This window comes from Parvimonas oralis, from assembly GCF_047608425.1.
Taxonomy (GTDB): Bacteria; Bacillota; Clostridia; order Tissierellales; family Peptoniphilaceae; genus Parvimonas.
Genome location: NZ_JBLKRS010000001.1, coordinates 403156 through 460826 on the forward strand (window position 1 = coordinate 403156; position 57671 = coordinate 460826).

Here is a 57671-nt window from a genome sequence, read left to right on the forward strand (position 1 = left end):
TTTTTGTGGACCTATAGTAAGAGATATAGTAGGACAATATATTGATAACAAAGCTGAATCAGGTCAAAATGTTCAATCAGATAAACAAAATGACAATAATTCAGAAAATAATGATAATTTAATAGGTGATTAGCATAAAAACTATTGAAATTTTATTTATTATGATATATAATGTACTAGACTAAATAATTTAGGAGGTTTTATATGAAATTTAAAAAGGCTTTCGCAGCACTTTTAGTTGGTGCTATGATTTTAACAGGTTGTTCTTCTAAACCTAGTGAAAAAACAGAAGAAAATAAGGGAAATACTAAAAAACCAATCAAATATGCTATGGTAACTGATACTGGTGGTGTTAACGATCAATCATTTAACCAATCTGCTTATGAAGGATTAAAAGAATTACAAAAAGAAGGCATAATTGAAAAACCTATTTATGTTGAAAGTAAACAAGCTTCTGATTACAAAACAAATTTAGAAACTTTACTTGATGCTAAACATGATTTAATTGCAGGTATAGGTTTTGCATTAAAAAAAGATATTGAAGCGGCAGCAAAAGCTAATCCGGATCAAAAGTATGTAATTATTGACTCTGCTTTTGAAAATACTCCAAAGAACTTAATTGGAACAATTTTTGCAGATAATGAAAACTCATTTTTAGTTGGGTATTTAGCTGGAGCATTAACTACTTCAAACAAAGTTGGTTTTATTGGTGGTATTACATCTCCATTAATCAAAAAATTTGAAGCAGGTTTTAGAGCCGGTGTTGAACAAGCAGCAAAAGACAACAATAAAAAAGTAGAAGTTGTTGCTCAATATGCTGAAAGTTTCGGAGATGCAACTAAGGGTAAAGCTATTGCAAATAGTATGTACTCATCAGGAGTTGATATGATTTTCCATGCATCAGGTGGTACAGGAAATGGTGTTATCGAATCAGCAAAAGAAAACAAAAAATTCGTTTTTGGTGTAGATAGAGACCAATCTTACTTAGCACCGGAATATGTTGTAGCTTCTACAATTAAAAAAGTAAATGAAGCTATTAAGAGTGTTGGTAAAGATTTATATGAAGGAAAATTCAAAGGTGGCGAAACTATTGAATTTTCACTAAAAACAAATGGTGTTGACGTTGCATATGGAAAAGAAGATCAATTAAAGATTAAAATTCCTAATGAATTAAAACAAAAAATTGAAGAATTAAAGAAGAGTATTGCTGAAGGTAAAATTACAGTACCTACAGAAGTAAAATAAATTATTTAATAAAAGGAAGCGAAAGCTTCCTTTTTCATTTAAAATAACTTTATTGATATTTACCTTTTGTTACTAATATTATATAATATTATTATTAAATAAAATTAAGGAGATTATCAAATGAAAAATGAATTAATTCTTGTTGTTGATTTTGGAGGACAATATAATCAATTAATTGCCAGAAGAGTAAGAGATCTTAATGTATATTGTGAAGTTATTCCTTACAATAAAGCAGTTAATGAAATAAAAATAAAAAGACCTATAGGAATAATATTTACTGGTGGACCTAATAGTGTTTATGACGAAAATGCGCCAAAAATTGAAAAAGAAATTTTTGAATTTAATATTCCTATTTTAGGATTATGTTATGGAATGCAATTAATTTCTCAAATTTTTGGTGGAGTTGTTGAAAAGGCTGACAAAAAAGAATTTGGAAAAACTTTATGTATTAAAGATAAAAATTCAAAACTTATTTCAAATATGAAATCTGAAACAACAGTTTGGATGAGTCATCAAGACCAAGTTGTAAAACTTCCAGAAGGATTTGATTGTATTCAACATACTGATACATGTCCTTATGCCGGAATAGAAAATGAAGAAAAGAAAATTTATGCCATTCAATATCACCCCGAAGTTAATCACTCAGAAGAAGGAAAAGAGTTAATAAAATCATTCCTTTATGATATTTGTAATGCAAGTGGTGATTGGACAATGCAAAACTTTATGAATGAACAAATACAAAAAATAAAACAAACTGTTGGAGATAAAAAAGTTTTATTAGCTCTTTCAGGTGGAGTTGACTCTTCTGTTTGTGCGTCTTTACTTTCAAAAGCTATCGGAAGCCAATTGACTTGTGTATTTGTTGATACCGGACTTATGAGAAAAAATGAAGGTGATGATGTAGAAGCTGCTTTTAAAAATGATGAATTAAATTTTGTAAGAGTAAATGCAAAAGACAGATTTTTAGAAAAGTTAAAAGGAATAACAGATCCTGAACAAAAAAGAAAAATAATCGGTGAAGAATTTATCAGAGTTTTCGAAGATGAAGCTAAAAAGATAGGTCAAGTAGATTACCTAGCACAAGGAACAATATATCCGGATGTTATTGAATCAGGACTTGGAGATGCAAAAGTTATAAAATCTCATCACAATGTAGGTGGACTTCCGGATGTTGTAGATTTTAAAGATTTGATAGAACCTTTAAGAGATTTATTTAAAGATGAAGTTAGAAGATTAGGTTTAGAACTTAAAATGCCTGAATACTTAGTTTTCAGACAACCATTCCCGGGACCTGGCTTAGGAATAAGAGTAATGGGAGAAGTAACAGAAGAAAAATTGGAAATTTTAAGAAATGCTGATGCAATATTTAGAGAAGAAATTGCAAAAGCCGGAGAAGATAAGAATATAAGCCAATATTTTGCAGTTATAACAAATAACAAAACAGTTGGAGTAATGGGAGACTTTAGAACATACGACTACACTCTAGCTCTAAGAGGAGTTACAACAACAGACTTTATGACAGCTGATTGGGCTAGAATCCCTTATGAAGTATTGGACAGAGTTTCCGTAAGAATAGTAAACGAAGTAGAAAATATTAACAGAATTGTCTATGACATAACAAGCAAACCACCAGCAACAATCGAGTGGGAGTAGAACAGATTTCTTAGAAAATTCCTTGTTTTCAAGGGCTATAGCCTATTATGATAAGTAACAGAGACAAAATTAGGTAAAGATTTTAAAAAGAATAAATCTGATAATATTTAAAAATGGATTTACAAATAAATATAGAAAATGAGACCGTAGCTTAGTTGTTACGGTCTTTTTGAGATTATTTGAAAGTGGGTATTCCGGAAAAATATTGTTTAAACAAACTATAATTTGTCTTCATATATTGTCGCTTAGCAAATAGAAAATCTTATGCTGAAATTCTTTAGAAATATTATCTTTGTTCGTCTCCAGAATGGCATACGGTCCATCCGTATATGATTCAAGCAGATGTAGAGCTTCTTCAATGATATCCGTGTCATTGTCAGTTATTACAATTTTCTGCAATAACTCCTTCAGGGGTTCTTTGATAACAGACAAATCTTTGTTATAGTATGGATCCATATACCAATCGAGATAGAATAAAAGTCTTTCCTTAGCGTGAATATCTTCTCCCATTAATACAGCCTGTATGTCTTCTATTCCGCCATCAACAGTTTTGAACTCTTCTTCTCCATAATATATATCAAACTCTTTGCTCATATAATCCTCCCAAACTTACGAGTTTTAGCTTATTTAAATTCAATTAGGTCTTACAGTGTTTTTTATAATTATTTCCAGAAATCTCTCTTCCAGTGAATTGTATTCATCATAGTGAATATGACTTCCAGGAGAAGATTTCGTTAATTACAAAAGTTGATTTTACAAAGAAACCAAACATTCTTTGTTTACTTGAATAGTGATTTTATCACAATCAGCTTTCACTTTAATAATTAATCCATCTAGCCAATCTATTGCCATCATATTATCCTCAAAATTCTAATTTGTCGTTGGTATATTTACTTAAGTCAGCGAGTAATTGGTTAACAAACTCTCTCAGATAGGTCTGACTAATTTCATTTTCAAAGTTTATTTTATGTAGAACCAAAAGCACTCTTATTCTTCAGCCGTTCTATGACTCTTATATTACTATTAGTGTCAGCAGTAAACTTGATGTAATTATGAACACTTTATGCCTCTTCCAGTCTTGCATCTGTTTACAGTATTTAATAGAGATTCTTTAACAGTAAAACAAATTCGGATATCCCATTAATACCGACAACCATAAATGTGTCTGCCGAATAGCCATAACTGGAACTTTTCACACCAAGATATACATTTGCAAGATATGTAAAGTTCTGTTTATGAATATTTGGAGAAAGCTCCAATATGAATGTACCTGTCTAAATTCAATACACCTTTTTCTTACAAATCCTAATTTGCCTATCTTTATTTATTATATAAAATTTTTCATAGTCATAATTCTATAATCCTTCCTTGTTGTGCATATAAATTTTACTTTATCTAAATTTCTTTAAAAATCGTGATTTCTTAGCAAAAGATAACTTCTATTCTTCAAACTCCTCATCTGTACTTTTCCTGTTGTAGCGTTTCTTTCTCATTTGATTCCATTAAACTAAAAAATCATTGAAATGCAGATTATGAAATAGTAGTGCAGTGGTTTAAGGGAATGATAGTTTATTGTATAATCTTTTAGTATATTTTATCATAAAATCACACTAACTACAATAAAATTAAAATAAACAAAGTCACAAAAAAAAATTTTTTATAATTGTTATTGACAGAACAAATATGTATAGTTATAATGAAAGTAAAAGAATAGATAATAAAAGATTAGAATCTAAACTAATGAAATTGATTTTTATCAAATTCTAGATAATAATGTAGAGTATTATATTACTTACTATTGGTTATGAATTAATAAAATAAAATTTTAATAACTATTTTTAAATTTTAATGTACTATGTAAATATAGATAATAATATAGATAAAAACGGAATAAATAAAATAAAAATTTTTTTATTTTATTTATGTTTATTTTAAGAGTCTATAAAAGGCGGTGATAGAATGAGAATACTTTTAGCTGAGGATGAAAAAAGGATGGCAAGGGCACTTGTAGAATTGTTGAAGCAAGAGAAATATGATGTAAATCATATGGAGGATGGTGATTCTGCACTTATGGCTTTAGAAAGTGGAATCTATGATATTACCATACTTGATGTTATGATGCCAGAAATGAATGGATTTGAAGTTGCAAGAAGAGCGAGAAAAAATGGGATTAAAACTCCAATTCTTATGTTAACATCAAAGAGTCAGTTGGATGAAAAAGTTGAAGGGCTTTATAGTAAATCAGATGATAATTTAACAAAACCATTTCAAACGAAAGAATTAATATATCATTATAAAGTTAATAATTTGTAAGGATTTTGCTTTTAAATATGGTTTTATGAATTATATAATGGGGAATGGTTTCTCCATTATTTTTTTATATTAATTATAATTAGGTTATATTTATAAATGCTATATTTTCAATCAATAATATTTCTAATATTTTATTAAATTATTTGTAATTAATATGATATACTATTAGTAGGAATTAAAAAATTAGTATTACAGTTAATAGTATACGAATTTATACTACAAATAATAAATAATATTAATATCATAATAATAATAATTTAGTCTTTACAAACGTATTTTGAAAAATAATTAGAATGCATAGTAACAAATTAATTTCATTTTATTTACTTTTTTAAGATAATTTTTCTTAGAATTATATAGAAATTAATTTTTAGAGATAAAGGAGGATGTAATATTGAAGATTATTGGGGTTATGTTTTGTATACTTTCAATAGCTTTAGTTTATAAGAAACTTACATTTATGATTTATGGAAAATCTGCTATAGGGACTATCATTGGTTTTGGTAGTAGTGTAAGTGGAACTAGAGGATTCTATTCTTATCCATATCTTGTAAAATTTGAATATAACAATCAAGAGTATATAGCTAAGAGTATAGAGAGTGCGCTTGGAAGTTATTATGGAGTATTTTCTGAAAAAAACTATTATAGAAAAGTAACTGTATTTTTTAAAGAGAATAATCCTGAAGTAGTCACTATATATGAATTTAAAGGAATATATGTAATTAGCTTATATATGTTTTTGTTTGGTTTGATTGGTGTAATTTACTTATAAAAATAGAAAAAAATATAGTTAAGTAAAAATATTATAAAAATATTTAAACGACATAAAATTTATTGAAATTATATTATGTTTATGCTATAATGAAATAAACTATTATAGTTATAATTTATAGCTTGGTTTGTGTTTAATAATCAAATTAAAAAATATTAAAATAGTAAAGAATATACCAAAATTATATTGTTTAAGATGTTTTGAGCAACTATAATGTTTATATGACAACTATTATAATAGAATATATTTGATTTTAGAGTATAGTTTAAATATGCTGTATTTAATTAGGATATAGATATAAAGGAGTAATTTTATGTTGAAAAATATTATTGAACAAAATGAAATTTCGAAGGAAGTTTTTGATGAAAAACAGGATAAAATTAAGGAAGAAGCATTGAAACGTTTCATTAAAAACGAATCTGAAAAAGATGTAATTGTACCAAGAAAGATTATTAAAAATAATAATATGGAATCAAGAATAAAAGTTATAAATGCATATGATTCTAATGCTAGGGAAAGAATCTTAGATGGAAATGATTTATTTCCAATCTCATATCTACAGATGGGATTTAATTCCGGAAACTCTATTTGTCGAATACAGATTCGTAATGATAGGGGAAGTTTTATTGGTTGTGGAACAGGATTTTTAGTTTCAGAAAATGTACTTATTACTAATAATCATGTTATTGATAATATGAGAACTGCTTTAAATTCTATAGTAGAATTTAATTATCAAGATGATACAAACTTTATGCCTTGTCCTATATACACTTTCCGACTTGATCCTGAAAGATTTTTTGTTACTGATGAAGAACTTGATTTTACATTGGTTGCAATTAAAGATAATCCTTTAAGTGAAAAACATCCTAAAGATTTTGGTCATCTTAACCTAATTCCTGATGAGGGAAAAATTCTTGAAGGAGAATATGTTTCTATAATTCAACATCCAAATGGAGGTCCAAAGGTGGTAACAGTTAGAGAAAATATGGTTAAATCCATTTTTGACGACTATGTTCACTATTTAACTGATACTGAACCCGGATCATCAGGATCTCCAGTTTTTAATGATCAGTGGGTTGTTGTAGCACTCCATCATTCAGGAGTTCCTAATCCTAATAACAAAAATGAATGGATTGCAAATGAGGGAATTCGTATTAGTTCTATTTCAAATTATTTTGTAGAAAAATATAATGATTTTACTATGGAAGAAAAGATATTTATTAAAGAAGTATTTCCGAATATAGAGATTTTTAGTAAGCATAATTTTAATCAATCAAATATTTCTCAAAAAGAATATGGTTATGATAGTACGTTTCTTGGATTAGAGTATAATGTTGATCTTCCAAAACTGTCTGAAGATATGAAAAAAGATGTTTCATGTATGGATGATGGAAATTATGTTTTGGATTATACACATTTTTCAATTGTAATGTGTCGTTCTCGTTGCCTTGCATATTTCACTGCGGTAAATATTGATGGGAATCAGGCACAAAATATCAAAAGAAGTGGAGATACTTGGAATTTTGATTCAAGAATTCCTATAGAAGCTCAATATGGTGATGAGTTATATGCGAAAAATGATTTAGATCGTGGTCACTTGGTAAGAAGACTAGATCCGGTTTGGGGAGAAAAAGCTATGCAGGCAAATAATGATACTTTTCATTTTACAAACAGCTCTCCTCAACATAAAAACTTAAATCAAAAAATTTGGTTGGATTTAGAGAATTATATTTTAAAAAATGCTCAAAATCATAACTTAAAGGTTACTGTTTTTACCGGTCCTGTATTTAGAAGTGATGATATGATATATCGTGGAAAATTTAAGATTCCTGCTGAATTTTGGAAAGTTGCAGTTATTATTAAAGATGATGGCAATATGTCTGCTACTGCTTACCTTCAAACTCAGAAAAATATGATTGAAAATCTTGAATTTGCATATGGTGAGTACAAAACATATCAAGTTCCTGTTTCTCAAATAGAAGAAATTACAGGCTTGGATTTTGGAGATTTACCTAAATTTGATCCGATTGCAAAAATTGAATCATCAGGTATGGTTATTGAAACTCCAGAAAATATTAAGTTGTAATAAGCAAATATATTTTAAAAAATTTATAAATAAACAAGATTTACTAAAGGGATGACAAATTTTTTCTTAAGTTGTCCCTTTTTTATTGAAAAAAATCGATTTTTTATTATATATTTGCATTTTTATTAAAATAGTGTATAATAAATTTATAAAATAATTTAAGGAGAAGGTTATGGATTTTAAAGAAAAATTAAAGAAATATTCTGAGACTATTATTAAAGTTGGGACTAATGTTCAAAAAGATCAAGTAGTTGTTATAAGAGCAAATATTGAAGCAAAAGAATTAGTTCGTTCTTTAGCTGAAGAAGCGTATAAAGCAGGTGCAGGAAACGTTAATGTTGTATGGAGAGATGATATTATAACTAGACGTAAATTTGAATATGCAAGTATTGAAACTTTATCAGAGGTTAAACAATGGACTGTTGATCAATATACAGATTATATTGATAGTGATGCTGTGTTTATTTCTGTTGTTGGAGATGATCCAAATAATTTAGACGGATTAGATATTGCAAAAATTAAAGCAAGTAGTATTGCAAATTCAAAAGCAATGAAGTATTTTTCAACCTCTCTTATGTCAGATAGAAATTCTTGGTGTGTTGTAGGAGCTGCTACTCCTGCTTGGGCTAAGGTTGTTTTTCCTGAACTTACTGAAAAAGAAGCAGTAGAAAAACTATGGGAATTGATTTTCTATACTTCAAGAATAGGAGAAGGAGATTCAATTAAAGGTTGGGAAGAACATATTAGTGAATTAAGTAGAAGGGCTAAGTATTTGAATGAAAAGCAATTCAAATATTTAAAATATTCCAGTAAAAAAGGTACTGATTTAACTATTGAATTACCAAAGAACCATGTTTGGAATGCGGCGGGTAGCGGATTTAATGCTAAAGGAATAAGCTTTACAGCAAATATGCCTACAGAAGAAGTATTTACTCTTCCACATAAAGATGGAATAAATGGTGTTGTTTATAGTACAAAAGCTTTGAATTATAATGGAAATATAATAGATGAATTTAAGTTAGAATTTGAAAATGGAAAAGTTGTCAAGTATGAAGCTAAAAAAGGTTATGAAGTTTTAAAATCTTTATTAGAAACTGATGAAGGAGCTTTATCTTTAGGAGAAGTTGCTTTAGTACCTTTTGATTCTCCAATTTCAAATACAAATACAATGTTTTTTGAAACTCTTTATGACGAAAATGCATCTTGTCATTTAGCTTTAGGTAGAGCATATCCAACTTGTTTAAAGGATGGAGAAAAGATGACTGATGAAGAACTTAAAGAAAAAGGAGCTAATGATAGTTTAGTTCACGTTGACTTTATGGTTGGAGATGAAACATTAAACGTAGTTGGAATAACTGAATCTGGTGAAGAAATTCCTGTATTTACTAACGGAAATTGGTCAAACTAAAAAAATTGCAGGAATTTTCCTGCAATTTTTTTAATAAATTTTTTTAATTGAATTTAATTTTTAGGAGGATTTATAATATGAATAAGATGAAGAAAAAAGCATTTACACTTATTGAACTTTTAGTTGTTATTGCTATACTAGCAATTTTGATTTTAATCGCGGTTCCTAGATATAATAATTCAAGAGTTAAGGCTGATAAAACTGCTCATTCCGCAAATGTTAGAGTTTTAGAGGTTGCAGGGCTTAGATATTTAACTGAGGAAAAAGTTGAAACTGATATGGATATTACTGAAGAATTGGTAAATAAAAAGTATATAAAAGAAATGCCTAAATTACCTAAGTCTATAAAAGGAACTAATTATAAGGTTGAAATCAAAAATGGTGATATTATAGTAACACCGGCAGTTGAAAAAGATGATTAAAAGAAAATCATTTACTCTTATAGAATTAATTGTCTGTTTAGCTATAATTTCTGTTATGGTTATGATTATTAGAGTAAATTATGTGAATAACAAAAAATCAATTGCCCTTGAAGAACTGAATTTGATAGCTGAAAGTATTGAAAATGCAAAAGTCTTTTCTATAGAAAACAGGAAAAATGTTGTTTTAGAATCTGATTCAAAAAATGATACTTTTAATATTTCATCAGAAGGATATATTTTTAAAAAATTTTATTGTAAAAACTTGAATATATTGAATAGTATTAAATTGGAATTTAACACAAATGGAATTCCAAGTGAAGGAAAGACTTTTAAATTTTCATATAAAAAAGAGAATTATGAAATTAGAATAAGACCTGTAACAGGTTTTGTTAATGTGATTAAAGATGAAAAATAATTTTTTTAGAAATAGAGCATTTACAATGATAGAATGTATTTTTGCAATTTTTATTTTATCTGTTATAAGTATTTATATAATTTTTGGAATTAATACTTTTTTACGAATTCAAAATGTCAATATAAATAATAATGAAAAATTGTTAGGTATTGAAAATACTGTTGTTCTTATAAGAAATAATATAAAAACTAATAAGTCTATTTTAAATGAAGTGAATACTAAAAAATATGATGTTAAAATTTCAGATTTAGGTGAATTATATAATATAAAGATTTTTTTAAAAGATGACATGGAGAAAGTATATGAATTTTATATATCCAAATAAATTAAAATCATTTACATTGTTAGAGCTTTTAATTACAATTGTAGTTTCAAGTATTATTGTTATTTGCTGTGTGTATATTTTTTATGGAACATACTTTGCAAATTTGAATCAAAGAAAAAATTATTCAAAATTAGAACAAATAAATTATGCAATGGAATATATGGAAAATGAAATTTCTGATTCGGTAGAAACTAAAGTTGATTCAGATGGAATAAAGATAAAAAGGTATAGATATAATTCTTTTATAAGCGAAAATTCAAATCATACAATATCGAAAGTAAATGAAATAGCATATAAAAAAGTAAAATATGGGAATAGATATGAAATTCGCAGGATATCTAAAGACATTTTAAATTCAACATATTATGGTAGTAATTTATTGATAAAAGATTTAGATTTTTTTAACGTGGAAAAATCTGATGATTACTTGATTTTAAGGTTTTCTTTTAATAGTAAAGAATATACTAAATACATTTTTTTGAAGAATAAAAAAATTGAGTATCTTACAGGAGAAAATTAATATGAAATGTAAATCTTATATTATGCCAATCGTTCTGTTAATATTTTCTTTAGTTGTTGTTGCTTTTTTTTCGATTTATCATAGAACGATTAATACTCATAATCATAAAAATTCAAAAGAAAAATCTATTCATAAAAAATTGGAAGAAATAGGTTTGGAAGATATTCTAGGTACGAAGAATACTTTAAATTTTATAAATAGTAAATTAAACAATAGGGAGAATTTTAATTTAAAGATAAATATTAGTGAATTGTTGAAAGTTAATAATATCAATGACTATTCAAAATATTTTGAAAAATACAATTTAACCTTAAATAGTAAGAAGATTAAGAAAAAATTAAATTTTTATGATAAAAGAAGTGGGGCTGTATCTTATTTTATTCATCAATATGAAATTTTTTTTGAAGTAAGGAATAATAATAATCTTGTTGAATATAAGATTGTTGATAAAAATAGAATAGAAAATTATTTATTTGATTTGCAAGTTAAGAATTTTATTGATGGGAAACTTAAAATGTTAAGTAATGATTTTTATTTTGATTTAAATAAAGATTATTCTAAATTATATGATAGAATTTTTAGTGATGAAATACAAAATACATATTCCGAAGATTTAAGAATTTATGATTATAAAGATAAGATATATTTTATGTATAACGAACAATATATCAAATTATTGAAAAATTATCTCTTATACAAGGGATTTGAAGCAGAAAATATAGACTTAAACTTATGTGATATTGATAATTTTGCAAATAAGCATAATTTACAGAATTGTTCTAGAGATGATTTCATTAAAACTTTGCTAATAGAAAATTCAGAATATATTAAGGATTATAAATATAATATTATAAACATTAATATTAAAAATAAGTTATATTTTGATTTGAGTAAAGAGGTAAAAGTTTTTAGTAATTTAAAAATAGAAGATAAAGGTGAGGTTATTGTTACTGATAACAGACTTAAAATTCAGGGAGTTTTTGTAAATAATTCAAATAAAGAAAAGTTTGATTTTAATTTTGAAGGGATTTTGTTTTCAAAAAACAAATTAACAAGTAAATATAAATTTTTGCCAGAAGTTTTAGATGTGACTGCAAGATTTATAAAAATAAGTGAAGATTTTTACTTGGAAAAAATAGATAATAATGATATTAAGTAGTTTGATTAAAAGTGATAAATTTGATATACTATACCTGTTAAAGTTTATTTTTTGGAGGATAATTAAGTGCAAATTAAAATTATAAATAGAAGTAAGAACGAAAATCCTACTTATGCTACAGAAGGAGCTTCAGGATTTGATTTAAGAGCCAATTTGGAAGAAGATTTAGTGATTAAGCCTATGGAGAGATTGGCAGTACCAACTGGTATATTTATAGAAATCCCTTTAGGATATGAAGGTCAAATAAGAGCTAGAAGTGGAATGAGTTTAAAGCATGGCATAACTATGGCAAATGGTGTTGGTACTATAGATAGTGATTATAGAGGAGAAATAAAAGTTCTAATTGTTAATATTTCTGATAGAGAATATGTTATAAAAAATAATGATAGAATTGCACAAATGATAATTACAAAGTATGAAAGAGTTGATTTTAAACTTGTAGAGGAACTTTCAGATACATCTAGAGATAAAGGTGGGTTTGGTCATACAGGTTATTAGTAGGGGAAAATATGGAAAATAAGAGAAAAACAAGGTCTAAGACAAAAAAAACTAATTTTAATAAAGAGTATAAACTATTTAAGAATATTATTTTGGGATTGTTTTTACTGAATTCTTTTTTTATTATATTTTCTTTTTTTGCTAATACAGGATTTTTAGGAAATTTTGTAAAAAATATTTTTCAAAAGTTATTTGGTAGTACATATTTTATATTCTTAGTTATTATGGAAATAATTTATATAGTCGTACTTCTTGGAAAACTAAATAAAAAGAATAAAAATCGTAGCATTATGTCTTTATTATTGTTTTTTAATTATATGGCTATAGTTGATTTATCAAATAACACCTCTAATAATTTGTCAATAAAATTTGCAGTTGTAAAAAATATCACTCCGAAAGGAAGTGGTTATATTGGTGCTATTTTAGGATATTTTTATAATATTATGATTGGAACAATAGGCCTTTATATTTTTACTTTTTTAATAGGATTATTTTTGATATTATCATTTTTAGATATAACATTTGTTGACTTTTTAAAGATTATGAAAAGTTATATTTTAAAAGCTTATGAAAATATAAATAATAAATATTTAAAATATAAAGAAGAAAAAGCACTAAAAGATAAAACAAATGAAGCAAATAATGTAGAAACTTTAGAAATTATTGAAAATGTAGATAATTTTGAAGAAAGAGAAATTGTTGTTTCAAATCACAATGATAGCGTATCTAATAAAAATGATATTGAGATTGTAGAGATGGAAAAAGAGCATTTATTAGACAGTTTTAATTTATTTCCTGATGATAATATAGGTAATTTAGATAAAAAAGATGATATTACTGAAAAAAAATCAGATGATTTAGATATAAAGATTACTACTTCAGAAGTGAAAAAGATAGAATATAAAATTCCATCATTAAGTTTATTAAAGGGAAGTAAAACTAAAGAAACTGAATCGGAATTAACTTTAAAACAAAGAGCTAAAAAAATAGAAACAACTTTAAAAAGTTTTGGAGTAGGAGCAAAAGTTGTTAGAATAAATAAAGGACCAACTGTAACTTGTTTTGAATTACAACCTGATATGGGAGTTAAAGTTAATAAAATTGTAAATCTAGCAGATGATTTATCTTTAGCATTAGCATCATCGGATATAAGAATTGAAGCTCCAATTCCGGGTAAATCTGTTATAGGAATAGAGGTTGCCAACACTTTAAAAGAGAATGTGTCTTTGAAAGAGATATTGTCTTCAAGAGAGTATCAAAGTTGTACTTCTAAGATGCCTATGGCTTTAGGAAAGACGATTTCAGGTGAAATTATTGTTTCTTCAATTGATAAAATGCCACATATGTTAATTGCAGGTGCAACAGGTTCAGGAAAATCTGTTTGTATTAATACATTAATTATGAGTATTTTATATAAATCTTCTCCTGATGACGTAAAGATGATTTTAATAGATCCAAAGGTTGTTGAACTAAAAATATATAATAATATTCCACATCTTGCTATACCGGTCGTAACAGATTCAAAGAAAGCAAGTGCAGCTTTAAATTGGGCTGTTAGAGAAATGGAAAGACGTTATACTTTATTTTCTGATAACCAAGTTAGAGATATTAAAGGCTATAATGAAAAACAAAAGACTGATAAATTGGAAAAATTACCATATTTAGTTATAATTATAGATGAGCTTTCTGATTTAATGATGGTAAGTGCAAATGAAGTAGAGTCATATATTTGTAGACTTGCTCAAATGGCAAGAGCATGTGGTATTCATTTAATAGTTGCAACTCAAAGACCATCTGTTGATGTTATAACAGGAACAATAAAAGCTAATATTCCTTCTAGAATATCTTTCCAAGTATCTTCACAGATAGATTCAAGAACTATTTTAGATTCTTCCGGAGCAGAAACACTGTTGGGAAAAGGTGATATGTTGTTTAATCCTTCCGGGCTTTCAAAACCTATTAGAATTCAAGGTTGTTTTGTTTCTGATAGTGAAGTTGAAGCGGTTGTTAATAATATTAAAGAACAAATGCAAGAAGTGTTTTATGATGAAGAAATTATTAAAAATATTGAATCTGAGGTTTCAAATATGGATAATAGTGACGACGAAGATGTTGATGATTTATTTTATGATGCAGTCAGAATAGTTCTGGAGGAAAATTCCGCTTCAATATCTCTATTACAACGTAAGATGAAAATTGGATATGCTAGAGCCGGAAGAATAATTGATGAAATGGAAAGTAGAATGATTGTTGGAAAACAAGAAGGAAGTAAGCCTAGAAAAATTTTAGTTGGATTTGATTATTTAGATAAAATGAAAGGGGACAATAATGAATATAGCAAATAAATTAACTTTGTTTAGAATATTTTTAGTACCAGTTTTTATAATGAGTTTGTTATTTTTAGGGATTGATAATATTTTAGGCTTTCTAATTTTTGTAATTGCCTCTTTAACTGATATGTTAGATGGATATTTAGCAAGAAGTAGAAATTTAGTTACTACATTTGGGAAATTTATGGATCCTTTAGCGGATAAAATATTAGCATGTTCAGCACTTGTAATGCTTGTACAATTTGGAAAAGTTGAAGCTTGGATGGTTTGTATAGTTTTGGCAAGAGAGTTCATAATTTCAGGGTTTAGACTAATTGCAGCATCAAATGGAATAGTTATATCAGCTAGCATTTATGGAAAAATAAAAACTATAACACAACTTTTTGCTATAAGTTTTATTCTCTTAAATTCTACGAATTTAATAAAAATTCCACTGAATATTGATGTTGTATTGTGGTATATATCTGTTATATTTACTGTAATTTCAGCAGTTGATTATATTTGGAAAAATATAAAAGTATTAGATTTAAACAATATTTAAAATAGGAGGAAATAATGGCAATAAAGAAAACTGATAAGTTTGAAAGAATAGAAGATAAAGATGAAAGAAAAAAAGCTCTATCCATTGCACTTGAAAAAATTGAAAAAGATTTTGGAAAAGGAATAATAATGAGAATGGGTGATGCCCCTAAAGTAAATATAGAATCAATAAGCACAGGAGCAATGAACTTGGATATTGCTTTAGGAATTGGAGGAATACCTAAAGGAAGAATTGTTGAAATTTATGGTCCGGAATCTTCCGGTAAAACTACATTAACATTGCATATAATAGCAGAAGCCCAAAAAATTGGAGGAGTAGCGGCATTCATTGATGCAGAGCATGCTTTGGATCCTGAATATGCTAGAAAATTAGGAGTGGATGTTGATAATTTGCTTATTTCACAACCTGATACAGGAGAACAAGCACTAGCTATTGTGGAAGCATTGGTTAGAAGTTCTGGAATTGACTTAGTTATAGTTGACTCTGTTGCGGCACTTGTTCCTAGAGCGGAAATTGAAGGAAATATGGGAGATTCTCATATGGGATTACATGCAAGACTTATGAGTCAAGCATTGAGAAAGTTAGCAGGGATAATCTCAAAGTCAAATACAACTGTTGTATTTATTAACCAATTAAGATCAAATATTTCAACTAATCCTTATGCCGGTGGAGGTCCTGCTGAAACTACAACAGGAGGTAGAGCTTTAAAATTCTATGCGAGTGTAAGAATCGATATAAGACGTGCTGAACAATTAAAACAAGGTGATGGAGAACCATATGGAGCAAAAACTAAAGTAAAAGTAGTTAAAAACAAAATGGCACCTCCATTTAAAACATGTGAATTTGATATAATTTTTGGTGAAGGAATATCAAAACTTGGAATTATAGTTGATATGGCAGCAGATAAAAATATTATTAAAAAGTCAGGTGCATGGTATAGTTGTGGAGATATTAAATTAGGACAAGGAAAAGAAAAAGCAAAAGCTTATTTAGAAGAACATCCAGCATTTTTAGAAGAAATAAAAGAAAAAATATATGCAGCTTATGGCATTGATTATGAGAAAAAAGATGTTCCGGAAGAAATTGAGACAACGACTTTAGTAGATGAAGAAATCGAAAATTCAGAAGAATTATTGTTGGATGATTTAATAATTGAATAATTTTTATATTAAAGATGAGATTAGATGCTCATCTTTTTTATGTGGATTCTATATAAGATGATTTTTATTTATTATTATGATATAATAAATATGATTTTATTCCATATATTAAAGCGATATTTTTTATATAATAGTCGTTTTAATTTAATTATGATATAAAATAATTATTTTTTAGGAGGTTTTATGAAAATAGATTTATTGAAAGACAGTTTTATAAATATTTCTAAAAATATTTATGATTCTGATTTTATTAATTTAGCAAAAATTAATTGTGGAAAAATATGTTTTGATGATAACACTCTGTTTCTTTCTAAAAGTAGTAAAAATAAACTAAATTCTCAACCGATAGAAAATAACAAAGAATGTATTTATATTTTTAAGTATTTTGATTCTTATGGGATACTAGCTGATTTGCCAATTGAAGAATATATTTCTGAGAAAATAAAATGTCATGAACTTGTTTTACCGGATGTTATTCAAGGGATGATTGCAAATTATCATATTTACAATTCCGAAACCGCTCCTTCTTTCATTGTGCATAAAGAAGAAATTGATTATGAAAGTATTATTGAAGAAAAAAAATACGAAAAAGAATATCATTTTGATAATATTGATTTATATGTATATTTTAGAGATGAAGCAAAAGAAATTCTAGAAAAATTTTCAGGTATAGAGCAAATGTATGTAGCTGATGGTCACCATAGATTATATACATCTTCCATGTTAAAAAACAAAAATACTGTTTTTTCTTGTTTTTTAAGTTTTTCACAAGTAAAAATTTCTCCTATTCATAGAGTAATAAAAAATATAGATGCTACTTCTTTTGAAAAGGCAAGAATATTTATGGATAGCTTTTTAGAAGTTTTTGATGAGGGAGAATTGAAAAAAGGATTTGTCAGAATATCATATCAAGGAGATTCTTTTCTTGTAAAGTTAAAAGATACAGAAAAGGATTTGTTTTGGAATAATGATGTTTTTAGAATGAATACTCAAATTATTTCAACGGCTTTTAGAATTTTAAATTTTTCAAATGTTGAATATATTGGAGATTGTGATTTAGATTCAACGAAGAAAAATCTTGGTAAAAATGAAGTATTAATTGAAATTTGTCCATTAGATTCTGATGAATTTATGGAATTAGCTAATGAAGTCTGTGTACTTCCACCGAAATCTACATTTTTTATTCCAAAGTTTCCATCATTTTTAGTTTTTAAAAAGTATAAATAGGAGGTACTTAAATGCAAGCAGTTATATTAGCCGCAGGACTTGGTAGCAGATTAAAGAAACTTACTGAAAATAATACAAAATCAATGGTAGAAGTAAATGGCATTTCTTTAATGGAAAGAATGCTTAGAATATTAGATAAAAAATCTCTTTCAAATATTGTTGTCGTTACAGGATATAAGAGTGAGTTTTTTATTAATTATATAAAGTCTCTAAATATAAATACTAAATTGACTTTTATAAACAATGAAATTTATGATAAAACGAATAATATTTATTCAATGTTTCTTGCTAAAAATGAAATGATTAATGAAGATAGTATTTTACTTGAATCTGATTTGATTTTTGATGATAAAATGATTACAGAAATCTTAGAAGATAAACGAAAAAATTTAGCTTTGGTTGCAAAATATGAACGTTGGATGGATGGAACTTGTTTAAAGATAAATGAGGATGAGGAAATATTAGATTTTATTCCTGGAAAAGATTTTAATTTTAAAGATGCAAATAATTATTTCAAAACTATAAATATTTATAAATTTTCTAAAGAATTTTCAAAAAATATTTATTTTCCTTTTTTAGAAGCATATATGAGTGCTAATGGAAAAAATGATTATTACGAAGCGGTTTTAAAGACAATAATTGATTTAGGTAAAAATCATATATATGCAAAAGTGATATCAGAAGATATTAAATGGTATGAAATTGATGATGAACAAGATTTAGATATTGCTTCTTCAATATTTTCAACAGGAGATGAAAAACTTGAAAAATACCAAATAAGATATGGTGGTTATTGGAGATATCCTAAATTACTGGACTTTTGTTATTTAGTAAATCCATATTTTCCACCTAAAAAAATGATAGATGAATTAAAATATAATTTTAAAGTGCTTCTTGAACAATATCCTTCAGGACTTAATGTCAATTCGAGTCTTGTGGCTAAAATTTTTGATATAAAGAAAGAAAATATTGTTGTTGGAAATGGAGCTGCTGAACTTATAAAATCAGTCATCGAAAAAATTGATGGAAATATTGGTTTTATAAGGCCTACCTTCGAGGAATACCCTAATAGACATAATAGCGAAAAATCAATAGTATTTATTCCAAAAAATGATAATTTTTCATATACCGCTAAAGATATAATTGAATTTTATTCTAATAAAGATATAGAAGCATTGATTTTAATTAACCCTGATAACCCTACAGGTAATTATATCTGTAAAAAAGATGTTTTTACTCTAATTGATTGGGCAAAGGATAAAAAAATTAAATTTATCTTAGACGAGAGTTTTGTTGATTTTGCAGAAGAAGAAAATTCTACATTTTTAGATAATGAGTTATTAAGTTTATATGATGATTTTATTGTTGTAAAAAGTATTTCAAAATCTTATGGAGTTCCGGGTATTCGACTTGGGATTGTTGCAACTTCAAATTCACATTTAATTTCTATGGTTAAAAAAGATGTTTCAATTTGGAATATAAATTCATTTGGAGAATATTATCTTCAAATATATGATAAATATAAAAAAGTTTATGCTAATGCATTAACTGAAATAAAAAATGCTAGAAAGATTTTTTTAAATGAATTAAACAAAATTGGAGAATTTAGAGTTATACCATCTCAAGCCAATTATTTTACTATTGAATTGAAAAAGGGAAATTCTAAAGAGTTATGTTCTAAAATGCTTGAAAAATATAATATATTTATAAAAGACTTGACTTCAAAAATTAATTTAAAAGATAGAGAATTTATTAGAGTAGCTGTTAGAAATATTGAAGATAATGAAATTTTCATTTTAGCAGTTAAAGACTATTATAAAAATTTATAGCTGCAAATATACAATATATTAAAATATTAAACAGTAAATTTTAACTAAATTATAATAAATTTACTGTTTTTTATTACATAAATACATAATAAAATAATTATTAATTTTAAAATAAAAATTTGTATAAAAGTCATAAATATGATATACTGAAGTGTATTAATGTTGGAGGTAATTATGAAAATTATAGTAGATTTATTGGGGTCAGATAAAGGTGCTGAAACAATTTTTAAAGGGGTAATAGAAACAAGTAAATTACTTAAAGATTTGGCTTTTGTAGTTATTGGTCCAAAAGAAATAATAGAAAACATAGATATTGATGACGATTTAAAGAATAGATTAGAAATTATAGATACTAAAGAATATATTTTAAATACAGAAGAACCGACTTTTGCAGTAAGAAAGAAAAAAGAATCATCTATAGTTTTAGGAATGAAGTATTTAGACAAAGGAAATGCAGATGGTTTAATTTCTTTTGGGAGTACAGGAGCTGTTCTCGTATCCGGTCTTCTTATAGCAAAAAGAATGGATAATGTAGAAAGACCCGCTTTAACAATAACATTGCCAACGAATAAAGATAAAATGATTTTATTAGATTTGGGTGCAAATATTGAATGTACTGTTGAAATTTTAAAACAATTTGCAATTATGGGTAATATTTATGCTAAAGAAACTTTAAATAAAGAAAATCCAAGAGTTGCTTTATTAAATATTGGAAGTGAGAATGGCAAAGGAACTAAAATTTTAAAAGAAACATATTCAATTTTAGAGAGTGAAGATATGAATTTTGTTGGAAATATTGAATCAAGAGATATTTTTAATGGGGATGTTGATGTAGTTGTCTGTGATGGATTTCATGGTAATGTATTGCTTAAAACTATTGAGGGTTCTGTTAAGTTTATATTAGATAATATGAAAAAATCTTTAATGTCCTCATTAATTGGAAAAATAGGAGGACTTTTAATTAAAACTCCAATGAAAAAATTAAAAAAAACTTTGGATTATAAAGAATATGGAGCATGTCCTATGTTAGGATTAAAAAAAGTTGTATTTAAAGGACATGGAAGTAGTGATGAAAAAGCCGTTGTTTCAGGCATTGTTTCAATGGTTGATTATATAAAAAAAGATGTAAATTCAAAAATTGAAAAAGAAATTAAGAGAGGAGAAAAATAATGGTTTTTGAAAAAGTTAAAGAATTTTTACAAAATTCATTTAAAGAAAAAGATATAAATTTGGATACTAAATTTAGAGAAGATTTACAAGCTGATTCAATAAAAGTTTTAAGTGTTATTATGGACATTGAAGATGAATATAACCTAGAATTAGATGAAGAAACTATTCGTTCAATTGTAACAGTTAGAGATTTAGTAGAATATATAGAAAAAAATATCTAAGAGGCAATTCAATGATTACAAATGAAAGAAAAAAATTATTGGATGAGTTAATGGGAATACTAGGATATCAATTTAAGGATTTAGAATTATTGAATTTAGCATTTGTTCATAGATCATATATAAATGAATACAAGGATTTTAAATTATCTAATGAAAGACTTGAATTTTTAGGAGATGTTGTTCTTGGTTTTATAGTTAGTGTTGAACTATATGAGCAATTTCCTAATTCTGATGAAGGATATTTGACTAAAATTAGAAGTAAAGTTGTATGTGAAGAATCTTTTTCTAATGCTGCAAGAACTTTTAATCTAGGAAAATATCTTTTATTAGGGAAAGGAGAAGACAATTTTGGAGGTCGAGATAGGAATAGTATTTTAGCAGATACTTTTGAAGCTCTTTTTGGTGCTTTATATCTTGATGGTGGGTTGGAAGTAGTTACAGATATAGCTAATAAATTCTTCTTTGATACTGTTGTTTATGGAATAAATAAAAATATTTTTATAAAAGACTATAAAAGTTATTTACAGGAATATTTTCACAAAGGTTCTTCAACTAAAATTACGTACACACTAGTTTCAGAAAGGGGTCCAGACCACGACAAAGAGTTTGATATGTGTGTTAATATTGATGAAGTTATTATGGGATATGGAACGGGTAAAAATAAAAAACAGGCTGAACAACAAGCAGCAAGAGATGCTCTTATAAAGTCAGGAGCAATAAGTGAATAAATGTAATATAATTCCTATTTTTGTTCCACATATGGGATGTCCACATGATTGTATCTTTTGTAATCAGAGAAAAATTACTAATTTTGTAGATGTTCTTGATGAAATTGATATGCGCAGAAATATCGAAAAATATCTTTCGTATTTTAAAAACAAATCAATTCCTATTGAAATTGCTTTTTATGGAGGTAGTTTTACAGGATTAGATAAAAATTTAATGATAGCTTATCTTAATATAGCCAAAGATTATATAAATAAAGGTTTAATTAAATCTATAAGATTATCTACTAGGCCTGATTATATAAGTAGAGAAATTTTGGATATATTAAAAAAATATGAAGTTGGAACTATAGAATTAGGTGTTCAATCTATGACCAAAACAACATTAGACTTAAATAACAGAGGACATAATGTAGAATGTGTATATGAATCATCTTTGCTTATAAAAGAATATGATATTAAATTAGGTCTACAAATGATGGTCGGACTGTATGGAGACACTTTTCAAACTACATTGAATACAGCTTTTGAGTTATGTAAAATTAAACCAGATTTTGTTAGAGTATATCCTACACTTACTATAAGAGATACAGGATTGGAAAGACTTTATTATTTTAAAAAATATATACCAATGAGTCTTGAAGATTCTATTTATTTGTGTAAGTATATTTATATACTATTTGAATATTATCATATACCTATAATTAGATTAGGGTTACAAAGTAGTGATAATATTTCAGAAGATGGAGATGTAGTTGCAGGACCTTACCATCCATCCTTTAGAGAACTTGTTGAAAGTTCTATTTATAGGGAATTTATAGAATATTATATGAGTATTTTTGATATTAAAGATAATTTTATCATTGAATGTAATAAAACTGAAGTTTCAAAAATAATAGGAAACAAAAAATTAAATTTATATTATTTTAAAGAAAAATTTGATATCAATATAAAGATAAAAACTCATATTTTAGATAAAAATATTTTGAAATTAGATGAAAATATAGTTTATATGAATGATTTTATAGATTATTTTTTTAATAATAATATTTTAAGGAGAATTGATGAGACTTAAAAGTATTGAAATAAATGGTTTTAAATCATTTGCAGATAAGATAAAATTAGATTTTGAGACAAATATCACGGCGATAATAGGTCCAAATGGTAGTGGAAAAAGTAATGTTGCAGATGCTGTCAGATGGGTTTTGGGAGAACAAAGTGCTAAAACCTTAAGAGGAAGCAAAATGGAGGATGTTATTTTTTCCGGAACAGATAATAAAATTAAAAAAAATTATTCAATTGTGAGTATAACTTTCGATAATTCAGATAACATAATACCTATTGATTTTAAAGAAGTAACTATTTCAAGGAAATTATATAGAACAGGAGAAAGTGATTATTTTATAAATAAATCAAATGTTAGATTGAAAGAAGTTAGAGAATTATTTTTAGATACCGGCATAGGAAGAGAAGGTTACTCAATAATTGGTCAAGGTAGAATTGAAGAAATTATAAATGGAAAATCAGAAGATAGACGAGCTATTTTTGAAGAAGCTTCAGGTATATCAAAAATTAAATATCAGAAGAATGAGTCCCAAAAGAAGTTATTCAGAGCAAAGGATAATTTAACGAGACTTAGAGATATAATTATTCAAAATGAAAATCGATATGGTTTTTTAAAAGGGCAATCTACTAAGGCTAAAAGAGGGATAGCTCTATTAGATAGCATTGAAAAAGCTGAATTTTCTATATCATATAAAGATTATAATAATTTAAGTAGTAATTTTAACAAATATTCTGAGACTTTGGAAATAAATAAAGAGGAATTATCTGATATAAATAAAGAATTTGAAGATGTTAAGTTAAAAATTTCTCCACTTAGAGATGAGCTAAATAGTATAACAAATTTAATTGAAACTGATTCTGCTGAATTGAATAAAATAACAAATAAGAAAAATGATATTATTAATAAAAAGAATGTTTTAATTGAAAGAAACAAGTTTATAAATTTAAATAATCAACAATCTTTAAATTTAAAACAGGAGTATATTAATAATTTAGAAAAAATTAATCTTGAAATTATAGAAAAAGAAAAAAATATTTCTGAAAAACAATTATTTTTAAAAAAATATATAGATGATAAAAATAAAGTAAAAAATAAATTATCAGAAAAAAGAGAAACATTAGATTCTAAATTACAAGTTTTGGATAAGTTTATTTTAGAAAAAAATGAAATTGAAAATAAGATAAATGATTTAGAAACTGAAAAAAGAGCTAATGAAATTGTAACAGATAATATAAAAAAGAAAATCGAAGAAAATACTGAAGAAATTTCAAGATTAAATATTGAAAAACAGAATTTAGAAAAAAATTTATCTGAAAATAAATTCCTTTTAGAGTCTAATATACAAAAAATAGAATATTTAAAGCTAGATATCTCTGAAAAGGAACTATTTATAGCAAATTTAGAAAATGAGCTTAACTTATTGAACAATCAAAATTCTAATATAAATAATGAAATTAACTATAAAAATAAAGAGGTAGTTATGCTTAAAAATTATATTAGAAATTATGAAGGATACGGAAAATCCGTACAAGATTTGTTTAAACTTTGTGATAAAGAAATTGAATTGAAATCGATGATTTGTGGTACTCTAGGAGAGCTTATTTCTGTAGAAGAAAAGTATAAAAAAGCCATTGATACAGTATTATCTTCTAACTTACAAGGGATTGTCGTTCATAATGATTTAGAAGCTAAAAAAATTATTGAAAGAATAAAAAATAATGAAATTGGAAGGATTAACTTTTTTCCAATTTCAAAAATATTATTTAAAAAAGAAAATAGCAATTTAATTGATAATAACATATTATCTTTTGCAAATGATGTAATAACTTGTGATGATGAGTACAAAAACATAATCAATTATTTTTTGGCAAATACTGTAATATGTGATGATTTGGATATTGCCTTGAAATTATCAAACAAGTATAAAAATAGATTTAGGATTGTTACATTAGATGGTGATGTAATAAATAGCTGGGGTTCTATATCAGGTGGCTATAAGTCAAGTAAAAGTTCTTTTTCAATAATCGGAAGAAAACAACAATTAAATGAAACTTTATCAGTTATTGAAAATTTAGAAAATAATTTGAAAAAAAATTCAAATAGAATTTCTGATATAAAAAATAATATAAATCTTAATAAAGAAAATTTACTTAATTTAAAATCAGAAAAAGATGATAATAACTTAAAAATCGATTCATTGCAAAAACTAATATATAAGAATGAATTTGATATAAATAATATTTCTGAAAAGATTGATGAAATTGCTAATTATAAAGAAAATCATTATGGATTTAATTCGGATAAGGAAAAGGAATTACTTTTATATCATGATAAGAGTGCAGATATCAATGATACAATTAGTAGAATTAATTTAGAAATTAATGAAATAAAGAATTTTATTTCAGAATTGGAAAAAGATGAGATTATTGTAATAAATAACTTGGACTCAATAGAAAGAGATATAAATGTTTTAGATAATTCTAGAAATATTTTATTGGAAAATAAAAATTCAAATGAAAATAAGTTAAAACTTAAAGTAACAGAATTAGAAGAATTTGAAGAGCAATTAAAAAATAATTTATCTGAAATAAAAAGAATAGAAAAAATTAATGATGATTTAGACATTAAAATTGATAAATTAACTAATTCAATAGGCTTTAATATTGACTTAAAGAAAAGATTGGTGTTTGATAATGAAGAAATCTCAAAAAGATATTCTGAATTAAGTGAAAAATCTTTAACTTTAGAAAAAGAAATTGAGAAAAATGATCTTAGAATTTCAAATATAAAAGAACAATTTTCGAGTTTAATTAATAGACTGTGTGAAGAGTATTCTTTAACTTTAGAAAATTGTGAGAAAAAAATGCAATTGTATAAAAATGAGCATTTTAATAAAGAAGAATTGAAAAAATTAAAAGAAAGTTTAAGAGAATTAGGTTCTTTTAGTTATGATTCTATTGAAGAATTTGAAAAAGTAAAAACTGAACTCGAATTTCAAAAAAATCAGGAAATTGATTTACAAAATTCTATAGAAGATATAAACAAAATTATATTAAAATTAGAAAATACGATGAAAAAAACTTTTGTTAATGAATTTAAAAATATAAATGAAAATTTTTCAAATATTTTTAAAATTCTATTTAATGGTGGAGAGGCAAGACTTGAGCTTGATAGTGATGATATTTTAAATTGTGGAATAGATATTGTTGCAAAACCTATAGGAAAGAAAATGCAGACATTGTCTTTAATGTCTGGAGGTGAAAAATCATTAACAGCTGTAGCTTTATTGTTTGCTATTTTTGAAACAAGACCATCACCATTTTGTATTTTAGACGAAGTTGATGCCGCATTAGATGATTCAAATATATTAAGATATGTTGAATATTTAAAGAATTATTTAACGGAAACTCAGTTTATAATGATAACCCATAGAAAACCTACTATGGAAATGGCAGATATGATTTATGGTGTAACTATGGAACAAAAAGGAGTTAGTAAGATTGTTTCTATGACTTTTAATAAGGAGAATGAATAATATGTTTAATTTTTTTGGGAAGAAAAAAGAAGAAAATGAAACAGAAGAAGTTATTGAAAAAAAACATAGTTTTTTTGAAAAACTAAAAAAAGGATTAGTAAATACGAGAAATAATTTATCAAGCAAGATAGATAATTTACTATCTATGTATACAAAAATAGATGAAGAATTATTTGAAGAATTAGAATATATTTTAGTTTCTGCTGATATTGGTGCCAATGTTACTATGGAGTTAATAGATGATTTAAAAGATATTGTTAAAAGTGAAAAAATTAACGATCCGTCATTAATTAAAGACAAATTAATTGAACTTATGAACTCAAAATTAATTTCCAAAAAATTAAATCATAATTTTAATATTACAGAAGGGGTTCCAACAATTATATTGGTTGTTGGAGTAAATGGAGTTGGAAAAACTACATCAATAGGAAAATTGGCAAATAAATTTAAGACAAAAGGTAAGAACGTAATGCTTGTTGCAGCAGATACTTTTAGGGCAGCCGCAACTGAACAACTAACAGAATGGGCTATCCGATCAGGAGTTCCAATAATTTCCAATGAAGAAGGAGCTGATCCTGCATCTGTTGTATATGATGGAATTCAAAGCGCAAAAAGTAAAAAAATTGACATTTTAATTTGTGATACAGCTGGTAGACTTCATAATAAAAAGAATTTAATGAATGAGTTAAATAAAATTACAAGAGTAATTGATAGAGAATTCCCTGAAGCTAACAAAGAGGTAACTCTTGTTCTTGATGCTACTACAGGACAGAATGCTATTGTTCAAGCGAAAGAATTTAGAGAAACTGCAAATATTGATAGTGTAATTCTAACGAAGTTAGATGGAACTGCTAAAGGTGGCGTTGTATTTACAATTCAACTCGAAATGGGGATACCTGTTAAACAAATAGGTATTGGAGAAAAAATAGATGATTTACAAGATTATAATGATGAGGATTTTGTAAATGCAATTTTTAGGTAATTATTAAAAATTAACGTTGAAATATGCGTTAATTTTTTTTTGAAAAATATTACAAAATTTATAAAAAAAGTATTGACAAATCTGTATTTAATGATATAATATTAAGGTCAAGAAAAAAACTTGACCCATTTAAGAGGTGATTATGGAAAAAATAGTTGAGATAGCTGTTCTGTTTGATTATTATGGTAAACTTCTTAGCGATAAGCAATATAATGTTGTTGATCAACATTGTAATGAAGATTTATCTCTTAGAGAAATTGCTGAATTAAATGGAATTTCTAAACAAGGTATATCAGATATTTTAAGTAGAGCAGAAAAAAAATTAAGATTTTATGAAGCTGAATTAAAATTAATTTCTAAATTTGAAAAAATAAATAATAGTTTAAAAGAAATTAACTTATTAATTGAAAGTTCAAAAAATGTTGATTCCACTTTGCTTAATATTCTAGATGTTATTCAAAAGAAAAATAACGAAATTATCGAAAATGATTTATAGGATGTGGTAAGAATGATATTTGAGAATTTATCTGAAAAACTTCAAGGAGCATTAAATAAATTAAGAGGCAAAGGAAAATTATCTGAAAAAGATGTAGATCTTGCCATGAGGGAAGTTAAACTCGCACTTTTAGAATCAGATGTTAATTTCAAAGTTGTAAAACAGTTTATAAGTAATGTAAAAGAACGTGCTATTGGTAAAGAAGTTATGGAGAGTCTAACTCCAGCACAACAAGTTATCAAAATTGTAAACGAAGAACTTACTGCTCTTATGGGGAAAAAGGAAGAAAAGATTCAAATTGATTCCAATCCTCCTACTGTTATTATGCTTTGTGGATTACAGGGTGCAGGAAAGACTACACATGCAGGGAAACTTGCAAGATATTTTTTAAAACAAAACAAAAGGCCTTTGTTAGTTGCATGTGATGTTTATAGGCCAGCAGCAATAAAACAATTACAAGTTGTTGGTAAATCAGTTGATGTTCCGGTGTTTACTATTGATGATTGTAAGGATGTTACCAAAATAGCAAATGAATCAATAAAATTTGCTAATTTTAATGCTAAAGATATAGTTATTTTGGATACTGCTGGTAGATTGCATATAGATGATATTCTTATGGAAGAATTGAAATCTATAAAATTATCAGTTAAACCGATAGAAATTTTATTAGTAGTAGATTCCATGACTGGACAAGATGCTGTAAATGTTGCTGAAAGTTTTAATAATGAATTGGATATTACAGGAGTAATAATGACCAAATTAGATGGAGACGCCAGAGGTGGAGCTGCTTTATCTATAAAGGCAATAACAGGAAAACCTATTAAATTTATTGGTGTTGGTGAAAAATTAGATGATTTAGAACAATTCTATCCTGATAGGATGGCATCAAGAATTTTAGGAATGGGGGATATTTTATCTGTAATAGATAAGGTTCAAAAACAATTTGATTTAAAACAAACAAAAGAACTTGAAGAAAAAATTAGAAAGCAAAGTTTTACATTAGATGATTTTTTAAGTCAAATGCAACAGGTTAGAAATATGGGTCCATTGCAAGATTTACTTTCAATGATGCCCGGTGTAAATTCTAAAATGCTAAAAGATGTTAACATTGATGAAAAAGAACTTGATAAAATAGAAGCTATGATTTTATCAATGACAAAGAAAGAAAGAGAAAATCCGGACATAATTGACAACTCAAGAAAGCAAAGAATTGTTAAAGGTTCCGGTACTAGTATCACTAATCTTAATAAATTGCTTAAACAATTTAAGGATAGTAAAAAAATGATGAAAAAAATGCAAGAAATGACTAAAGGAGCTAAGAAAAAAGGAAAATTTGGTTTACCTTTTTTTAAATAAATTTTAAGGAGGACAATATGGCAGTTAAAATTAGATTAAAAAGAATGGGTTCAAAGAAGAAACCATTTTATAGAATAGTTGTTGCCGATTCAAGAGCACCAAGAGATGGTAAATTTATTGAGGAAATTGGATATTATAATCCACTAACAGAATCAAAAGAAATTAAAGTTGATGCTGAAAAGGTAAATGCTTGGATTAAAAATGGTGCAAAACCAACTGATACTGTGAATAGACTATTTAAAAATAATAATATATATTCTGAAAATAAATAAGGACTGTATATATGAAAGAATTAGTAGAATTTATGGTTAAATCTTTAGTTGATAATCCTGAAAATTTAGTTATAACCACTGAAGAAGATGGTGAGATATTAAAGATTATTATTAAAGCAGATGAAAATGATATTGGGAAAATTATAGGAAAGCAAGGTAAAATTGCTAAGGCTATTAGAACAATTGTTAGATCTTCTGCAATGAAGTTAGGTAAGAAGGTAATCGTAGAAATAAATTAGTATTATGGAATTTATAGAAGTTGCAAAAATTATAAATGTTCACGGAATAAAAGGAACTGTAAAAATATATTCATTGACTTCAAATATTGACAGATTTAAGGATGATTGTAAATTTTATATTGACAAAAAAATACCTGTTACTGTTAAATCTATAAGGGAATTAAGTTCAGAACTTGCTTTATTAACTTTTAATGAGTATGATAATATAAATCAAGTATTAGAATTTAAGAATAAAGGACTTTTCGTTGAAGAAAGTAATTTATTGAAGCTTCCTGATGATGAGTATTATATATACAAACTAATTGGAATGTTTGTATATGATCAAAATAATAAATTTATTGGAAAATTAAAAAATGTTTTGACAACATTGGCTAATGATGTTTATGAGATTGATTATAATGGAAAAAGTGTATATATACCAGCAGTAAAAGAATTTATAAAAGATGTTAATATTGAAAAATCTATAATGAAAGTAAATATAATTGATGGTATGTTAGATGATTAAGATTACAATTTTGACTTTATTCCCTGAATTCATCGAATCAATAAGAAATTATGGTGTTTTAGGGAAAGCTATTGAAAAAGGTATTATAGAGTTTGAAATTTTGAATATTAGAGATTTTTCTGTTGATAAGCATAATAAAGTTGATGATGAAATATATGGTGGTGGAGCAGGTATGTTGATGACTGTTCAACCGGTTTTTGATGCCATAAATTTTAGTAAGAATGATAATTCTAAAGTTATATTTCTATCTCCACAGGGAGAAGTTTTGACACAAAATAAATGTAAAGAGTTATCTAAAGATGAACATTTAATATTTTTATGTGGTCATTATGAAGGTATTGATTCCAGAATTATAAATAATTTTGTTGATGAAGAAATTTCTGTAGGTGATTATGTTGTTACTGGAGGAGAAATTCCTGCCATGTTACTTATGGATGCTGTTTGTAGAATGGTAGATGGAGTATTAGGAAATTCAGATAGTGCTCCTACGGATTCACATTATAGTGATTTATTACAATATGATGTTTTTACAAGACCTAGAAATTTCAAAGGATTAGAAGTTCCGGAAGTTTTACTTAATGGAAATCATAAAGAAATTGAAAAGTGGAGAGAAAAATCTTCATTAGAAAATACGAAGAAAAAAAGACCTGACTTATACGAAAAGTACATTTTAAAAAAGAAATAGGATGTTCCGCTAGTTTATAAAAATAAATTAAGAACATTGATATTAGGAGGAATTGTTGTGGATATAATAAAACAAATTGAAAATGAACAATTAAGACAAGAAAAATTTGATTTTAATGTTGGTGATACAGTTGTTATCGGATATAAAATCAAAGAAGGAAATAGAGAAAGAGTTCAAGCATTTGAAGGAACTGTAATTAAAATTCAAGGAAAAGGTTCAAGAGCAACTTTTACTGTAAGAAGAGTATTACAAGGAGTTGGGGTAGAAAGAACATTCCCAATTCATTCTCCAAGAATCGAAAGCTTAAAAGTAGTTAGACGTGGTAAGGTAAGACGTGCAAAATTATATTACTTAAGAGATAGAGTAGGTAAAGCTTCAAAAGTTAAAGAATTAAAGAAATATTAAAAATTAAGTACCTCGATTTTTCGAGGTACTAATTTTATAGAAAAGAGGAAAATATGGATTTATTTAAAATGAATTACAATTTATTTTCTAAATTATCAAAACCGTTGGCCGAAAGAATGAGACCGAAAGATTTGTCTTTTTTTGTTGGTCAAGATAATATAATAAAAAACAATTCTGTGCTTAAAAATATGATTAAGAATAATAGATTTTCTTCAATGATATTATATGGTCCTCCAGGATCGGGGAAAACATCACTTGCAAATATTATTTCTAGTAGTACTGATAATTATTTTGTAAAAATTTCTGCAGTTACTTCTGGAACAAAGGAAATAAAAGAAATTGTTGAACTTGCAAAAGATAATTTATCAATGTATAATAAGAGAACCATACTATTTATAGATGAAATACATAGATTTAATAAAATGCAACAAGATTATTTACTTGAGTATGTAGAAAATGGAGATATAATTTTTATTGGAGCTACTACTGAAAATCCTGCTTATGAGGTAAATAACGCATTATTATCAAGAGTTATAGTTTTTGAGTTACAAACACTTAGTTTTGAAAATTTAAAAGATATAATTGATAATGCTATTTTAAATGATGAAATTTTAAAAAGCAAGAAAATCAGTTATACTGAAGATGGTATTAGCTATTTAATAAAAATGTCAAATGGAGATGCAAGAACAGCTTTAAATTATTTTGAACTAATTGTTGACAATATAGAATCAGACGAAAAAATAATTTCTGAGGATATAATAAAAAATATTTTTGATAAAGTAAAAATCTATTATGATAAAAATTCAGATAAACATTATAATTTTATCTCTGCTTTTATAAAGTCTATGAGGATTGGAGATCCTGATGCGGTAGTATACTATTTAGCATCAATGCTAATTTCTGGAGAAGACATTAATTTTATTGCTAGAAGAATGATTATTTTTGCGTCTGAGGACATAGGAAATGCTAATCCAAATGCATTAGTTTTGGCAAATTCTTGTGCGGAGTCAGTAAAGAAAATTGGGATGCCTGAAGCAAGAATAATTTTATCACAATGCGCAATTTATCTTGCGTGTAGTGAGAAAAGCAATACATCTTATTTAGCTATAAATAAAGCATTAAAATATATTAAAGAAAATGGACTCGAAGAAGTTCCTGATTTTTTAAGAAGTTCAAAAACTATTTCAAAGAAAAATGAGGAATATAAATATCCTCATAACTATGAAAATATGTTTACAGGTCAAGAATATTTACCTGAAAAAATTAAAGATTTAAAATTTTATAATCCTAAAAATATTGGATTTGAAAAAAATTTTTTTGATAAATTAGAGGAGGAATAATATGTTTTTATTAAAAGATATTTTTGCAAATGAAAAAGATTTTATTGACAAAGAAGTTGAAGTAGCAGGCTGGATAAAAAATAGTCGTTTTAACAATAATATTGGTTTTATAGAACTTAATGACGGAACTACATTCAAGAGTATTCAAATTGTGGTTGAGTCAAAATTAGATAATTTTCAAGCTATATCAAAATTATTATTACCTTCTGCAATTATAGTTAAAGGTAAACTTGTTAAAAGTCCAGGCGGAAAACAAAATTTTGAAATTAATGCTTCTGAAATAGTTGTTGAAGGAGAATCTACTGATAAATATCCTCTTCAAAAGAAAAGACATACATTTGAATTTTTAAGGACTATACAACATTTAAGACCAAGAGCAAATACATTTAATGCAGTTTTTAGAGTTAGATCAATTTTAAGCTATGCTTTACATAAGTTCTTTTTTGAAAGAGGATTTGTCTATGCACATACACCAATCATTACAGCAAGTGATGCAGAAGGTGCAGGAGAAATGTTTAGAGTTACAAATTTAGATGTAGATAATCTTCCAAAAACAATTAATGGAGAAGTTGATTTTTCTCAGGATTTTTTCTCAAAACCTACAAACTTAACAGTTAGTGGGCAATTAGAAGGGGAAGCCTTTGCTATGGCATATAGAAATATTTATACTTTTGGACCGACATTTAGAGCTGAAAATTCTAATACTACGAGACATGCTGCAGAATTTTGGATGATAGAACCAGAAATAGCATTTGCTGATTTAAATGACGTAATAAAATTATCAGAAGATATGGTTAAGTATATTATTAAATTTGTTTTGGAAAATGCACCGGATGAAATGAAATTTTTTAATGATTTTATAGATAAAGGATTGATTGAAAGACTGAATTCTGTTGTTAATTCCGAATTTAAGGTTATGACATATACAGAAGCAATTGAAATTTTAAAATCGTCTAAAGAAAATTTCAAATACCCAGTTGAATGGGGAGTTGATTTAAAAACAGAACATGAGAGATATATTTGCGAAAAAATTGTTAAAGGTCCTGTATTTTTAACCGATTATCCAAAAGAAATTAAAGCTTTTTATATGAGATTAAATGATGATAATAAAACTGTTGCTGCTACCGATATGTTAGTTCCGGGAATAGGTGAATTGATAGGCGGAAGTCAAAGAGAAGAAAGATTAGATATATTGGAACAAAAAATGAGAGATTCAAATATGAATATTGAAGATTATTCTTGGTATTTAGATTTAAGAAGATTTGGCGGAACAAAACACGGTGGATATGGATTAGGATTTGAAAGAATGTTGATGTATTTAACAGGAATGCAAAATATAAGAGACGTATTACCTTTTCCAAGAACAGTTGGACTATGTGAATTTTAATTTAATAAAAAGAATATTGATGAGGTGTTTAAAACATCTCATTTTTTATTGAACAATAACAATAAAATAGTATGTTAATAATATAGATAAGTGTAAAAATATGGTTAAAATATAATTAATTTTAAAAATTTAGTATATATTAAATAATTTTAATAAATAATCTTTTTAATTATTAAAATTAGATTTTTTTGTAATAATATGATATAATTATGATGTATTTTTATTTCGTAAATGCAATAATTGAGGTGTGTTATGATAAAAAATAAAAAAGAAATTATTTTAATTACTTCTATGTTTTTAGGATTAACTATTTTAGGTTTTGGTTATAAATATTTGTCATCTAATAAACAGAACAAGATAGTAGAAAATATTAATAGTGAGAATAAACAACAGAAAGAAGATGATTCTTTAGAGAATAATAAACAAAGTTCTGAAATTTATATACATATAGATGGTGAAGTAAAAAATCCGGGTGTATACAAGATGAAAAACGGAGATAGAGTTAATGATGTCATTCAAGCTGCAGGAGGACTAACTGATAATGCAGATAAAAGTAAAATTAATTTAGCTATAAAGATAAAAGATGAAATGAAAATACACATTTATAAAATAGGAGAAGATAAAAACAATTCCAATTCAAAATCATTGGATGAAAATGCAAATTCTAATTTAAATAATACTAAATTGATTAATATTAATACTGCAAGTAAGGACGAACTTTGTAAATTAAATGGAATTGGAGAAAACAAAGCTAAACTTATTATTCAATATAGAGAAAAGAAAAAATTTACAAAAATAGAAGATATAACAAAAGTTTCAGGTATTGGAAAGAAAACTTTTGAAAAAATAAAAAATGATATAACAGTAGAATAGGAAAATAAAATGAAAAATATTGATATAAAAGATATAAAGTTAACTTCATATGCTAAAACTTCAGGATGAGCAGCTAAAGTTGGTCCAGATATTCTGGACGAGGTTTTATCCGGGTTGGATAATACAACTTCCGTTAGTGAAAATTTACTTGTAGGGATAGAAACATCTGATGATGCTGCAGTTTATAAAATTAATGATGAATTAGCTCTAATAGAAACTTTGGACTTTTTTACTCCAATAGTTGATGATCCATATACTTTTGGGAAAATAGCAGCTACTAATTCGCTTTCTGATGTCTATGCTATGGGTGGAGAACCTAGCATGGCTATGAATATAGTATGTTTTCCAAATTGTCTACCACCAAAAATTTTAACTGAAATTTTAAAGGGTGGCTTAGAAAAAATGAAAGAGGCGGAATGTTTACTTATAGGTGGGCATACTGTACAAGATGATGAACCTAAGTATGGATTAAGTGTTTCAGGTTTTGTTCATCCAAATAAAGTTTGGAAAAATTCATCTGCAAAAGTTGGAGATGTTCTTATACTTACTAAACCAATAGGACTTGGTGTAATAAATACTGCTATAAAAGGTGGACTTGCAACTAAAGAAGAAATTACAGATGCTGTTCACACTATGGAAACTCTTAATAAATATGCAAAAAGAGCTGTAGAAGATAACACTATTAATTCCTGTACGGATATTACAGGATTTGGACTTATGGGACATTGTTATGAAATGGCAAAAGGATCAGGTACAACTTTTGTACTTAATAGCTCTAATTTACCTATTTTAAAGGGAGCTATTGATTATGCTAATATGGGACTTATCCCTAAAGGATGTTATGATAACAAGAAATTTGTTGGAAATAATTATATTCTTCAAAATGAGGTAGATGAAGCATTACTTAATGTAATGTTTAATCCTGAAACTTCAGGGGGGCTTCTAATTACAGTTCCAGAAAATGAAGTTGATGAAATTTTAAATAAACTAAAAAATATTCCTACAAGATTTGCTGTTATAGGAAAAGTTGAAGAAAAAAGAGAAAAGTATTTAATAGTTAAGTAATATAATTAGATAATGGAGAAATTTATGAATTTATATAAAATGATACCTAAAGTTGACCAAATTTTAGAAAATGATATGATTAAAATTCTTTTAAAGGAAAATTCTAAAAATCTAGTTATGGAGTCAATTCACGAAGAACTAGATGATATAAGAAAAAATATATCTAATGGTTGTGCTGAAGATGTAATATCAAATAGAATTACAAATTTAATTGAAAATATCAGGAACAATTTAGTAAATAAGAAAACATACAATTTAAGAAAAGTTATAAATGCATCTGGGGTTGTAATACATACTAATCTTGGCAGATCTGTTTTAAATGATGAAATTTTAGAAAATATAAAAAGCATTTCAGTTGGATATTCAAATCTTGAGTATGATTTGGAAAAAGGTGAACGTGGATCAAGATATTCTCATTTAAGTAATATTATAAAGAAAATAACCGGAGCTGAAGATTGTATGGTTGTTAATAATAATGCAGCTGCAGTTATGTTAATACTATCAACTATGGCAAAGGGGAAGAATGTAATTACGAGTAGAAGTGAACTAGTAGAAATTGGAGGTTCTTTTAGAATACCTGATGTTTGTAGAGAAAGTGGAGCAGAACTTAAAGAAGTAGGAACAACCAATAAAACACATCTTAGCGATTATGAAAATGCAATTGATGAAAAAACCGCTGCATTATTTAAAGTTCATCAAAGTAATTTTAAAATTTTAGGTTTTACTGAATCAGTAACTTCTTTTGAATTAAATTGTTTGAAAGAAAAATATAATATTCCTATTATTGAAGATTTAGGATCTGGAGTTCTCATAGATTTATCAAAGTATGGATTATCTCACGAGCCAACTGTACAAGAATGTATCAAAAATGGAGTTGATATTGTAAGTTTTAGTGGAGATAAATTGCTAGGTGGAGTTCAGGCTGGGATTATTGTTGGAAAGAAAGAATATATTGAAAAGATGAAAAAAAATCAATTAACAAGAGCTTTAAGAGTTGATAAATTCACTCTTTCAGCACTTGAAGCTGTTTTTTCATATTATATAGATGAAGAATTAGCTATTTCAAAAATACCAACATTAAGTATGTTAACTATAGAAATTGACAAATTATATATTAAAGCCAAAAAATTAATAGAATGTTTGGGAGAAAACAATGATTTTGCATATGAAATTATAGATATTGATTCAGAAGTTGGTGCAGGATCACTTCCAACTCAAAAATTACCATCTAAAGCTGTAAAAGTGATTTCAAAATCATTTACAGAAAATGAATTAGAAGAAAAGTTAAGAAATTATGAAATTCCTATAATTACGAGAATTTATAAGGGAAACTTGATTTTTGATGTTAGAACTATTTTTGAAAATGAATTTTCTATAATTAAAGATGCAATAAATTCATTAATAGGAGAATAATATGGATAATAAGAAAAATATTATCGTTGGAACTGCAGGACATATAGATCATGGTAAAACAACTTTAATAAGAGCATTAACGGGAAGAAATACGGATAGATTAAAAGAAGAGCAAAATAGAGGTATTTCTATTGAATTAGGTTTTACTCATTTTGATTTAAACAATAACCTTAGAGTTGGGATTATAGATGTTCCTGGCCATGAAAAATTTATAAAAAATATGTTATCCGGTGTTTGTGGTATGGATATGATTATTTTAGTTGTAGCTGCTGATGAAGGAATTATGGCGCAAACTAAAGAACATTTAGATATTTTAAATTTAATAGGTATTAAAAATGGAATAATTGCATTAACAAAATGTGACTTAGTAGATAAAGAATGGACTGAACTTGTTAAATTAGATATTGCAGATGAAGTAAAAGGAACATTCTTAGAAGCTGCAAAAATTATAGAAATATCTTCAACAGAAAAAAAAGGAATTGACAATTTAAAAGATGAAATAATAAGAATCGTCGATACTTTACCGGAAAAAGATTTAAATTCAAATCCTAGATTATATGTTGACAGATCTTTTTCTATAACTGGATTTGGGACTGTTGTTACAGGTACATTAATTTCTGGAACATTAAATCTTGATGAAGAAATATTGATTTATCCATCAAATAAATTAACAAAGGTAAGAAATTTACAAGTACATGATAATAATGTTAATATCGCATATGCAGGACAGCGTGTTGCAATAAATCTAGCGAATGTAAAAAAAGAAGATGTACCTAAAGGCTCAGTGTTAGTTCCGAGCAACACTTTTACTGAAAGTAGTTTAATTGATGTTAAATTGAATACTATAAATTTACCATTTTCTATAACTAATAGGACAAGATTTCATTTATATATTGGATCAAGAGAAGTCTTATGTAGAGCAATTTTGTTAGAAAACGAAGAATTAGAATCTAATAAGGAATATATTGTTCAGTTAAGATTGGAAGAACCTATAATTAGTAAAAGAAATGACAGATTTATATTAAGATTATTTTCACCACTTTATACTATTGGTGGAGGATATATAATTGATCCAAATGCTACTAAGAAAAAAAGATTTAATAGTTTTGATATAGACCGAATTAAAACTCTTGATAATTGTAATTTTAAAGAATATATTTATAATTATATTGACAGATTTAGTGATAAATTTTATCTTGAAAAAAATTATTATAATTTTTTATCGGATTCAGCTAAAAACATTTCAAAATTAATTGATGACTTAATTGAAGAAAAAAAAATTATATCATTTGGAAATAATTCTGACAGACTTGTTGTTTCTGATAATTTTATGAAAAAACTTATTAAAAGCATTACTGAATTTATTGAAAATTTTCACGAAAAATATCCTAAAAGAATTGGAGTTTTAAAAGAAACTTTAAAATCAAAATTTTTTGATTCGTTGAGCGGAAAAATAAAAAATGAATTTATGAATTACTTAATTTCTGATAGATTTAATGTTTCTGATGAATATATTTCTACTCTTGGTTTTAAAGTTTCACTAGATGATGAGGATTTTAAAAATATTCAAATACTAAAAAGTAAATTTAATTCTGATAAATTTTCAATTATGAATTTTGAAGATTTCAATCTTACATTAACTATTGAACATTTAAGAGAACTTATTTTGTTTTTAATAATTAATAAAGAAGTTATAAAATTGGATTCAGGCTATATGCTTAAAGATAATTATGATTTAGCTGTAAGTATGATTAAAGAATTTATAATTAAAAATGGTTCTATTTCTGTTTCAGATGCAAGAGATTTATTAAATTCAAATAGGAAATCAACTATGGAATTACTTGAATTTTTAGATAAAGAAAAAATAACTTTAAGAAAAGATAATAAGAGAATATTAGTGAAATAGGAGTTGTTTTATGAAATTAAAAATATTAATGGCTTTACCTATAGATTCGCAAATAAATGATTTGATGTATTCAATGCTAGATGATGAAAATTATGAAATTACTACAGCCAATAATATTGAGGATACTATAATTTTGGCGGACCAAAAGAATTTTGATATTATTATTATGGATATGTATTTTAAAGATGGCACCGGATTGGATTTAAAGAGAAAATTAAATGAATTTTGTGATGTACCAACAATAGTTACTACAACATTAAAAGATGATATGCAAAAGATTTTAATTTTTGAATATGGTGCTGATGATTACTTAATTTATCCTTTTAATATTCTTGAATTAAAAGCAAGAATTCGTGCTATAATGAGGAGATTTGGTCAAAGAAGAACGGATATTGATAATTTAATATTTGCAGATGATTTAGAGTTTAACATTGTTGGAAGAACAGTAAAATTAAAGGGCGAAGAAGTAGATTTAACTGGGAAAGAATTTGATATTTTATATATAATGGCTATTAATTCAGAAAAAATATTTAGTAGAGAAGACATTGCTAAAATTGTTTGGAAAGAAGAGCATGTTAGCGATTATAGAAAAATTGATGTTCATATACGAAGGTTAAGAGAAAAAATAAATAAAGGTGATGTTACATACATCCAAACTAAATGGGGAGAAGGATACTATTATAAAAAAATACAAGGTTAACTAGGAGAAAAATATGAAAGAATTAATTAGTAAATTAAGAGATAAAATTATAAATGAAATTAAAGATTCAGATAAAAATAGTTTAGAAGAACTTAGAATAAAGTATTTAGGTAAAAAAGGTGAATTTACCAGTGTGCTTAGAAACATGGCAAATGTTTCAAAAGAAGAAAGACCAAAAATTGGAGAGCTAATTAATCTAACAAAGCAAGAAATTGAGAATATAATAAACGAAAAAATTGAAATGTTTAATAAAATTGAGCTTGAAAAAAGAATTAAGGAAGAAACTATAGATGTCACTATAAATAAAAAAATTGTAGATATTGGACATAGACATCCTTTAAATCAAACTATGGAAGAACTTGAAAATTTCTTTATTTCAATGGGATTTTCAGTAATTGAAGGTCCTGAAATTGAAACTGTTGAAAATAATTTTAATAAGTTAAACTCTCCAATGGATCATCCTTCAAGAGATATGTCAGATACATTTTATATAGATAAAGAATTGCTATTAAGAACTCATACTTCACCAGTTCAAATTAGAACTATGCTATCAACTAAACCGCCTATAAAAATGGTTTCTGCTGGTAGGACATTTAGATTTGATGAAGTTGATGATACACATTCACCGATGTTCCACCAAATAGAAGGACTTGTTGTGGATGAAAATATAAATATGAGTAATTTAATAGATACACTTAATACTTTTATTAAAGAATTCTTTGGAGAAGATATGCAAACTAGATATAGACCTCATTATTTTCCATTCACAGAACCTAGTGCAGAAGTTGACGTATCTTGTTTTAATTGTAAAGGGAAAGGTTGTAAAGTTTGCAATGGAACAGGATGGAGCATGGAATTATTAGGTTGTGGAATGGTACATCCAAATGTTCTAGAAGCGTGTGGTATTGATTCCAAAAAATATTCAGGTTTTGCTTTTGGTATGGGAATAGATAGAATAACAATGGTTAAACATAAAATAAATAATATTAGATTATTATATGATAATGATAAGAGATTTTTAGAACAATTTTAAGGGGGATTATATGTTATTACCAATAAAATGGGCAAAAGAATACGTTGATATAGATAATTATATAATGGATATATGTGATAAAGTTACTCTAACAGGTTCTCATGTTGAATCCATTGAAAAATTAGGAACAAATATTAAAAATATAGTTATTGGAAAAATTTTAGAAATATATAGACATGAAAATTCAAAAAAACTTTGGATTACAAAAGTTGATATAGGAAATGAAATTGTACAAATTGTTACAGCTGCTCAAAATTTACAACAATTTGATTATGTACCGGTTGCTAAAGTTAACTCTACACTTGCTGATAATACACAAATCAAGGAAGCAAAACTTGCTGGAGAAATTTCACAAGGGATGTTTTGTAGTTACAAAGAATTAGGATATCCTGATTCTGTTATTCCTAAAGAATATAAAGACGGTGTTCTTAGAATTTTTGATGAAAATATAGTTCTTGGAACTGATATTAGAGAAATTCTAGATTTAGATGATACTGTTGTAGAATTTGAAATTACTCCAAATAGACCTGATTGCTTATCTATTGTAGGAATGTCTAGAGAAATTGCTGCAAGCTTTAATAAAAAATTAAATGAAATTAATATTAAAGATTTAAAAAATATTAATAATAGTAGTTTATTGAAAATCAACATATCTTCAGATAACTGTAAAAGATATTCTGCTAGTATAATGAAAGATGTTAAAATTGAAGAATCAAATAGAAAAATGCAAAATTATTTATTAAATTCTGGTATAAGACCTATTAATAATATAGTTGATTTAACAAATTTTTTAATGTTAGAATTAGGACAACCTCTTCATGCATTTGATTTAGATAAATTAGAAGGAAATATTACTATTAGAAATGCTTTTGAAGGAGAAAAAGTAGTTACTTTAGATGATATAGAAAGAACTCTTTCTAGCGATGATATGCTAATATGTGATGATGTAAAGCCTATAGCTATCGCAGGAGTAATGGGACTTAAAAATTCTGAAATAGATTCTAATACAAAAAACATTTTAATTGAGTCAGCCTTTTTTACAAAGAAAGCAATTAAATTGACATCAAAGAGATTAGGATTAAAATCTGAAGCTTCAATTAGATATGAAAAGGGACTAACATCAGAACATACAGTAAATGTATTATCTAGATTTTTATATTTATTAGAAAGATATGTTGATTGTAAAATTGAATCTGTATTTGATGTTAAAAAAGAAGAATTTATTCCGAAAATAATTGAATTTGATCCTAATTTAGTAAAAAGGTTATTGGGAGTTGAAATATATAATTCAGAAATTCTTAACTATTTAGACTTATTAGAAATTAAAACAGAAGTAAAAAATAATTATATATATTGTACTATTCCTTATTTTAGAACAGATTTGTCTATTCAGGAAGATATAGTGGAAGAGATAGGAAGACTATATGGATTCTCAAATCTTAATCCTACACCTATTTTAGCACCAAATACGATAGGGAAAAAAAGCAAAAAGAGAATTCTTGAGGACAAGATAAAAAATGTCTTATTAAATTTAGGTTTATATGAAATTACTACTTATTCTTTCATTGGTGGAAATATTATAGGAAAATCAAAGATGAATACTCAAAATACTGTTAAAATCCTAAATCCACTAGGAGAAGAATTTAGTATTATGAGAAAATCATTAATTCCAAATGTTATTGATGTTTTAGCTAAAAATTTAAATTATAAAAATGAAGATTTATTAGTCTATGAACTTGGAAATACTTTTCATATCGTTGCTGATAGTATAATACCTTCAGAAAAGAAAAAAGTAGTGATTGGTTGTTATGGGAAATATGATTTTTATTATGTTAAGGATATAGTAGTAAATTTATTAAGTATTTTAAATATTGAAAATTATGAGTTTGTAAAGAATGCTTCAATTGATTATTTTCATCCTGGTGTATGTGCTAATATAATTGTAAGTGGAGAAAAAATTGGTGAAATTGGACAAATATCTTATGAGGTTTGTAAGAATTTTTCTATAAAGAAAAAAATATTTGTATGTGAAATAGATATTGAAAAAATTAGAGATAAATCTGGTTTAGTTAGAATATATGAACCACTTATTAAATACCCTGCTGTAAAAAGAGATTTAGCTATAATTGTAGATAAAAATATTGATAGTGGTATGATTGAAAAAATATTTAGAGATAATTCAAATAATTTATTAAAGAATGTGGAACTTTTTGACATTTATACCGGAAATCAAATTGATGAAGGAAAAAAATCAATGGCTTATAAATTAACTTTTCAATCTAAAGATAAAACATTAGTTGATGAAGATATTAATACCGTCATTGATGGCATGTTGAAAGATTTAAATGAGAAATTGGGTGCATATCTAAGGTTTTAATTAGGAGAATATTATGGATGCTAATAAAATAAAAGTTAATATAGCCGGCACGGTTTATACAATAATAGGTGAAAAAACAAAGACTGAAGTAGAAGATATTGCTAATTTTGTGGATGAAGAAATAAAAAAAATTACATCTCAAAATTATTTATTAAATTCAACTATGGCTGCTACTTTAGTTGCATTAAATGTTTCTAGTGATTATTTTGATTTAAAAAAAGAAATTAACTTATTGAGTGAAGATAGTGAATTTCCTTTAAAAAAACAAGAAGAATTTATAAAAAATAATCAAAAAATTGAAAAAGAGAAAGAAGAATTAAAACAAACTGTAAAAGAACTAACAGATAAAAATAATGTTTTAGTTCGTACAATAAGTACACTTGAAAAAAGGTATGAAAATTTAGAAAAAATTTCTTATGATAATTTCTATGAGTTAAAACAAAAAAATGAAAAAATTATAGAATTACAAAATGAAATTGTTAAAATAAAAAATGAATACATTAATAGAATTATTAAATTTGGAGAAAAATAATAATAATGAATAATAAAGTACTAAAAACTTTAGAATTTTATAAAATTATAAATATGTTATCAGACCGTTCTCAAAGCATTATAGGTAAAAAAGTTATTAAAAATTCTGAAGTTTCTACAGATATGATTGAAGTACAAAGACTATTAGATGAAACAGATGAAGCCTATAGATTTATAATAAAGCATAGATTACCAGGAATTTCCAATATTCAAGACTTAGAAGAAGACTTTAAACTTTTAGAAATAGGACAATTTTTTTCTCCTAGAAAGCTTTTAGAAGTATGGAAACTTCTTAACACTTCGAGATTTTTGAAAAATATAATTTCTTATGATGAGTCTTTAGAATTTAAAAATATTTTTGAACTTTTAAATTCATTAAATACAGCTATTCAGTTAGAAAGAGATTTAGAAATATCTATAATATCTGAAGATGAGATTTCTGATGATGCAAGTTCTGATTTAAAAAGAATTAGAAGAATGATTAAATCAAAAAATGATTTGATTAGAGATAGACTAAATCAATTGATTTCAACATCTGATAAGTTAATGGATAATTTATATACTTTAAGGGATGGTAGATATGTAGTTCCTGTAAGAAGTGAATTTAAAAATTCTTTTAAAGGTATTGTTCATGATCAATCTGCATCAGGTCAAACAGTTTTTATAGAACCTATGTTTGTAGTTGATTTAAATAATGATTTAAAAAAGTTAGAAATTGATGAAGAAAAAGAAATCGAAAGAATTTTAATGGAATTTTCTAAACGTGTTTTAGAAATTTTACCAGAATTAATTTCAAATTTAAATGCAATTGCTAATATAGATTTTATATTTTCAAGAGGAAAATTGGCATATGATATGGAAGCTATTAAACCTATAATAAACAATAATGGAATCATTTCATTAAAATCAGCAAGGCATCCTCTAATTGATAAGGATAAAGTAGTTCCAATTGATATTTCCCTTGGTAATAGTTTTAATACTTTAGTTATTACAGGTCCGAATACCGGAGGTAAGACTGTAACTTTAAAAACTGTAGGCATTTTAACTTTAATGACTCAATATGGACTTATGATACCTTGTGCAGATAATTCAGAAGTGGCTGTATTTGATGAATTATTTGCAGATATTGGTGATGAACAAAGTATAGAGCAATCTTTAAGTACTTTTTCATCACATATGAAAAATATAATAGAAATAATAAATAATGCAAAAGAAAATTCTTTGATTCTATTTGATGAACTAGGATCTGGAACTGATCCCGAAGAAGGTTCGGGACTTTCAATTTCTATATTAAATTATTTCTTAGAAAAAAACATTAGAACTATTGCAACAACTCATTATAGTCAATTAAAGATGTATGCTATGACAACTGAAAACGTTCAAAATGCTGCAATGGAATTTGATGTTGAAAAGTTAGAACCCACTTATAAATTAATCATTGGTATTTCTGGGAAATCAAATGCTTTTGAGATTTCAAAAAAATTAGGTCTTGATGAAAGCTTTATAATTAATGCTAAAAAGTTTATATCAAATAATGAATTATCTTTTGATAAATTGGTCAGTAATGTTGATAATAGGCGTAAAGAATATGAAGAGCTTATTATTGAACAAAGAAAAATATTAAATTTTAACAAGAAAATTAAAGAAGAATATGAAGAAAAACTTGAAAAATTTAATAAACAAAAAGAAAAAAAGATAAAAAAATTGGATGAATATATTGAAAATTCAATATATGAAACAGAAAAATTTTGTAGAGAAACAATTAATCATATAAACAAAGCCAGATCAAAAGAGCAATCTACTAAGTTGAAAAAAATATCTGAAGAAATATTGAAGAAAATAGATAAAATTAATCATTCTAAAATGATTAAAAAAGAAAATGAATCTAATATATTAAATGAACCATTAATGTTAGGCGAAGAAGTTAAAGTTCTAAGTTTAAATGAAAATGGATATGTACAGACATTACCGGATAAAAATGGAAATTTACAAGTTAAAATAGGTATTTTAAAAGTAAATGCAAATATTAGTGATATCATTAGAATTGAAAAAATTATAGATCATTCTAAAGATAAAATATCTTATTCAAAATCTAATTTTATTAAAAGTGATAAAATGTTTAATAATAAGATAGATGTAAGAGGATATAATACTGAAGATGCAATTTATGAAATTGATAAATTTTTAGATGATTCTTTTATAGCTAATTTAAACGAAGTAACAATTGTTCATGGTAAGGGAACTGGAGTTTTAAGAAAAAATATTTCAGATTTTCTGAGAAAACATAAGTTGGTTAAGTCTTTTAGCTTTGGTAAATTTAATGAAGGTGGCGATGGAGCTACCGTTGTAAAACTAAAATAGGAGAAAATTATGATAAACTTTAAGGATATAGTTATAGATACTATTTATGATTTAGATATAAATTTAAATAAAGAAGAAATTAAAGAATTGATAGAAATTCCCCCTAATCCAGAAATGGGAGATTTTTCATTTCCTTGTTTTAAATTATCTAAAACTTTAAGAAAAGCACCAAATTTAATTTCTGAAGAATTGGTAAATAGAATTAATATAGATAATAGTATATTCTCAAATGTGAAAAATGTTGGTCCTTATATTAATTTCTTTATTAAAAATTTGGAATTTTCTAAAAATGTTATAAAAGAAATACTTGATAAAAAAGAAAAATATGGATCTACACAAGATAATTTAGATAAAACTATTGTTATTGACTATTCTTCAACAAATATAGCTAAACCGTTTCATATTGGACATATAAGAAGTACATTAATTGGAAATGTAATTAAAAATATATACAAATTTTTAGGCTATAATACAGTTGGTGTAAATCATCTTGGAGATTATGGAACCCAATTTGGAAAAATAATTGCTGCATACAAATTGTGGGGGAATGATAAAGAGATAAATGCTGATCCAATAAATCAGTTACTAAAATTGTATGTTGATTTTAATAATCTATGTAAAACTGATGAAAAAATGTTAGAAATTGCCAGAGACTATTTTAATAAATTAGAGAATGGAGATGAAGAGTCTGTCAGACTTTGGAACTGGTTTAAAGATATTAGTTTAATGGAATTTCAAAAAGTTTATGATAAATTAAAAGTTGAATTTGATTCATACAGAGGTGAAGCTTATCATTCTCAGTTTATTGATGATGTTGTTAAAGAACTAGAAGATAAAAATTTATTAATTGAAAGTGACGGATGTAAAATAGTTAATCTAGATAAATATGATTTACCACCTGCTTTGATTTTAAAAAGTAACTCTTCTAGTACTTATATAACAAGAGATATTGCAACTGCATTAACTAGAAAAAAAGACTATAATTTTTATAAAAATATTTATGTAGTTGCAACTCAACAAAAATTACATTTTCAACAATTAAAAGCTGTTTTAGAAGAAATGGGATATGAATGGGCTAAAGATTGCATTCATGTTTCATTTGGGATGGTAAGTGTAAAAGATGACTTTCTAGGAACTTCAGCAAAGTTAAGTACAAGAGAAGGAAATGTTATATTTTTAAACGATGTACTTGAGAAAAGTGTAGAAAAAACTCTAGAAATTATAAATGAAAGAAACAATTCTCTTGAAAACAAAGAAGAAATTGCTAAAGAAGTTGGTATTGGTGCTGTTATATTTCAAGAACTATTCAATACTAGAATTAAAGATTATTCTTTTGATTGGAATAATGTTCTTAATTTCGAAGGAGAAACTGGTCCATATGTTCAATATTCTGCTGCAAGAGCTAATAGTATATTAGAAAAGAATGATTTTTATTCAAAATTAGATAGTATTGATATTTCAAAAGTTTCAAATTATGAAATGAATATAGATGAATTATCTTTAATTAAATCAATCTATAAATTTGAAGATATTTTATTAGATTCAGCAAAAAAATATGAACCTTCAATACTTACAAGATATATAACTGAAGTTTCAAAATTATTTAATAAATTTTATAATTCTTGTCCTATAAACAATCAAGAAGAAAATATTAAAGAATTTAGGCTTATACTAACATATTGCACAAGGTTACTTATTGAAATTGGATTGAGACTTTTAGGAATGGATACTCCTAAAAAAATGTAGGTGAATATGGATAATTTATATAATTATTTTAGAAAATTTTCTGATAAAGTATATTTTCTTACAGTGAAAAATATTGAATTTAATGAAAAAAAATATAAAAATATTGATTTTCCAATTAGTTCAAATGTTCTTTTAGAAAATATAAAAAATAATAATTTTAATGAAAATATTAATTTATCATATTTTTTTGAAGGGATTTTATTATTAAATGGAATAGATTCAAATTTTGAAAATATTAAATTTTTAAATGATTTTATAAATTCAAAAAATATTAATTTATTAGATTTTGTCAAATCGAAAATTGATTTTAATGATAATAATTATGACACCATAATATATAATTTATTAATTATTAGAGGATTAATTAATTTAGAAAAAAATGATGATTTTATTTTAAAATTATATACTAAATATCTTTTAATGATTTTAGATTATGATAATAGTTATTATAATATATTCTTAAATGAAATCAAGATTCTATTATCTGATTTGGAAAGAAAAAATGAAGATGATTATTTGCTAAATATGCTTTATGGTGATTTATATGTAAAAGAAAAATTTTATATTAAAGCTAATATATTCTATAAAAAATCTATAACAAATTCAAATAAGATAATTGATAATATTATCAATAAAAAAATACAAGATATTAATGTAAAAGTTAAAATTGAAGAGCTACTACAACTGGTAGATAGATTTAAGTTTGAAGACTGTTATAAAATATTAAAAAATATTGATAATTTTAATCTAGATAAAGAAGATTCTTATTGGATTGGATATATATATAATAAATTAAACGAAAACGAAAAAGCTATAGAGCACTACGAAAAATCATTGGATTTAAACGCTGATTTTTTAAATATTTTTATAGAACTAGGGTTATTATATTACAAAATGCAAAAAATCGAAAAATCGCTTAAAATTTTCGAAAGAGGACTATCTATATATATAGATGATGAAAAATTGCTATTTAATAAGATAATATTAGAACTAAAGCTAAAAAAATATAAAAAAGCGAAAGAAGATATGGATAAATTGTTATTGTACGAAGACTTAGATAATTCTATAATGAATGATATATTATACTTACAAGAGTTATATAAAGAGGACTTAGAAAAATTTTAAATTTAAAATTGTTAATTTTGATTTAATTAATAAATTGAAATACATTTATATGTAAATAGAGTAGAGATTAAAATATAATCTCTACTCTATATTTTTAAATAATTATTTTCGCAAAATAATAGTTTTGCGAAAATAACACAAAAAAATTCATAATATAAAATAATTTCTATTTTTGATTAAATACTTAAATTAATCTAATATAAATTTATATTAATTTAAAAATTATAATTATTTTAAAAAATTATTTAGGTTTCTTTTCGTTAAAATTATCTATCTCTCTTTCATCGATATCTATCTTCTTATCTTCTATATTTGATTTCTTTTCTTCGATTTCAGTATCTTTATTTTTTTCTTTTTCTTCTTTCATTTTTTGATTTTCCTTATTTTTATTATAATTTGTTTTTTGTTGTTCAAGTTTCTCTTTTTCCTGTTTATAAATTTTGTAGTTTCTAAAATACAGTATTAACACGAAAAAAGTTATACAAACAATTAAAAAAGATATAATTTTACCAAAGTTTGAGTTAAAAAATTTTTTTAAATTTGATTTCATTTTAAACTCCTTTTAAACCGTTAAATCTAGCATATTCATTTTAAATAGTATACTTAACTTTTTATCTTTATTTTAATAAAAGATTATTATTACAAATTTTTACCTATTACTTCAAATATATTCATAAAAAACATCATAATATGATATAATATATTATATCATAAACTATTAATAAAAAGTACTTTTATATAACTTTAATTTGAAATTTATTATACAATGACTTACTACCCAAATTATAGCATAATATTAATAGTACAATAATCTAAGAGGTGAAATATGGTTCATTTTAATGATTGTCCAACAATTTTGGATGACTATTTAAATTATTTATTAACAATAAAAGGCAGATCTAATCTAACAGTTAAAGAGTATTATTATGATTTAAAAAGGTTTTTAAAATTTATTATAATGAGAAAAAAATTATTTGGATATAATTTAGATTCTGATATAAACTCCGTTTCTATTTTATCAATTAGTAAAAAGGATATTTCTGATATAGATATAACTGATTTACATGCATATATATCTTTTTGTGATTCTAACTATAACGATTCAACTAAAACAAAAGCAAGAAAAATTTCAGCAATAAAATCATGGTTTAAATATTTGCATAATACAGTTGAACTTATAGATAAAAATCCTTCAGAAAAATTAGAATTACCAAAATTACAAAAAAGAAATCCAGTTTATTTAACATTATCAGAATCAGAAAAAGTATTAAATTCTATAAAGGATGAAAAGAATGAATTTAACAGAGCTCGAGATTTATGTATAGTATTAATTTTTTTAACATGTGGTCTTAGGATATCTGAACTTACTGGAATTAATATAGAATCAATTAAAGATGATAAATTAAGTGTTATTGGTAAAGGTAATAAAGAAAGGACAGTTTTTTTAAATGAAAACTGTATTTATGCTATAAAATGTTATATGAAACTTAGACCGATAACAAGAGATACAAATGCCTTATTCATAAGTTCACATAAAAAAAGAATTTCTAATAGGTCTATACAATTGAGATTAAAAAAATATATAGAATTATCAGGACTAAATCCCAAAATATATACACCACATAAATTAAGACATACCGCAGCAACTCTTATGTATAAATATGGAGATGTTGACATAAGAACAATTCAGAGTATTTTAGGACATACAAGTGTTGCTACAACACAAATATACACTCATTTAGATGATGACGATATAAAAAAAGGAATTTCAAAAAATCCAATTTCAAAGCTAAAAATATAATTTTCAATAAAAAAGACAAGTTATAAAACTTGTCTTTTATTAAACTCTTGATAAATATTCATTAGTTCTAGTATCAATTTTTATTTTATCTCCATTATTTATAAATAATGGAACAGTAACAACAGCACCTGTTTCTACTTTTGCAGGTTTATTTGCTCCTGTTGCAGAATCCCCTTTAACACCTGGTTCAGTTTCAACAACTTCTAATTCTACAAAGTTTGGAGCGTTTACTTGAAACGCCTTTCCATCATGAAATCTAATAGTTGCATTATCATTCTCTCTTAAATATAAAAGCGCATCTTCAACAACATCAAAATTTAATGGTAATTGTTCATAAGTTTCTGTATCCATAAAGTAGTATAGTTCACCATCTGAATACAAGTATTGCATTTCTTTAGTTTCTATCTTAGCCACTTCATATTTATCATTTGGGTTAAAAGTCATTTCTCTTGAACCACCACTCTTTACAGATTTAATTTTTGTTCTTACAAACGCTGCACCTTTACCAGGTTTTACGTGTTGAAAATCTATTATTTGGTATACATCACCATCCATTTCAAATGTTGTACCTTTTCTAAAATCTCCTGCTGAAATCATTAATTTTCCTCCTATTTTTATGAATAATTCAACAAATATTATATCATAATATTAAAAAAATATCCATATTTTTATATGATTTTAATCGTTATTAACAGATTCTTCTGTATCTGCTTTTTTTGTTCCAACTTTAACTATTTGTTTCTTTGGTTTATAATAATCACTATTTAATAATATTGGTTTCTCATTTTCTTTTTGCTTATAAGAAGAGCCTCTATAACCAGGGAACCCCTTTTCAACAATAACTCTTTTGCCTTCAGGTAAACTAGGATCTTGAATTTCTTCGACAGGCATTGGTATTTTAGATACATCAGATGTAAATAATTTAATATTATAATTTTTTTTATCTGTATCACCGAAAATTTTAAAGGTTAATTCTCCGTTAGAAACATAACTTTTTATAACTATAGGAAAATCAAAAGTATTTTGAAACTTCAAATCACTTTGTCCTTCATAATACATCGCATCTAATCCAATAGTACAATAGGGTACTCTCATAGAATGCTGATTTCTTTCAACTATTTTTAAATCAGATTTTACTAATGCTTGATATAAGGTAGATGTGACTTGACAGATTCCTCCACCAATTGAATCCACTATCTTATGATTTAGAAAAGTTCCTGCAGGTTTATAACCTGTATTTTTAGACACTTCGCCTAATTCTTTAGAAAAAGAAAAAGTTTCTCCGGGATTAACTACAAATTCATTAACTTTCCCTGCAGCAATTTTAATATTTGTATTTCTATTAGGCTGATTATCAAATTTAGTAGTAGCTTCCCCTATCACTCCCTTTATTGAAGACAACAAAGTTTTATCAATCTTTTTATATTCTGTAACAATAGCAGGTATTTCAAAATTAAATTTTACCGGAACACTTTTAAAATTATCTACTATTTTTTCATTTTCAACTTTAAGTCCAATTTTACCTTCAACAATTGATATCTTGTCATCAGAAAAAGAAAATTTTTCATCTATTGGATTGGAATTTAGTTTTTCTGATATTTCAGAAATAATTTCATTTAATTTTGATAAATCATAAGTAGCTTTAACTTCGAATTTCTTAGGATTTTTTAATAAATTTTTTAATGTTTCTATTCTTTCATCATCAGTACCAAATCTACCTATATTAAATGATTGATTAACTAGATTTTCATAATCATATGAAAAGTTAATATCTTTAGGAAGAAATTTCTTAGTATAATTGTCTCGTGTTAAAGTAAATTCATTATTTATTCCTAAACTTTCTTTTATCTTACTTATAGCCTCTTCTTTTGTTAGACCTTTTAAATCAACATCATTAATAAAAATTCCTTCATAAAATTTGTCATATGCTAAAAGTTCTTCTTTTTTTAAGTTTTTTGTCTCTCCAGCCGCATTACTTAATGGATGTCTATTAAGTAAAAAATAACCTACTATTGTACCTATTATCAATATTCCTAATACTCCCGATACAATACTAAATACCTTAAGATATTTTTTCATATATCCTCCTACAAATTTTTATAATATAAACACTCAGAATTTATTATGCATTTTTCACAATCCGGTTTTCTTGATTTACAAATTCTTCTTCCATGAAAAATAAATAAATGATGTGCCTTGTTCCAATTATCTTTTTTCAGTTTTTTCATTAGAGAAAACTCAGAATCTAGAACATTATTTTCATTAATAATTCCTATTCTGTTTGTAACTCTAAAAACATGAGTATCAACTGCTAGTGATGGTATATTAAAAGCACAAGATCTAACTACATTCGCAGTTTTTCTTCCAACTCCAGGTAATAAAGTTAATGATTCCATATCACTTGGAACTATAGAATTATATTTTTCTACTAAAATTCTACAAGTTTCTAAAATATTTTTACTTTTTGTATTATAAAAACCACAACTATGTATATATTTAGACAAACCATCAATATCTAAAGTTAAAAATTCTTCTGGAGTCTTAAAATCCTTAAATAATTTTTCAGTAACCTTATTAACTCTTACATCAGTACATTGAGCAGATAAAATGGTTGCTATCAATAGTTCGAAACTGTTAGAAAAATTAAGTTCTGGTTTTGCATCAGGATATAATTTTTCTAATTTTTCCATTACAATGTTTATTTTTTCTTTTGATAAACATTTCAAATCATTCACTCCAATATCATATATAATTAATATATAATTAATATAAAATTATTAATTATTTCAATTTTTTGTACATTTATATTTAACACAAAATGCGAAAAACTACTACTATTATACCATAAATAATATAAAAATAAGCTAAACTTTTTAAAAATATTTTTATTTACTATAAGTCTATATATTTTTTATTATAAAAAGTATTTAAAACATTAATTAATGCTATCTTAGTTTGATAAAAATTCAGTCCACCTTGATAATATACATTATATGGTTCTCTTAAAGGTCCATCTGCACTTAATTCAATACTTGAACCATCTATAAAGCTTCCTGAAGCCATTATAACTTTATCTGAATATCCTGGCATATCCCACGGATAAGGAACAACATGACTATCTACACAACAAAATTCCTGTATAGATCTACAAAAGTCTATAACTTTATTTTCATCATTCATAGTAATCACTTGAATAATATCACTTCTATTTTCATTATATTTAGGTATTGTTTCATAGCCTAACTTTTCAAATATATATGACACTAATATTGCACTTTTTACTGCCTCTAAAACCACACGAGGTGCAAAGTATAATCCTTGAATAATTGCTCTTGTAGTACCAAAACTTACACCTACATGCCTTCCAAGTCCTGGAGATGTTAGTCTATTAGAAATAGATTCTATAATTTCAGTTGAATTTGAAACTATATATCCACCGTTTAAAGTTATTCCTGCACCTAAATTTTTTAATAATGATCCTACAACTATGTCGGCACCAACTTCTAGAGGTTCCTTTTTTTCTACAAATTCACAGTAGCAATTATCAATCATTATAATTATATTAGGGAATTTTTCTTTTATTTTCTTAATAACTACTTCTAATTCATTAATGGAAATACATCTTCTGCTACTATATCCAGGAGATCTTTGAATAGCTAATAATTTAGTCTTTGAATTGATTTTAGATAATACAGTTTCTACATCAATTTCATTATTTACTAAATCAACCTTATTATACTTTATTCCATAATCAAGTAGTGTTCCCTTTTCATCTCCACTAATACCTATAACCTTTAAAAGTGTGTCATAAGGAGTTCCAGTTATATAAATAAACTCGTCTCCTGGTAATAAATTACCTTGCAATGCTAAAGATATTGCATGAGTTCCACATGTTATTTCTTGCCTTACTATAGCATCTTTTGCTTTAAAGATGTCGCAATATATCCTTTCTAATTTCTCTCTTCCAAAGTCACCGTATCCATATCCTGTTGTCCAAGAAAAATCAGTAGCAGATAATTTTTGCTTTTTAAATGCATTTAAAACTTTTAATTGATTATATTCTTCTATTTCTTTTAAAGTTTCAAATTCTATTTCTATTTCCTTAGAACATTTGTTTACAAAATTAATAATTTTAGAATCAAAATTAAAATCAGTATCTAAATATTTTTCCAATTTATAATTCTCCTTTAGTTAAAAAATCTTTTACTAATTTTTTAGATTTAAATAGAACTTCATCATATCCATTTTCAACATCAATCCAATGTATATTTTCATTCCTATTAAACCAAGTAAATTGTCTTTTAGCGTATTTTCTTGAATTTTGTTTTATATTATCAATACAAGATTCCAGAGTAATTTCTCTCTTAAAATATGGAATAAACTCTTTGTATCCAATAGCAGTAAATGGTTGTGAATACTCGCCATATTTTTTATATAGACTTGATGCTTCTTCAACAAGTCCATTATTAATCATTATATCGACTCTAGAATTTATTTTATCATATAATATTTTTCTATCTAAAGTTAATCCTATTATTAAGTAATCATACTTACAATTATTATTTTCATAATCTTTGCATTGTTTGGAAAATTCTTTTTTTGTATTTACACAAACTTCTATTGCTCTAATTACTCTTTTTATATTGTTTTTATGAATTTTTTCTCTACTTGAATAGTCTAGATATAATAATAAATCATAAAGCAAATTTGCCCCATTTTTTTCGTAAAATTCTGTAATTTGTTCTCTTAGATTATTCGATTCTTCAGATTCAGTAAATTTAAAATCATATAATATAGAATTTACATAAAGTCCTGTTCCTCCTACAAAAATCGGAATGTTATTATGAGAATAAATTTCTTCAATATATTTCTCTGCCATATTTTTATATTCAGAAACATTAAATTTTTGATTTCCATCTAAAATATCAATCATATAATGATTAATTCCACTAACTTCCTCTTCTGTTATCTTAGCAGTTCCTATATTAAATTCTTTATAAATTTGCATAGAATCACAAGATATAATCTCTCCTGAAAAATCTTTTGCTATATCAACGCTTAATTTTGTTTTTCCAACAGATGTAGGGCCAACAATAAATATTATTTTTTTCTTCATTTTTATTCCTTAAAAAATAATTTATCAAAATCTTCTTTAGATATTTTTCTTAATATTTTTTTGTCATAGAAATTTATATCTAGATTTATTTTAGATAACTGTGACAATAATTCTTCTATCTCAAAATCCGTTAAACTTAAATTTATTCGTTTTTTAGAAACCATTTTGTATAATGAGTCCTCAAACACTCTATTATCTTTAAATAACAGTTCATCAATCATTTCTCTAATATCTTCTTTATCTAAATTATCATTTAATAAATTAGGCATTGTCCTTATTGCTATAGAATTTTCATCAAAAATATCAGCTTCTATACCTAAATTTTTCAACTTATCTTTAATAGTATTAAACACACTCAATTTATATTCATTTAATTCCAAAATTATAGGAAATAAAAGTATCTGTTTTGTAATAGTACAATTATTGTAATTATCCAATAAATTTTCATACAACAGTCTATATTTAGCATTTAGTATATCTATAATTATAAACTCATCCTTATCGGATAATAAAATATATTTTGAAAAAATTTTACCTATAATTTCATAATCTAAAATATTTTTTGAAGTTTCAGTATTATCATCAAGTTTTATTTGTTCCAATACTGGAGTATTTTCTACTTTTTCGTCCTCAACAATATAATTTTCAATATTATCTTCTTCATTTATCGTTTTTATATCATCTTTATTTACTTTAAATAAATCATCATAAGAAAACTTATTTACAATATTTTGTGTATTATAATCATCATCATAAATTATAGTTTCAATAATATCTTCTTCTGAAGATTGTTCGTTATTAATCTTTTCTTCGTTGTATAAGATTTTTTCTTTTTGTTCTTCCTTTACAGATATAAAATCACTTGTAGTATTTTTTAGAACGATGTCAGTAATGTTATTATTAAGTAAATTTAGTAACTTATCTTCAAAAATAAATTTAATCTTTCTTTTATTTGGATGAACGTTTATATCTATTAAGCTGGGATTTACTTCGATAAATATTACAAATGTAGGAAACTTTCCTTTTGGTATTAATGTAGCAATTGATTTTTCTATTATATTTCTAATCTTTTCATCAAAAATATATCTTCCATTAACAAATAAAAATTGTGATGCTCTACTACCTTTATAAAAGTGATTATTTGAAATATATCCATAAATCTTATAATCTGAGTCCTCAATATTTACAGAAATTAAATTCTTATAAAAATCATCTTTAAAAATATATTTTATATTATCTTTTAAAGTATTTTTTTCACTTGTTTCGAATACAACTTTCGAATCTTTTATATATTTAAAAGATATTTTTTGATTAGCCAATGCAAAAGAGTACATCAA

53 protein-coding genes (2 of these 53 only partly in view) are annotated in these 57671 nt (G+C 25.4%); 45 read left to right on the plus strand and 8 right to left on the minus strand.

All coding sequences use genetic code 11. The features are described 5' to 3' along the window. From ACMX2D_RS02020 to guaA, 3 genes are all read left to right on the plus strand, one after another. On the plus strand, positions 1-133 hold the end of the coding sequence (locus ACMX2D_RS02020) for a penicillin-binding transpeptidase domain-containing protein (protein WP_414972533.1). Its footprint begins 3224 nt before the window's first position; 133 of the gene's 3357 nt are visible here — the last part of the coding sequence; its start codon lies off the left edge, out of view; the stop codon is at positions 131-133. Positions 134-204: 71 nt separating this feature from the next. After that, on the plus strand, positions 205-1245 hold the full coding sequence (locus ACMX2D_RS02025; RefSeq protein ID WP_414972534.1) for a BMP family lipoprotein: 1041 nt from the start codon (positions 205-207) through the stop codon (positions 1243-1245). Positions 1246-1365: 120 nt separating this feature from the next. Next, complete coding sequence (guaA, locus tag ACMX2D_RS02030; RefSeq protein WP_414972535.1) at positions 1366-2898, plus strand: glutamine-hydrolyzing GMP synthase; 1533 nt, start codon at positions 1366-1368, stop codon at positions 2896-2898. A 231-nt stretch (positions 2899-3129) separates the two neighbouring features. Here the strand turns inward: guaA and ACMX2D_RS02035 are convergent, their stop codons facing one another. Continuing rightward, positions 3130-3492, minus strand: a complete 363-nt coding sequence (locus ACMX2D_RS02035; RefSeq protein ID WP_414972536.1) for a hypothetical protein — start codon at positions 3490-3492, stop codon at positions 3130-3132. A gap of 1365 nt (positions 3493-4857) precedes the next feature. Between ACMX2D_RS02035 and ACMX2D_RS02040 the strand changes: the two genes are divergently transcribed. The 41 genes from ACMX2D_RS02040 to ACMX2D_RS02240 all read left to right on the plus strand — a co-directional run bounded on the left by ACMX2D_RS02040 (position 4858) and on the right by ACMX2D_RS02240 (position 49417). After that, positions 4858-5211 (plus strand): response regulator, encoded by a 354-nt coding sequence (locus tag ACMX2D_RS02040; RefSeq protein ID WP_414972537.1) that lies wholly within the window; start codon positions 4858-4860, stop codon positions 5209-5211. A gap of 394 nt (positions 5212-5605) precedes the next feature. Next, positions 5606-5983, plus strand: coding sequence for a DUF3592 domain-containing protein (locus tag ACMX2D_RS02045; protein ID WP_414972538.1), 378 nt, complete (start codon positions 5606-5608; stop codon positions 5981-5983). Between the two features lie 313 nt (positions 5984-6296). Beyond that, positions 6297-8069 carry a DNA/RNA non-specific endonuclease gene (locus tag ACMX2D_RS02050; protein WP_414972539.1) on the plus strand — a complete coding sequence of 591 codons (1773 nt, stop codon included), beginning with the start codon at positions 6297-6299 and terminating at the stop codon, positions 8067-8069. A 172-nt stretch (positions 8070-8241) separates the two neighbouring features. After that, positions 8242-9477, plus strand: a complete 1236-nt coding sequence (locus ACMX2D_RS02055) for an aminopeptidase (RefSeq protein WP_414972540.1) — start codon at positions 8242-8244, stop codon at positions 9475-9477. A 77-nt stretch (positions 9478-9554) separates the two neighbouring features. After that, entirely contained in the window at positions 9555-9899 is a 345-nt protein-coding gene (locus tag ACMX2D_RS02060) for a prepilin-type N-terminal cleavage/methylation domain-containing protein (RefSeq protein ID WP_009448778.1), read from the plus strand. After that, complete coding sequence (locus ACMX2D_RS02065) at positions 9892-10314, plus strand: prepilin-type N-terminal cleavage/methylation domain-containing protein (protein ID WP_414972541.1); 423 nt, start codon at positions 9892-9894, stop codon at positions 10312-10314. The genes ACMX2D_RS02060 and ACMX2D_RS02065 overlap by 8 nt, the downstream gene beginning before the upstream one ends. Further along, positions 10304-10639 (plus strand): PulJ/GspJ family protein, encoded by a 336-nt coding sequence (locus ACMX2D_RS02070; RefSeq protein WP_039849448.1) that lies wholly within the window; start codon positions 10304-10306, stop codon positions 10637-10639. Before ACMX2D_RS02065 ends, ACMX2D_RS02070 begins: the two co-directional genes overlap by 11 nt. Next, positions 10617-11159 carry a PilW family protein gene (locus ACMX2D_RS02075; protein WP_414972542.1) on the plus strand — a complete coding sequence of 181 codons (543 nt, stop codon included), beginning with the start codon at positions 10617-10619 and terminating at the stop codon, positions 11157-11159. Before ACMX2D_RS02070 ends, ACMX2D_RS02075 begins: the two co-directional genes overlap by 23 nt. Before the next feature lies 1 nt (position 11160). Beyond that, on the plus strand, positions 11161-12318 hold the full coding sequence (locus ACMX2D_RS02080; RefSeq protein ID WP_414972543.1) for a hypothetical protein: 1158 nt from the start codon (positions 11161-11163) through the stop codon (positions 12316-12318). A 66-nt stretch (positions 12319-12384) separates the two neighbouring features. Then, the gene (dut, locus tag ACMX2D_RS02085) at positions 12385-12816 is read left to right on the plus strand and encodes a dUTP diphosphatase (protein WP_009448552.1); all 432 of its coding nucleotides are present in this window, start codon (positions 12385-12387) and stop codon (positions 12814-12816) included. A gap of 11 nt (positions 12817-12827) precedes the next feature. Further along, positions 12828-15161: a DNA translocase FtsK gene (locus ACMX2D_RS02090; protein WP_414972544.1), complete on the plus strand. Its 2334-nt coding sequence runs from the start codon at positions 12828-12830 to the stop codon at positions 15159-15161. Next, entirely contained in the window at positions 15145-15687 is a 543-nt protein-coding gene (gene pgsA / locus ACMX2D_RS02095) for a CDP-diacylglycerol--glycerol-3-phosphate 3-phosphatidyltransferase (RefSeq protein WP_009448752.1), read from the plus strand. Before ACMX2D_RS02090 ends, pgsA begins: the two co-directional genes overlap by 17 nt. Before the next feature lie 14 nt (positions 15688-15701). Then, the gene (recA, locus tag ACMX2D_RS02100; protein ID WP_009449007.1) at positions 15702-16847 is read left to right on the plus strand and encodes a recombinase RecA; all 1146 of its coding nucleotides are present in this window, start codon (positions 15702-15704) and stop codon (positions 16845-16847) included. 183 nt (positions 16848-17030) lie between these two features. Then, positions 17031-18074, plus strand: a complete 1044-nt coding sequence (locus tag ACMX2D_RS02105) for a DUF1015 family protein (RefSeq protein WP_414972545.1) — start codon at positions 17031-17033, stop codon at positions 18072-18074. A gap of 11 nt (positions 18075-18085) precedes the next feature. After that, positions 18086-19903, plus strand: coding sequence for an aminotransferase class I/II-fold pyridoxal phosphate-dependent enzyme (locus ACMX2D_RS02110; protein ID WP_414972546.1), 1818 nt, complete (start codon positions 18086-18088; stop codon positions 19901-19903). 174 nt (positions 19904-20077) lie between these two features. Next, entirely contained in the window at positions 20078-21073 is a 996-nt protein-coding gene (gene plsX / locus ACMX2D_RS02115; protein WP_414972548.1) for a phosphate acyltransferase PlsX, read from the plus strand. Continuing rightward, on the plus strand, positions 21073-21294 hold the full coding sequence (locus ACMX2D_RS02120) for an acyl carrier protein (RefSeq protein WP_414972550.1): 222 nt from the start codon (positions 21073-21075) through the stop codon (positions 21292-21294). Before plsX ends, ACMX2D_RS02120 begins: the two co-directional genes overlap by 1 nt. Before the next feature lie 11 nt (positions 21295-21305). Continuing rightward, positions 21306-22022 (plus strand): ribonuclease III, encoded by a 717-nt coding sequence (gene rnc, locus ACMX2D_RS02125; RefSeq protein WP_414970758.1) that lies wholly within the window; start codon positions 21306-21308, stop codon positions 22020-22022. After that, positions 22015-23094, plus strand: coding sequence for an elongator complex protein 3 (locus ACMX2D_RS02130; RefSeq protein WP_414972551.1), 1080 nt, complete (start codon positions 22015-22017; stop codon positions 23092-23094). Before rnc ends, ACMX2D_RS02130 begins: the two co-directional genes overlap by 8 nt. Next, positions 23084-26620, plus strand: coding sequence for a chromosome segregation protein SMC (gene smc / locus ACMX2D_RS02135; protein ID WP_414972552.1), 3537 nt, complete (start codon positions 23084-23086; stop codon positions 26618-26620). The genes ACMX2D_RS02130 and smc overlap by 11 nt, the downstream gene beginning before the upstream one ends. A gap of 1 nt (position 26621) precedes the next feature. Beyond that, positions 26622-27602 carry a signal recognition particle-docking protein FtsY gene (gene ftsY, locus ACMX2D_RS02140; protein WP_414972554.1) on the plus strand — a complete coding sequence of 327 codons (981 nt, stop codon included), beginning with the start codon at positions 26622-26624 and terminating at the stop codon, positions 27600-27602. A 142-nt stretch (positions 27603-27744) separates the two neighbouring features. After that, positions 27745-28098: a YlxM family DNA-binding protein gene (ylxM, locus tag ACMX2D_RS02145; protein WP_041953918.1), complete on the plus strand. Its 354-nt coding sequence runs from the start codon at positions 27745-27747 to the stop codon at positions 28096-28098. Positions 28099-28110: 12 nt separating this feature from the next. After that, positions 28111-29454, plus strand: coding sequence for a signal recognition particle protein (gene ffh, locus ACMX2D_RS02150; RefSeq protein WP_009448572.1), 1344 nt, complete (start codon positions 28111-28113; stop codon positions 29452-29454). A 17-nt stretch (positions 29455-29471) separates the two neighbouring features. After that, positions 29472-29726, plus strand: coding sequence for a 30S ribosomal protein S16 (rpsP, locus tag ACMX2D_RS02155; protein ID WP_004833375.1), 255 nt, complete (start codon positions 29472-29474; stop codon positions 29724-29726). Positions 29727-29737: 11 nt separating this feature from the next. Next, positions 29738-29965: a KH domain-containing protein gene (locus tag ACMX2D_RS02160; protein ID WP_009448561.1), complete on the plus strand. Its 228-nt coding sequence runs from the start codon at positions 29738-29740 to the stop codon at positions 29963-29965. Positions 29966-29969: 4 nt separating this feature from the next. Beyond that, complete coding sequence (gene rimM / locus ACMX2D_RS02165; RefSeq protein WP_414970753.1) at positions 29970-30470, plus strand: ribosome maturation factor RimM; 501 nt, start codon at positions 29970-29972, stop codon at positions 30468-30470. After that, positions 30463-31155: a tRNA (guanosine(37)-N1)-methyltransferase TrmD gene (trmD, locus tag ACMX2D_RS02170; RefSeq protein ID WP_414970752.1), complete on the plus strand. Its 693-nt coding sequence runs from the start codon at positions 30463-30465 to the stop codon at positions 31153-31155. Before rimM ends, trmD begins: the two co-directional genes overlap by 8 nt. Positions 31156-31212: 57 nt before the next feature. Then, the gene (gene rplS, locus ACMX2D_RS02175) at positions 31213-31560 is read left to right on the plus strand and encodes a 50S ribosomal protein L19 (protein ID WP_009449063.1); all 348 of its coding nucleotides are present in this window, start codon (positions 31213-31215) and stop codon (positions 31558-31560) included. A 53-nt stretch (positions 31561-31613) separates the two neighbouring features. Continuing rightward, complete coding sequence (locus ACMX2D_RS02180; protein WP_414970751.1) at positions 31614-32900, plus strand: replication-associated recombination protein A; 1287 nt, start codon at positions 31614-31616, stop codon at positions 32898-32900. A gap of 1 nt (position 32901) precedes the next feature. Further along, entirely contained in the window at positions 32902-34287 is a 1386-nt protein-coding gene (gene asnS / locus ACMX2D_RS02185; protein ID WP_414970750.1) for an asparagine--tRNA ligase, read from the plus strand. Positions 34288-34539: 252 nt separating this feature from the next. Next, on the plus strand, positions 34540-35160 hold the full coding sequence (locus ACMX2D_RS02190; RefSeq protein WP_414970749.1) for a helix-hairpin-helix domain-containing protein: 621 nt from the start codon (positions 34540-34542) through the stop codon (positions 35158-35160). Between the two features lie 24 nt (positions 35161-35184). Continuing rightward, entirely contained in the window at positions 35185-36225 is a 1041-nt protein-coding gene (gene selD / locus ACMX2D_RS02195) for a selenide, water dikinase SelD (protein ID WP_414972703.1), read from the plus strand. A gap of 24 nt (positions 36226-36249) precedes the next feature. After that, the gene (gene selA, locus ACMX2D_RS02200; protein WP_414972555.1) at positions 36250-37638 is read left to right on the plus strand and encodes an L-seryl-tRNA(Sec) selenium transferase; all 1389 of its coding nucleotides are present in this window, start codon (positions 36250-36252) and stop codon (positions 37636-37638) included. Between the two features lies 1 nt (position 37639). Next, positions 37640-39544, plus strand: coding sequence for a selenocysteine-specific translation elongation factor (gene selB / locus ACMX2D_RS02205; protein ID WP_414972556.1), 1905 nt, complete (start codon positions 37640-37642; stop codon positions 39542-39544). A 10-nt stretch (positions 39545-39554) separates the two neighbouring features. After that, on the plus strand, positions 39555-40244 hold the full coding sequence (locus tag ACMX2D_RS02210) for a response regulator transcription factor (protein WP_414970746.1): 690 nt from the start codon (positions 39555-39557) through the stop codon (positions 40242-40244). A 13-nt stretch (positions 40245-40257) separates the two neighbouring features. Beyond that, positions 40258-41277, plus strand: coding sequence for a phenylalanine--tRNA ligase subunit alpha (gene pheS / locus ACMX2D_RS02215; protein WP_009448646.1), 1020 nt, complete (start codon positions 40258-40260; stop codon positions 41275-41277). Between the two features lie 10 nt (positions 41278-41287). Continuing rightward, positions 41288-43654: a phenylalanine--tRNA ligase subunit beta gene (gene pheT, locus ACMX2D_RS02220; protein ID WP_414972557.1), complete on the plus strand. Its 2367-nt coding sequence runs from the start codon at positions 41288-41290 to the stop codon at positions 43652-43654. 13 nt (positions 43655-43667) lie between these two features. Then, positions 43668-44186, plus strand: a complete 519-nt coding sequence (locus ACMX2D_RS02225; protein WP_414970744.1) for a cell division protein ZapA — start codon at positions 43668-43670, stop codon at positions 44184-44186. Positions 44187-44191: 5 nt separating this feature from the next. Beyond that, positions 44192-46546, plus strand: coding sequence for an endonuclease MutS2 (locus ACMX2D_RS02230; RefSeq protein ID WP_414972559.1), 2355 nt, complete (start codon positions 44192-44194; stop codon positions 46544-46546). 9 nt (positions 46547-46555) lie between these two features. Beyond that, on the plus strand, positions 46556-48292 hold the full coding sequence (gene argS / locus ACMX2D_RS02235; protein WP_414972560.1) for an arginine--tRNA ligase: 1737 nt from the start codon (positions 46556-46558) through the stop codon (positions 48290-48292). 6 nt (positions 48293-48298) lie between these two features. After that, on the plus strand, positions 48299-49417 hold the full coding sequence (locus ACMX2D_RS02240; protein ID WP_414972561.1) for a tetratricopeptide repeat protein: 1119 nt from the start codon (positions 48299-48301) through the stop codon (positions 49415-49417). A gap of 241 nt (positions 49418-49658) precedes the next feature. Here the strand turns inward: ACMX2D_RS02240 and ACMX2D_RS02245 are convergent, their stop codons facing one another. Next, on the minus strand, positions 49659-49967 hold the full coding sequence (locus ACMX2D_RS02245; protein WP_009448855.1) for a hypothetical protein: 309 nt from the start codon (positions 49965-49967) through the stop codon (positions 49659-49661). Between the two features lie 276 nt (positions 49968-50243). On the opposite strand from ACMX2D_RS02245, the gene ACMX2D_RS02250 reads away from it, so the two are divergent. Then, a complete protein-coding gene (locus ACMX2D_RS02250) occupies positions 50244-51218 on the plus strand; it encodes a tyrosine recombinase XerC (protein WP_414972562.1) in 975 nt (324 codons plus the stop codon). 39 nt (positions 51219-51257) lie between these two features. Here ACMX2D_RS02250 and efp read toward each other — a convergent pair whose 3' ends face one another. From efp to mutL, 6 genes are all read right to left on the minus strand, one after another. Beyond that, the gene (gene efp / locus ACMX2D_RS02255; RefSeq protein WP_009449004.1) at positions 51258-51815 is read right to left on the minus strand and encodes an elongation factor P; all 558 of its coding nucleotides are present in this window, start codon (positions 51813-51815) and stop codon (positions 51258-51260) included. Positions 51816-51896: 81 nt separating this feature from the next. Continuing rightward, positions 51897-53297 (minus strand): VanW family protein, encoded by a 1401-nt coding sequence (locus tag ACMX2D_RS02260; protein WP_414972563.1) that lies wholly within the window; start codon positions 53295-53297, stop codon positions 51897-51899. 8 nt (positions 53298-53305) lie between these two features. After that, positions 53306-53908 carry an endonuclease III gene (gene nth / locus ACMX2D_RS02265; RefSeq protein WP_414971118.1) on the minus strand — a complete coding sequence of 201 codons (603 nt, stop codon included), beginning with the start codon at positions 53906-53908 and terminating at the stop codon, positions 53306-53308. Between the two features lie 202 nt (positions 53909-54110). Next, positions 54111-55391 carry a methionine gamma-lyase family protein gene (locus ACMX2D_RS02270; protein WP_414972564.1) on the minus strand — a complete coding sequence of 427 codons (1281 nt, stop codon included), beginning with the start codon at positions 55389-55391 and terminating at the stop codon, positions 54111-54113. Position 55392: 1 nt separating this feature from the next. Then, a complete protein-coding gene (gene miaA / locus ACMX2D_RS02275) occupies positions 55393-56334 on the minus strand; it encodes a tRNA (adenosine(37)-N6)-dimethylallyltransferase MiaA (protein ID WP_281703420.1) in 942 nt (313 codons plus the stop codon). A gap of 2 nt (positions 56335-56336) precedes the next feature. After that, positions 56337-57671: the 3' portion of a DNA mismatch repair endonuclease MutL gene (gene mutL, locus ACMX2D_RS02280; protein WP_414972565.1), read on the minus strand. The gene runs 516 nt beyond the window's last position; the window shows 1335 of its 1851 coding nt (coding positions 517-1851); its start codon lies beyond the right edge, outside the window — the gene reads right to left on this strand; the stop codon is at positions 56337-56339.

Excerpts from the sequence above, each read along its gene's own strand:
- ACMX2D_RS02025 (WP_414972534.1), top strand. The coding sequence starts at position 205 with ATGAAATTTAAAAAGGCTTTCGCAGCACTTTTAGTTGGTGCTATGATT.
- guaA (WP_414972535.1), top strand. The coding sequence starts at position 1,366 with ATGAAAAATGAATTAATTCTTGTTGTTGATTTTGGAGGACAATATAAT.
- ACMX2D_RS02035 (WP_414972536.1), bottom strand. The coding sequence starts at position 3,492 with ATGAGCAAAGAGTTTGATATATATTATGGAGAAGAAGAGTTCAAAACT.
- ACMX2D_RS02040 (WP_414972537.1), top strand. The coding sequence starts at position 4,858 with ATGAGAATACTTTTAGCTGAGGATGAAAAAAGGATGGCAAGGGCACTT.
- ACMX2D_RS02050 (WP_414972539.1), top strand. The coding sequence starts at position 6,297 with ATGTTGAAAAATATTATTGAACAAAATGAAATTTCGAAGGAAGTTTTT.
- ACMX2D_RS02055 (WP_414972540.1), top strand. The coding sequence starts at position 8,242 with ATGGATTTTAAAGAAAAATTAAAGAAATATTCTGAGACTATTATTAAA.
- ACMX2D_RS02060 (WP_009448778.1), top strand. The coding sequence starts at position 9,555 with ATGAATAAGATGAAGAAAAAAGCATTTACACTTATTGAACTTTTAGTT.
- ACMX2D_RS02065 (WP_414972541.1), top strand. The coding sequence starts at position 9,892 with ATGATTAAAAGAAAATCATTTACTCTTATAGAATTAATTGTCTGTTTA.
- ACMX2D_RS02070 (WP_039849448.1), top strand. The coding sequence starts at position 10,304 with ATGAAAAATAATTTTTTTAGAAATAGAGCATTTACAATGATAGAATGT.
- ACMX2D_RS02075 (WP_414972542.1), top strand. The coding sequence starts at position 10,617 with ATGAATTTTATATATCCAAATAAATTAAAATCATTTACATTGTTAGAG.
- ACMX2D_RS02080 (WP_414972543.1), top strand. The coding sequence starts at position 11,161 with ATGAAATGTAAATCTTATATTATGCCAATCGTTCTGTTAATATTTTCT.
- ACMX2D_RS02090 (WP_414972544.1), top strand. The coding sequence starts at position 12,828 with ATGGAAAATAAGAGAAAAACAAGGTCTAAGACAAAAAAAACTAATTTT.
- pgsA (WP_009448752.1), top strand. The coding sequence starts at position 15,145 with ATGAATATAGCAAATAAATTAACTTTGTTTAGAATATTTTTAGTACCA.
- recA (WP_009449007.1), top strand. The coding sequence starts at position 15,702 with ATGGCAATAAAGAAAACTGATAAGTTTGAAAGAATAGAAGATAAAGAT.
- ACMX2D_RS02105 (WP_414972545.1), top strand. The coding sequence starts at position 17,031 with ATGAAAATAGATTTATTGAAAGACAGTTTTATAAATATTTCTAAAAAT.
- ACMX2D_RS02110 (WP_414972546.1), top strand. The coding sequence starts at position 18,086 with ATGCAAGCAGTTATATTAGCCGCAGGACTTGGTAGCAGATTAAAGAAA.
- plsX (WP_414972548.1), top strand. The coding sequence starts at position 20,078 with ATGAAAATTATAGTAGATTTATTGGGGTCAGATAAAGGTGCTGAAACA.
- ACMX2D_RS02120 (WP_414972550.1), top strand. The coding sequence starts at position 21,073 with ATGGTTTTTGAAAAAGTTAAAGAATTTTTACAAAATTCATTTAAAGAA.
- rnc (WP_414970758.1), top strand. The coding sequence starts at position 21,306 with ATGATTACAAATGAAAGAAAAAAATTATTGGATGAGTTAATGGGAATA.
- smc (WP_414972552.1), top strand. The coding sequence starts at position 23,084 with ATGAGACTTAAAAGTATTGAAATAAATGGTTTTAAATCATTTGCAGAT.
- ftsY (WP_414972554.1), top strand. The coding sequence starts at position 26,622 with ATGTTTAATTTTTTTGGGAAGAAAAAAGAAGAAAATGAAACAGAAGAA.
- ylxM (WP_041953918.1), top strand. The coding sequence starts at position 27,745 with ATGGAAAAAATAGTTGAGATAGCTGTTCTGTTTGATTATTATGGTAAA.
- ffh (WP_009448572.1), top strand. The coding sequence starts at position 28,111 with ATGATATTTGAGAATTTATCTGAAAAACTTCAAGGAGCATTAAATAAA.
- rpsP (WP_004833375.1), top strand. The coding sequence starts at position 29,472 with ATGGCAGTTAAAATTAGATTAAAAAGAATGGGTTCAAAGAAGAAACCA.
- ACMX2D_RS02160 (WP_009448561.1), top strand. The coding sequence starts at position 29,738 with ATGAAAGAATTAGTAGAATTTATGGTTAAATCTTTAGTTGATAATCCT.
- rimM (WP_414970753.1), top strand. The coding sequence starts at position 29,970 with ATGGAATTTATAGAAGTTGCAAAAATTATAAATGTTCACGGAATAAAA.
- trmD (WP_414970752.1), top strand. The coding sequence starts at position 30,463 with ATGATTAAGATTACAATTTTGACTTTATTCCCTGAATTCATCGAATCA.
- ACMX2D_RS02180 (WP_414970751.1), top strand. The coding sequence starts at position 31,614 with ATGGATTTATTTAAAATGAATTACAATTTATTTTCTAAATTATCAAAA.
- asnS (WP_414970750.1), top strand. The coding sequence starts at position 32,902 with ATGTTTTTATTAAAAGATATTTTTGCAAATGAAAAAGATTTTATTGAC.
- ACMX2D_RS02190 (WP_414970749.1), top strand. The coding sequence starts at position 34,540 with ATGATAAAAAATAAAAAAGAAATTATTTTAATTACTTCTATGTTTTTA.
- selA (WP_414972555.1), top strand. The coding sequence starts at position 36,250 with ATGAATTTATATAAAATGATACCTAAAGTTGACCAAATTTTAGAAAAT.
- selB (WP_414972556.1), top strand. The coding sequence starts at position 37,640 with ATGGATAATAAGAAAAATATTATCGTTGGAACTGCAGGACATATAGAT.
- ACMX2D_RS02210 (WP_414970746.1), top strand. The coding sequence starts at position 39,555 with ATGAAATTAAAAATATTAATGGCTTTACCTATAGATTCGCAAATAAAT.
- pheS (WP_009448646.1), top strand. The coding sequence starts at position 40,258 with ATGAAAGAATTAATTAGTAAATTAAGAGATAAAATTATAAATGAAATT.
- pheT (WP_414972557.1), top strand. The coding sequence starts at position 41,288 with ATGTTATTACCAATAAAATGGGCAAAAGAATACGTTGATATAGATAAT.
- ACMX2D_RS02225 (WP_414970744.1), top strand. The coding sequence starts at position 43,668 with ATGGATGCTAATAAAATAAAAGTTAATATAGCCGGCACGGTTTATACA.
- ACMX2D_RS02230 (WP_414972559.1), top strand. The coding sequence starts at position 44,192 with ATGAATAATAAAGTACTAAAAACTTTAGAATTTTATAAAATTATAAAT.
- argS (WP_414972560.1), top strand. The coding sequence starts at position 46,556 with ATGATAAACTTTAAGGATATAGTTATAGATACTATTTATGATTTAGAT.
- ACMX2D_RS02240 (WP_414972561.1), top strand. The coding sequence starts at position 48,299 with ATGGATAATTTATATAATTATTTTAGAAAATTTTCTGATAAAGTATAT.
- ACMX2D_RS02245 (WP_009448855.1), bottom strand. The coding sequence starts at position 49,967 with ATGAAATCAAATTTAAAAAAATTTTTTAACTCAAACTTTGGTAAAATT.
- ACMX2D_RS02250 (WP_414972562.1), top strand. The coding sequence starts at position 50,244 with ATGGTTCATTTTAATGATTGTCCAACAATTTTGGATGACTATTTAAAT.
- efp (WP_009449004.1), bottom strand. The coding sequence starts at position 51,815 with ATGATTTCAGCAGGAGATTTTAGAAAAGGTACAACATTTGAAATGGAT.
- ACMX2D_RS02260 (WP_414972563.1), bottom strand. The coding sequence starts at position 53,297 with ATGAAAAAATATCTTAAGGTATTTAGTATTGTATCGGGAGTATTAGGA.
- nth (WP_414971118.1), bottom strand. The coding sequence starts at position 53,908 with ATGGAAAAATTAGAAAAATTATATCCTGATGCAAAACCAGAACTTAAT.
- miaA (WP_281703420.1), bottom strand. The coding sequence starts at position 56,334 with ATGAAGAAAAAAATAATATTTATTGTTGGCCCTACATCTGTTGGAAAA.